This window comes from Thalassobacillus sp. C254, from assembly GCF_001310615.1.
Genome location: NZ_BAXQ01000008.1, coordinates 1 through 57,671, shown reverse-complemented (window position 1 = coordinate 57,671; position 57,671 = coordinate 1). Strand labels below are relative to the sequence as shown.

Here is a 57,671-nt window from a genome sequence, read left to right as displayed (position 1 = left end):
CCCTCCCTTTCTTGCGAATCAACTTCATCAACTATGTCACGACTTCTCCAGCGGATTGCCATAAAGACAAACCCTGCAATGATTGCGAAAGCAGCTACAGCCCAACCGCCCCAAAGAATAAATGCATCTGAATATCCTTCATAGTTACCGGTTTCTGTATCAAACAGACCAAGCAGGTTTGTTCTGAAGAGATCAAACATCATGTACCCTAAAACAACTGGTGTAATGACGCCTAAACAAACCTTCCACCAAAGACCAAGACGGATATCCGAAATACCATTGGCGTGATCCTGAAACACATTAAGCTTACGCATGATCCACGCTATAGCAATGACCTGGACGAGGCCAATAAAGGCTACACCAAACTGGTTAATAAAGTAATCTGCAGCATCGAGGAAGAACAATCCACCTTGCGTAGCAAAGACCAAGGAGATCAATGCTGCAATCCCTCCGCCAATCGTTACAGCCTTTGCTCTGGAAATTCCAAACTTCTCAGAGATCCCTTTGACGTAGGTTTCAGAAATTGAGATTAAAGATGATAAACCTGCAAGGACAAGTGAGGCAAAGAACAAAAAGCCAAACAGCCCGTTTAAAGCCGGAAACTCATTTATTATCATTGGAAAGACCACAAAAGCAAGACCAATACCACCGGCTACCACTTCAGATACACCAACACCTGCCTGCATGGCCATAAAACCAAGGGCAGCAAATACTCCAATACCTGCAAGTAATTCAAAGCTTGAATTACTAAATCCTGTAATAAAAGCATTGTTGGTGATGTCAGATTTCTTTGGTAAATAACTGGAATACGTGATCATAATGGCAAAGGCTATCGACAAACTAAAGAATATTTGTCCGTATGCCGCGACCCACACACTTCCAGATGTAATGGTTTCAAAGTTAGGTTCGAAAAATGCCTGGAGACCGTCTACCGCTCCTGGAAGCGTAACCGCACGAATAACTATAATTAAGAATAAGACAACAAGTGTTGGAATAAAAATACGGTTAGCCCACTCAATCCCTTTTTGAACCCCTCTAAATAACACACCAAGTGTTACGACCCAGACAATAATTAACGGTATTAATACACCAGGGACAAAGCTTCCTACCTGTCCGGGCACCTCGGCAAGGTTTAAGTAGTCCCCGAATAAAAATCCTTCAGTATCTTCTCCCCATGTCTGGTTAATGGCGAAAACACTGTAAGACATTGCCCAAGCAATAATGACAGCGTAGTAGGTTGAAATGACAAACGAGACAAATACAGCCCACCATCCGATCCATTCTGCCTTTCTGTTCATCCGCGCATAACTCAGCGGTGCAGATCCGCGATACTTATGACCGATAGTAAATTCCAGAATCAACAACGGAATACCTGCAGTTAACAAGGCAAATAGATAAGGAATAAAGAATGCTCCGCCGCCATTTTCGTATGCTACTGCCGGGAACCGCCAAATATTGCCCAGGCCAATAGCCGAACCTACGGCCGCTAAAATAAAACCTGCTCTAGTTCCCCACTGCTCTCTCATGGGAACCTTCCCCCTTCATCTCTTTTTAGATTGGTTACTACAATAAAGAATATTCAGAAAAATATAAGTTAGACTAGATGTATTATCTTCTTTTTCCACCCTTGCACAGCGTTTGAGTTGTGAACTTCCCTCCTTTTCGACTTTTTTTGACAATTCGTTATCTCATTATATTTTTTATTAGGACTATTGTCAACGTTTTTTTCTAAATCACTTGTTGTTTGTGAAATATACCTTCCTCTTCCTCCTTACAAATGTTCTATGTAAATAATACCTTTCCTCCTTTTTTTCAAAAAAAGGAAAGCAATAATAATTTATTTGATTGCAAAAGTGAGAAACGCCTGTGAGATTGCTCGCGCCAGGGATTCCCCAAGGTGTTTTTACGAGGAATCTAAGGCCATGCCGGCGGCCTAAAAGGCACCGTGAATACGAATGAAGAGCACGTGAGCGGCTGAGGCGCTTGTACCTTTAGATGCTTATGGAGCGTCTGGTAACAGATATCAAAACCAAAAAAAGAGAGTTTTCCGCAAAAGCTTACGCTTTTGGGACACTCTCTGAAAATATCTTCTATGGTTTTCTTTTTAGTCAGGGACTATTTCCATCTCCTGATCAGGAACTTCAAGAACTTCTTCCTCATTCTCTTCACTAGGATGAATAATATCTTCAAGATCCTTTTCCTGTATGATTGCCGGTGCCGGCATATCACCTTGCCCGTGATTGTAGAAATCCGGAACCTGACCGGAAACAAACACCATGCCAATAGGAATTGAGGTTGGAACCACCGCGTCATCAGTGGCAAAAGGGATAACGACTTTGACGTCTACTTCCAGATCAAGGGAAACCCTTATATATGTGTTATTGATCCCTGACTCATAAATAGACTCAGTCATCGTTGCTTTCACATCACCAATCGCTGTAAAACGTACAGGAACCTTAGGGCCCAAATGAGCGAGCAGGGCATTATTAGTCGCCTGCCCAAGGGGGATCATATGAATAATACCGTTTTCAGTAAAAGTTTCTTTATCAAACTCCATCTCTATTCCATCCGGGAGACCTAAATCCTCAATTTTGCCCTCTTCTACCATTTTTAAATACTTTTGTACCCTTAACGTAGCTTCAGAAAGCACCCTGTTTGAAACCTGAGGATTAAAGCCTACGGACGTAATATTTCCCTGGTTATCCTTCTCAATGACCATGAGCTCTTCCATATCAATGTTTTCTACAATTTTCTTTGAAATGGCATCATTTATAGCCTGAGTGGCAATTTTTTGTGTTTCTGTTTTTGCAATTGCAATTAAGGTTGGACGGATCCCCTGATCCACCAGCCACAACCCCTGGATTGTGAGCGCAATAAAGATTATTGACGAAAGCAAAAAGACATACCGAAATGGGAGGGGTCCTTTTTGTCTTTTCCATCTTCTGTTTTTCCCCATAAAAATGCCCCCTTTGCCTACTTTATGTGTATGCAAGAGGGGACGGGGTATATACTTATCCTTTTTTCGTTCCTTCCTTGGAGCATAAAAGGGAAGAAATCCCTTTACCCTAGCCTTTCCTTTTATAAGTCAGAAACCGGTGTGGATACTTATTTTTCTCATCCACTGTTCCTTCCTTTTCCTCGATTAGCTTCCATTCTTCCTCATTCCACTCTGGAAAGTAGGTATCGCCATCAAATTTCTCATCTATTATTGTAAGGTATAATTTTTCAGCTTCCGGAAAGAGCTCCTCAAACACCTTAGCTCCCCCAATTACAAAAACCTCTCCATGATCATCTCCGTAGTTATGAACGTCCTCAGGGGAATGAATGATTTCACACCCTTCTGCTGTATAGTTCTCATCTTTGGTTAAAATAACGTTTGTCCTTTTTGGAAGAGGTTTTCCAATGGATTCAAAGGTTTTTCTTCCCATGACAATAGGTGAGTCAATCGTCGTCTCTTTGAAGTGCTTTAAATCGGCCGGCAGGTACCATGGCAGCTTATTGTCTTTCCCAATAACTCCTTGCTTGTCCATCGCTACTACAAACGAAATCATACAGAAACTTCTCCTTTAATGTGTGGATGAGGGTCGTACTTTTAAAATAAAATCATCAATAGTAAAATCAAATATCGATTTTACGTCTGGATTTATTTCCATTGTCGGGAGGGGACGAGGGTCTCTTGTTAATTGAAGCTGAATTTGCTCTACATGATTTAAATAAATATGCGCATCCCCAAAGGTATGGATAAATTCATGTGCCTCCAGGTCACAAACCTGGGCAATCATTTTTGTTAAGAGAGCGTATGATGCAATGTTAAAGGGAACCCCGAGAAACACATCGGCGCTTCGCTGATACAGCTGGCAGGAAAGCTTGCCATCTACAACGTAGAATTGAAACAGGCAGTGGCAGGGAGCCAGAGCCATATCCTCTATTTCAGCAGCGTTCCATGCATTAACAATTAATCGCCTGGAATCAGGATTATTCTTAATTTGGTCAATCACTTCAGATATTTGGTCAACCGTCCGTCCGTTTGCTCCCTCCCAGGATCTCCATTGCTTTCCGTATATAGGGCCAAGCTCACCATCTTCATCAGCCCACTCATTCCAAATTCTTACGTTATTATCCTGCAGATATTTCACGTTTGTGTCCCCTTTTAGAAACCAGAGGAGTTCGTGGATGATAGAACGGAGATGGAGCTTCTTCGTTGTAATAACCGGGAACCCTTCTTGAAGATTAAACCTGGTTTGGTAGCCAAAGGTGCTTATTGTTCCTGTTCCTGTCCTGTCTTCTTTTTTCGTTCCATTGTCTAAGATGTGCCGACATAGGTCCAAATATTGCTGCATGCCTTGTACCGCCCTTCTGTTAAATCATTACTTCCCATTGTAACACCTGCCAGAGATTTTTTCCCTACTCTTACTCTCCCTGTTTTACACAAAATCCCGCAAGCTTTGTCTGACCCCGTACGCTTGCAAGAAGACCTCTACTGTAATTAAATGCTGTTGCTTTCAAAAATCCAGCTTACCAGACAGACAAAGAAAGTCCGTTTTTTTGATCGTAAAAAGGCTTGTCCACCGCAAAGGTGCAACCGTTACAAGCGAGAAACGAATGTCATGCCTGCCTCTTTAAAAGGGCATAACAAAACAGGAAACCACCGTGCTTTCCTAAAAGAAAAGACCGGTTTCAATAAACCGGTCAGTTATTCATACCATTTTAAGCAGTGCTTCTTTACCTGGCATACCTTTTGTAATGCCCATCTTTTCAGCTTCTACTGTAACGGATTCAAGAGGAGCTTCCAGAAGCTCTTCTATGCTCCTGACTCCCACGGCTCGGCCAGCTATGACTTTTCGATCTTTTAACTTGGCGTTTAATAAGCCTACGTCCAGTGCTCCGCACATAATATATCCTTTTTCATTCGTCACTGCCATTAGTTTGGTCTTCGGTAAGTCTACAGTGACAGCTTTAAAGAGTTTTCCTTGTATTTCAACAGGCTCCATTTTCATCATTATTTAACGCCCCCCTCCTATACACCTCTCGCCCCTACTATATGCAGAGTACTCATCTCTCGTGCCATCAGAGAAGGTGTTTTCAAAAGAGAAAGGTTCTATGCGTAATCTTTTAATGTTTTTGCCAGAATATCTCTCATTAGCTCCGGCATGAAGTATTCCTTATATTCAGCCTGGGACAGTCCAGGGTACAAGGGACCAAACGTAAACATGTCAGCAGTCGCTACCGAGTAATATTCCTGTAATTCGATAGCTTTGCCATTGATGTAGATACCATCTACACGCGTGTGTCCATTGCCTCCAGGTGTGGTATGGACTTCCATTCCGCTGAAAGCCATTCTCCCCAGCATCTCTCCGCGAAAACCGAATCCTTTTAATGGAAGGTGGATCATTTTTTCTGTAAATGCTGCATGGATTGTTTCCTTTAATACTGCTCCCTTAACTTTTACGATACAAGGATTGATTGGGTGGGGACAGAGCCGATGAAGCTCTCTTCTCGTAATCACACCTGGAGATAATGATTCAAGAAGCAGCCCTGAATTAATCATCGCTAGTTCAGTTCCGCACCATTCTCGCACACCTGTTGCCAGCATATCGGCAAACTGTGAAGGTTCTGTCCATGAAATTTCCAATGGCTGCTTAAGTTCAACAATGGGAGTTTCCATAACCTTACTTGATTCTATCTGCAGCTCTTCCATAAGTACTTGCGTCTCTTCACACATAGGATGATGGCTGACCTCTATGGCTCCTCCTTCCTTGTGTTTCACCCTTTTTGTTTCCTCGTCAACAAGCAAACGTATCTGTCCCGCATAGTAACCGTGCTTTCCGCACTGAGCACTAGTGTGCCATTGATATTCTGTGCTGTTTTTAGAAGATTATGAGTATGAGCGCCAAGGATTACATCTATATCCTTATGTTCCCGGGCAATTTTCTCATCATTATGATAGCCAAGGTGAGACAGGAGAATAATAATATCAGCCTTTTGCTTCACCTCGCTCACTAGCGATGGTAATAGAGTCTCCGGGTCCTTTATCTGCCAGCCCAATTGGTCGTAGAATGGATAAAACGGAACCGTTACTCCAATGATGCCTATCACCGTATCATTTTCAACAGTTATGAAATCATAGGGCTTGGCCCAACTGGGGCGACTTCCATCCTTTTCAAACAAGTTAGCTGTGAGAACCGTGAATTGTGCATCATCATATAAATGATCCAAATCTTCTTTTGAAAAAGTGATTCCTTCATTATTTCCTATAGTTACGTGGTGGATAGCGTTTTATTCAGCAGCCTGACATTCCCCTTGCCTTTTGTCCCTTCTGTAATAGGGTGTACTCGGTCTGCGTGATCTCCTATATCAAAGAATAAAGCTGTTTCTTTACGAGTTTTATGATACTTATCCTGATGATTCAAAAATCCCGCAGCCAAAGGCCACTGAGATAAGTGACTGTGTAAATCGTTAGTATGGTAAATATAAATTGGATAGTCTGCCATAGCTTCACCGCCTTCGTTTTCAAATCATGCCCTTTCCCTTACACTCTTAGCCAGAGTCATGAGAGGGAGAGCAAAACAACAGCCATCCTTTCATTAGTGCTCTCAAGGACTCTTCCCACTTCCTTTATGATCTTCAAACAAGCTCAGCTGTTTTGGAGCCAGACCTTCATAAGAGATTCCAGCCAGCTCCAAAAACGATTTTGCATTTGGTGCTGCATCTCCGCCAGAATTATTATTAAAGAGCATATAAATATCTTTGGTTTCGTCTTTTATTTTATCAATATTCTCCAGCCATTCGTTTAATTCATTCCTCGAATAATTATAAAGATAGCGAGTTTCTCTCCACTTATCTCCTTTGGCTGGCTTTTTCCACGCTTCATGGTTCCTTCCGTGAAGACGTATAAGAGTTTTTTCAGAATGAGTGGGGTGCAAAACAGTCGGCACGGAAGCTTCTCCAATTTGCGGCTCGTCACAAATGCTGTGAATCCACTCTTCACGCTCCATAAACTCTAAGGTCTTATTATAATATTCTGGTGAAAACCAGGTATTATTCCTAAATTCCAAAGCTGCCGGGAGTGTTCCTAATTTATCCTTTGTGTAGCGGAGGAACTCTACATTTTCTTTATTACAGTCGAACCAGGGTGGAAACTGGCAAAGTACCATCGCAAGCTTCCCGCTCTCAATGACCGGCTCTAGTGACTCAAGATATGCTTCGTACATTTCCTCTTTTGAAGCAAATGGGATCTCTTTTCGTTCATGTCCTGTCATGCCCTGATAAGCTTTCACAACAAATCTGAAATTATCTGGTGTTTCCCTCACCCATTTTTCATAGTTTCGTTGCGGTTGCACCGCGTAAAAAGATGCATCTACTTCAACAGTAGGAAAATGACTGCCGTACTCTTTTAATTTCTCACCTGGGCGCGTTCCCTTGCTGTAAAGGGTGTCATGATCCCCCAGCCTGTGACTCCAACGTAAATCATAGATTGCCCCTCCAAATTAGCTGATTATCGTTCCCACTCATTTTCCCTTAGCAGTATAATACATACACCTGTTTTTTTAAATTGAAAGTCTTGAACATAAGAAAAAGCGAACCCATCTGGGTTCGCTTTTCCATGGCTGCCGTCATAATAGACTTACCCGATGGAACCTTCCATTTCAAAGCGGATAAGACGGTTCATCTCTACCGCATACTCCATTGGCAGTTCTTTTGTAAATGGTTCGATAAAGCCCATTACGATCATTTCTGTCGCTTCTTCTTCAGAAATTCCGCGGCTCATCAAATAAAATAACTGATCCTCTGACACTTTAGAAACTGTCGCTTCGTGCTCAAGAGTAATGTTGTTATTTAGAATTTCGTTGTAAGGAATTGTATCGGAGGTAGACTCGTTGTCCATGATAAGAGTATCACACTCAATCTTGGACTTGGATCCTTCAGACTTACGTCCAAAGTGAGCAATTCCGCGATACGTTACCTTACCGCCGTGTTTAGAAATTGATTTTGAGACGATGGTTGAAGAACAATTCGGTGCTAAATGCATTACCTTTGCACCGGCATCCTGATGCTGCCCTTTCCCGGCAATGGCAATGGAAAGAATTGTACCTTTTGCTCCTTCGCCTTTCATAATGACAGCTGGGTACTTCATCGTCAGCTTTGAACCGATATTACCGTCAACCCACTCCATGGTAGCACCAGCTTCAGCAACTGCACGCTTTGTTACCAGGTTAAAGATATTAGGTGCCCAGTTCTGGATGGTTGTATAACGGCAGTAAGCGTCTTTTTTAACGATGATTTCAACCACTGCACTATGCAGAGAGTTTGTGGAATATACAGGCGCTGTACATCCTTCTACATAGTGTACAGAGCTGTCTTCATCCGCGATAATAAGCGTACGCTCAAACTGACCCATGTTCTCAGAGTTAATACGGAAATAAGCTTGTAGAGGTGTATCCGTTTTTACACCTTTTGGAACATAGATAAAGGATCCGCCGGACCACACAGCTGAATTCAAGGCAGCAAATTTGTTATCCGATGGAGGAATCACTGTGCCAAAGTGCTTACGGAAAATTTCTTCGTCCTCTTTCAACGCTGTATCCGTATCTTTAAAGATAATCCCTTGAGCTTCAAGGTCTTCTTGCATATTGTGATAGACCACTTCAGATTCATACTGCGCGGATACACCAGCAAGGTATTTCTGTTCTGCTTCAGGAATTCCCAGTTTATCGAACGTGTTCTTAATTTCTTCCGGTACTTCATCCCAAGACTTTTCGGAGCGCTCAGAAGGCTTAACATAATAAGTGATCTCATCGAACTTCAATTCTGCAAGATCTCCGCCCCACTGAGGCATAGGCATTTTGTAAAACTGCTCTAGAGACTTCAAGCGGAAATTCAGCATCCATTCCGGCTCTTCTTTGATTTTTGAAATTTGACGGACTATCTCTTCAGTAAGCCCGCGCTCTGAACGATAAATCGATACGTCTTTGTCATGAAAGCCGTATTTATATTCGCCGATTTCAGGCATTTTCTTAGCCATGTGAAAACCCTCCTTAAAAGTAGCATGCAATACATGCTTATAAAATCCCAAGTCCCGAAGTCAGCCTTCTGTACCTAACTTTCTTCTTCAGGTACAAAACGCCTTCTTCCTATTCTTCTTCGTTATTTAATCCTTTTTCCATGGCCTTCCATGCTAAGGTTGCACATTTAATTCGTGCAGGAAACTTCTGAACCCCTTGAAGCTTCTATATCACCAAGGTCGTATTTTTCATCGTCATAATCTTCTCCCTGCATCATCTTGGAGAAAATATCTGCTAGTTCAAGCGCTTCTTCCACAGGTCTTCCCTTAATTACTTCAGTCATCATCGAAGCAGAGGATAAACTGATCGAACAGCCTTCACCTGAAAACTTAGCTTCAGAAATCTTTCCATCCTCAACTTGCATTTGAAGTTCAATGCGGTCTCCGCATGTAGGGTTATTCATGTTCACTGTTAACGTATCTCCTCAATACCTCCGCGGTTTCGGGGATTTTTATAGTGATCCATGATGACTTGCCGGTATAGGGTATCTAGATTGTTACTATGCAAAGACATCACCGAAATACTCCTTTGTTTTTATTAGGCCTTTCACTAGAGCATCAACATCTTCTTCGGTGTTATATAGATAAAAGCTGGCACGGGCAGTTGCTGTCGCTTTCAGCCACCTCATCAGCGGCTGGGCACAATGATGGCCTGCCCGGACTGCTATTCCTTCAGAATCAAGAACTGTTGCCAGGTCATGAGGATGGACGTTTTCTACATTAAAAGTGACAATACCCGCCCGTTTTTTCGGTCCATATATCTGCAATCCTTTCACTTCGCTTTGAAGCCTTTCGATTGCATAATTGACGAGCTTCGTTTCATGCTCTTCTATATTCTCAAGCCCTATTTCGTTCAGAAAATCAATGGCTGCTGCCAGCCCAATGGCTCCTCCGATAATTGGGGTTCCACCTTCAAACTTCCATGGAAGCTCCTTCCAGGTAGATTCCTGCCAATCAACAAAATCGATCATTTCGCCGCCAAATTCAACGGGCTCCATGTTATTCAGCCACTTCTTTTTACCATACAATACCCCGATTCCAGTTGGCCCACACATCTTATGACCGGAAAATGCCAGAAAATCACAATCAATATCCTGCACATCCACTTTCATATGAGGAATGCTTTGTGCGCCATCTATTACGGATACTGCTCCTTTTTCGTGAGCAATAGACGTAATTTCTTTTACCGGATTGATTGTACCTAATACATTGGAAACCTGGATTACAGCTACAATCTTTGTGTTATCCGTAACCGTTTCCCTTACATCTTCAAGGGAAATGGATCCGTCTTCCTGCATAGGAATATACTTTAGAGTGGCTCCTGTAGCCTTAGCTGCCTGCTGCCAGGGAATGATATTACTATGATGCTCCATTTGTGTAATAACAATCTCATCGCCTTCTGAGAGGTTGTCGCGGGCGTAGCTTGAAGCTACCAGGTTGAGGGCAGCTGTTGCCCCCCTCGTAAACACGATCTCTTCTGTACTTTTGGCATTAATGAAAGCCCTGACCTTTTCCCTTGCTCCTTCATAGCCTTCAGTAGCCAGTGTTCCCAGGGTGTGGACACCACGGTGTACATTGGAGTTATACCGGCGGTAATAGTCATCCAACTTCTCAATCACCTGTACAGGCTTTTGAGAAGTGGCTGAGCTATCTAAATATACTAAAGGATGGCCATTGACCTCCTGATCCAAGATGGGAAACATCTTGCGGATTTCACGTACATCCATTAGTAAACCTTCCTTTCAATAAGTTCAGTAAGGCTGTTTCTTACAGATTCAATAGGCAGTTCGTTTACTACAGGTGCCAGGAAACCAAAAATAATCAAGCGTTCGGCTTCTGTCCGGGAGATCCCGCGGCTCATCATGTAGAACATTTGCATTGGATCAATTTGCCCTACTGATGCTGCGTGTCCTGCCGTAACATCATCTTCATCAATCAAGAGGATCGGGTTGGCGTCTCCCCGTGCTTTCTCGCTTAGCATAAGAACACGTTCTGTCTGTACTCCGTCAGACTTGGTTGCCCCATGCTCAATCTTTGTAATCCCATTGAAGATTGAGCTTGCTTTATCCTTCATGACCCCATGAGTCAAGATATACCCACGGGAATTCTTGCCGAAATGAACCATATTGGAAACAAAGTTCTGGCTCTGCTCCCCACGTCCGATGGTCACTGTTTTCGTGTCTCCATAGGATCCATCTCCAACGAGGAGAGTAATGTTTTCAGAAACCGTATTTCCTTCGTTCATTTGGCCAAGCACCCAGTCAATTCTTCCATCCTTCTCTACGTGGCCACGACGGTTAGTGTAAGTGGTCACGCCTTTTTCAAAATTATCTACGCCGCAGAATGTAATGTTGGATCCGGGTCCTGCATATACTTCTGCTACATTATTTGCTACAGCGGCAGCTTCTTTATTAAATGACACGTAGTTCTCTAAAAATGTCACCTTGCTGTTATCTTCAGCAGCAACAATCACGTGGTTGAATAGAGCAGCTTCCCCGTCCTCTTGCCAGTTAATCGTTTGAAGAGGCACTGTGATCTCTACGTTCTTTGGCACATAGAGGAAGGTACCGCCGTTCATAAGAGCTACGTGAAGTGCAGTTAAGCGGTGCTCATCTACATCAACCGCTTTGCCCATAAAGTACTTTTTCACAAGCTCTTCATGGTTTTGAACTGCTGTCTGCATATCGGTAAAAATGACACCCTGCTCTTCTAAAGCACTGCTTACATTTTTATAAACGGGAACTCCGTCACGATAAACAATCACATTTTGTTCACCAGAGCTCTTATCGATAAGCTTTTGAATATTTTCATCAAGGTCTTCCACTTTATCAAAAGTTTCAGAAGGCTTGCCCTCATGTTTAAATTCAGTGAAATTCCATTTTGTAATATTGGTCTTTTCCGGTTTTGGCAAACCAAGCTTTTCCGCAAGCTGGTAGGCAGCCACTCGTTGTTCAGTCAGCCACTCAGGTTCGCCCTTTCCTTTTGAAAAATCTCTGATATATTGTTCGTCGAACGTCAACTTAGTATCCACTGACATGATATAACCTCCTACGCTTGCGTTTCTTGGCCGACTTTTTCATCTTCAATGCCAAGCTCTTCTTTAATCCAGTCATAGCCTTCTGCTTCCAGGCGCTCAGCAAGTTCTGCCCCGCCGGTTTTCACAATACGTCCTTGCATCATGACATGGACTTTATCAGGAGTGATGTAGTTCAATAGACGCTGGTAGTGAGTGATAATTAAACAGCCAAACTCAGGCCCTCTCATGTCGTTAACTCCATTAGAAACGACTTTTAAGGCATCAATATCAAGACCAGAGTCAATTTCATCAAGAATAGCGATCTTTGGTTCAAGCATAAGAAGCTGAAGAATTTCGTTACGCTTTTTCTCCCCACCGGAAAAGCCTTCATTCAGGTAACGCTGGGAGAAAGCCTGGTCCATATCCAGAACGTCCATTTTTTCATCCATTTTGCGGATAAATTTCATAAGAGAAATTTCTTTTCCTTCTTCTCGGCCAGCATTAATGGCTGAACGCATGAAATCAGCATTTGTTACACCAGCGATTTCACTCGGATACTGCATAGCCAGGAAAAGCCCGGCTCTTGCACGCTCATCTACTTCCATATCCAAAACGTCTTTTCCGTCTAAAAAGACTTTACCGCTCGTAATTTCATATTTAGGATGCCCCATAATAGCAGAAGCGAGGTGGATTTCCCCGTACCGTTAGGTCCCATAATTGCGTGTATTTCTCCACCCTTAATTTCAAGGTTAAAATCTTTAATAATTTCTTTTCCTTCAATAGCTACATGAAGATTTTCGATCTTAAGGTTAGGTGCTGACATCTAAAAATACCTCCATATTTATAAATATAATGGGTGACTTGCATACCCCTTATTCTCAATCTATTATCATTATAATTTTATAACAAATCCAAACTAAGTTCAAGGAGTTACCACTATCCCTGTGTTGTTAAACATAATCTTTACCTAGTTTACCTTGAATAACTACTATGTTACAACTATCGCGGCCAAGAAGTTTCATCGTACCATATGTCCTGAAGATTGAATATATTTAAAAAAGTACTCACTATGTGCCTTCCTGACCGAAGGTGAGGATTTATTCTATGTTTGTAAACACGTATTTTTTTATTGTAACAAATCTTTGCAAAAAAGGAGAGAAGCGTTTAAGAAACCTGTCAGCTGTTCCTTCATGTTTAAGTCAGAAAGGACGTAAAAGAACAGAGGGGCGCCGCCGCTCTGTTCTGTTTATACGCTCAATCTCACAACCATTTTTCCATAGGACCCTTGACCTTACAGAAAAGGCTGTTTTGAAAATTTTGCGCAAGTAAACATGTAACCGGGACACCCCTTGCCCTTCTTGTAACATGACTGCCAAGAAAAGACGTTCAAATTAGTGAGTATTTTGCTGAAGGTCCTGAATGGCTTCTTGTACGAGAGTCACTGCCTGACTCATGGCAGCCCCGCCTCCAAAGGCAGCGGTCACTCCTAAGGCTTCTAATATCTCCTTTTCACTGCATCCCTGATCCAGACATCCCTGTGTATGATAAATAATACAATACTCATCTTGTGAATATACACTCAGGCCCAGAGCAATCAGCTGTTTTTCTTTTTGAGACAATTCCCCTTCTTCAAAACACGCTTCAGTAAAAGCATTATATTTACGCGCAATATGAGGAATCTGCTCAGTAAAGTGTCCTAAACCCGCTTTGTAGTCATGCAATGCTTGTTGAATAAGTGATGTTTCCTGGTTATCCTGCGATTGATTCATTTTCGTTCTCCTCCTTAATCTCCATATCAAACTTTAGGGTTTACAAAAATTCCATGTTCATACACAAAGAGCTCTTTTTCTGTAAGCCTGTGCCTTCCCTTTATTCTTCACTCTCAGGCACATACAGCCCCTGCTCTTTTGAGTAAGGAAAGACCTTACCGTTTCTTTACCATACATATAAAATAAGAGAACACGTTTAATTAATAAAAAATGCCGGCTCCTTCAAGGAACCGGCATTTCACTCTTATTATTACTCGTTAACTGGGATAACAGACCCATCGTATTCTTCAAGAATAAAATCTTGAACTTCTTCAGAACGAAGCACTTCGACTAACGTTTGAATTGCTTCATTATCTTCATCGCCGCTGCGCACAGCAATCACATTCACATAGGGGTTATCATCTGGAGATTCAATAGCAATAGCATCTTCAGCTGGTGATAAGCCGTGGTCAATCGCATAATTGGAGTTAATAAGAACAGCATCGCCTTCGTTATTATCAAAAGCCTGTGGAAGCATAGCTGCTTCTACGTTATCACGAAAATTGAGGTCTCTAGGGTTTTCTTCAATATCATCAATGGTAGCTTCCACACCTGCCCCTTCAGTTAAGGTGATAAGCCCTTCATCTTCAAGCATTGATAAGATTCTTCCATGGTCAGCCACTGAGCTGCTCATGATAATTTCAGCACCTTCAGGCAGGTCATCTAAGCTGTCATACTCCTGAGAGTAAACACCAATCGGCTCAATATGGATTCCGCCGGCATTTTCAAAATCATAGCCATGCTCCTCAATTTGAGACTCAAGGTACGGGATGTGCTGGAAATAATTTGCGTCCAATTCTTCTTGATCAAGCGCCTGGTTAGGAACGATATAATCATTAAACGTTCTAATATCAAGAGTAATACCTTCTTCTTCAAGTTGATCAGATGCAAATTCTAAGATTTCAGCATGAGGGACATTCGAAGCTCCAATTGTGAGCTCCTGCTCCTCTTCCTCTGTAGCATCAGTATCATCTTCTTCAACGCCCTCTTCTGCTTCTTCTACGTCAACCTCTGTGCCGTCTCCTTCACCATCTCCTGCAGTATCGTCCTCCTCGCTGTGCCGCAGGCTGCCAGAACAAGTACTAATGCAAACACAGATAAAACATGCAATAAATACTTCATGTACGTTTCTCCTCCTTTATCTTTTATCAATTGTATGTGTAAGCCGATCGCCAATCCATTGTAGAACAAATACAATAATCAGGATGGCAATGGTAGCCACTAAGGTAACATCGGGATTATTCCGCTGGAAACCCTCCCGGAAAGCTAAATCTCCCAGTCCTCCTGCACCAATTACTCCAGCCATTGCGGTATAGCTTACTAAAGCTATAGCTGTTACTGTAATACCGGAAATCAATGCTGGCATGGACTCAGGCAATAAAACTTTGAAAATAATCTGCTGCTGATTTGCTCCCATAGACTGAGCCGCTTCAATGACACCTTTGTCCACTTCACGGAGTCCAATTTCAACCATACGGGCGTAAAATGGTGCCGCCCCGATAATAAGTGCCGGCAAGGCCGCGCTTGGCCCAAGCATTGTCCCTACTATAATGGTTGTCAGGGGGATCAGCAGGATAATTAATATAATGAAAGGAATAGACCTGAATAAATTTACAAAACCCGCAATAATGCTGTTTACAAACCTGTTTTCCCACAAGTTCCCCTTGCCCGTAAGGTAAAGGAGAAGTCCTAGTAAAATACCAAGAACAAACGTAGCTGCTACCGATACAAGACTCATATAAATCGTCTCTACGGTAGCATCCCACATCCGCTCCCAGTGTACATTTGGAAACAGAGTCTCAATCATTAGTTAACACCTCCGCCTCCACTTGCTGCTCTTTAATAAACTGAAGAGCACTCTGCAAATTGCTTTCCGTTCCATCCAGACGGACAAACAATGTGCCATAGCTCCCTTCCCTTGTCTGTGAAATCTTTCCTTGAAGAATATTGACACTCACCTGGAACTTCTGGATGATTTCAGTCATCAAAGGCTGTTCGGCATCATCACCCACAAAGGTAAGCTTTAGGATGGGGCCGCCTTCTGTTCCCTTTAACAGTTCAGAAATTGCTTCCATTGTTTCTTCAGGTTCAGTAATTTGTTTTACAAATTCTTTGGTCATCTCTTGCTTAGGATTGCGGAATACATCAAGAACAGGGCCCTCTTCTACCACTTTTCCACCTTCCATAACCGCTACATGGTGGCAGATTTTTCGAATGACATGCATCTCATGGGTAATCAGGACAATGGTCAGGCCAAGCTTTTGATTAATATCCACTAGTAAGTCCAGTATAGAATCTGTTGTCTTTGGATCAAGAGCGGACGTCGCCTCATCGCACAATAGCACTTTAGGGTTGTTCGCAAGAGCGCGGGCAATGCCTACTCTTTGCTTTTGCCCCCCGCTAAGCTGAGAAGGATAGGCATCCCCTCTTCCCTCCAGGCCGACTAGCTTAATAAGTTCGTTAACTCTTGACCGCCTTTCTTCTTTTGGTGTTCCGGCAATCTCTAAAGGAAAAGCAATATTTTCGGCAACCGTTCTGGACCAAAGCAGATTGAAATGCTGGAATATCATGCTGATCTCCTGCCTGGCTTTTCTTAATGACCTTCCTTTTAAGTTGGACATATTATTGCCGGCCACAGTAACCTCGCCTTCACTTGGTCGCTCAAGCATATTAAGCATCCGAATCAATGTACTTTTGCCGGCTCCACTGTACCCGATGACACCATAAATTTCGCCTTCTTCTATTGTAAGGTTGACCCCGTCAACCGCAGTGACCGTTCCACTTTTTGTACTAAAAATCTTTTTTAAGTTTTTTAACGTAATCATATAGACCACCCTTGGGTATTTTAAATCCTATTTCACTTATCTGGAAACTTAGTTCCCTTTCCGTTATAAGCACTTGATTTCCAGGAACCAAGTGCACCTTATGAAGAAGCTTTCTGCAGCTTCTTTATTAATTTTCTTTTAAGTGACAAACACCGCAGAAACGAAAAAAACCTTCTGCTTATCAGTGAGCAGAAAGGTCCTGTATATGCGCCTTTCTCTCATCTTGCAACGCTCAGCGGGCATTGCAGGAATTGGCACCTTATCAACTCACATTGACGGTTGCCGGGCTTCAACGGGCCTTTCCCTCCACCACTCTTGATAAGAGCATTAAATTATTTTCTACAATATTCAACACTAAATTGAATATTAGCACGGGAAATAGAGAGTGTCAATACAATGACAAGGTGGGTTATTTTACCGGGTCAGGTGCCTGGCACCACAGCATATTGTAATATATTTTCCCCTTTATCTAAGGGGTTAGGCCTGATTTATGTTACTTCAAGGTCTTGGTGCCTGACACCAATTAAAAAAGCACCCTTTTACAGGGTGCTTATGTACCGTTGATTAGTCTTCGCTAACCATTTCCTCATACTCTTCAGCTGACATAAGTTGGTCAAGCTCACTTTTGTCGGATGGCTCAACAACAATCATCCATGCTTTTTCATAAGGTGAGTCATTAACAAATTCAGGAGAATCGTCAAGGTCTTCGTTCACCTCTACTACTTTTCCGCTTACTGGCGCATACAATTCAGATACGGTTTTTACAGATTCAACGCTTCCAAAAGGCTCGTCTGCTTCTACTTCGTCTCCCTCTTCCGGAAGCTCTACAAAAACGATGTCTCCCAGCTCTGATTGTGCGAAGTCAGTAATTCCAATGCGGACTTTGCCGTCTTCCTCTTTTACCCACTCATGTTCCTCTGAATACTTTAATTCTTTTGGCAGATTCATAATTATCCCTCCATTTCAACTTCTTTTTTGAAAGCAGGCTGCCCTGACAGGCATTACCTCTTCCATAATTCCTCAAATTGCTCTTCTTTAAACCCTACTGACACCTTTGTTCCATCGGTTACAATTGGGCGTTTGAGGAGCATACCGTCTGAAGCCAGAATATCCAGAAGCTCGTCCTCACCCGCTGTCTTCACCTTATCCTTTAGGCCAAGTTCACGGTATTTCTTGCCGCTCGTATTAAAAAACTTCCGAAGCTCAAGTCCGCTCTTTTCATAGAGCTCCTTGATCCGGTCACGGCTGGGAGGATCTTCGACGATATGGTACTCATTATAATCGATACCATGCTCTTCTATCCAACGTTTTGCTTTTCGGCATGTGCCGCATGAAGGATACCCATAATACGTCAGGCTCATTTTTACTTTCTCCCCTTTTTGATAAAATCCTTCTTTATTATATCCTATCTTTTGAAAGAAAGAGAAATAAGTAAGTTTGTATGTAGGAACCTGGAAAAGAATTAGTAAAAAGCTTGTTAAATGGACAAAGAAGCCCCATAGGGACTTCTTTGCCTCACTTAGCAGAGAGGAGATTACCTTTCAAAGAAAGGAGATATATTATATTGAGGTTATAAAACCCCAAATTGAATAACAAAGTTACACAACGTATTTTTCTTCTTTGAGTACACGCTCAGCAATTTCACGCTTTTTCGTTACCACATTGATTGGAGTATGACGAACCAGCTTCCGTAAAATACCCAGCATGGACCGAAGCGTATCGCCTTCTTCCATGTGAACCAGAGATTCTTTTGCATTGGCTTCAATCCGGTTCATCGCTTCCTGACAGAACACTTGGTTAGCAAAAGCTTGTTGCCCTCTTTGCTTTCGCCATTTTTATTGATTGCTTTTTCTGTTCTGAGGATGACAGACTCCATGGCATAGATATCACTTACAATGTCAGCAACATTTATCAGAAGCTCTTGTTCTTTTTCCAAGTCATGAGCATACTTTTGAGCTCCGTTTCCTGCCACCATGAGGAAGATCTTTTTCGCATTGCCAAGGAGATATTTCTCTTGTTCCAAAGCAGCATCACCAGGCTCTTCCGGCATCATCATCATAAGCTCTTCCTGAAGCCCCTGGGCTTTCTCAAGGAGAGGAAGCTCTCCTTTCATTGCTTTTCTCATAATGGTGCCAGGCACCAGCATACGGTTTATTTCATTTGTGCCTTCAAATATGCGGTTGATGCGGGAATCACGGTAGGCACGTTCTACTTCATATTCGGCCATAAAGCCATAGCCCCCGTGAATTTGAACAGCTTCATCAACCACATAATCCAAAACCTCGGATCCGAAGAATTTATTCAAGGAGCATTCAATGGCGTATTCTGCAATTGATGTAGCAACCTTTCCTCCGTCTTCCTGTTCTTCATCTGTGAGTTTGCCAAGCTGCTCTTCAAAAAGCCCGCCTGTGCGGTAAATGGAACTTTCAGCCGCGTAAGTCTGTACAGCCATCGTTCCAAGCTTTTCCTGAATGGCAGTAAATTTTCCGATCGGAGTTTTAAACTGCTTGCGCTCATTCGCATAGGCAGCCGCAAGCTCAATCCCGCGTTTTGAACCTCCTACACATCCTACCCCGAGCTTATAACGCCCTACATTTAAGATATTAAATGCAATCACGTGTCCACGGCCGATTTCTCCAAGCACATTCTCGGCAGGAACACTTGCATCTTCCAAAATTAAGGTACGCGTAGAAGAACCTTTAATCCCCATTTTCTTTTCCTCTGGTCCGGTGCTTACCCCGTCATACTCTTTTTCTACAATAAACGCAGTGAATTTTTCTCCATCAATTTTTGCGTATACCACAAAGATGTCAGCAAAAGCGGAGTTTGTGATCCATTGCTTTTCCCCGTTTAGAATGTAATGAGTACCTTCTTCATTTAATACTGCAGTGGTCTTCGCTCCAAGAGCATCTGAACCTGAACTTGGCTCTGTCAGAGCGTAGGCTGCAATTTTTTCTCCAGACGAGAGCGGAGGTAAATATTTTTTCTTTTGCTCTTCATTTCCAAAAAACACGATAGGCAGAGAACCAATTCCAACATGTGCCCCGTGGCTTAAAGAAAAGGCTCCAGCACGGGAGAATTTTTCTGTGATAAGAGAGGAACTGATTTTGTCCAGCCCAAGCCCTTCATACTTCTCGGGTACATCTGCTCCCAACAGTCCAAGCTCTCCCGCTTTAGTCAGCAGGTTGCGCGAAATGTCGAACTGGTGATTCTCTATTTCATCGATGTGAGGGACAACCTCCCCCACAACAAACTCTTCTGTCGTTTTTGCTATCATTTTATGCTCTTCACTAAAATCCTCTGGTGTGAATACCTGGTCAGCTCTTACTTCTTCAATTAAAAATCCTCCGCCTTTAACCCCTAACTCTGTAGTGCTGCTCATTTTCATACCCCCATCTATATATTAAATAAGCTCAAAGACTCCAGCTGCACCCATTCCTCCGCCAATGCACATAGTAACAACGCCAAACTGTTCACCACGGCGTTTCATTTCATGAATAAGGCTTAATGTTAACTTTGTACCGGAACAGCCAAGAGGATGCCCAAGTGCAATTGCCCCGCCGTTTACGTTGACTTTATCGTAGTCTAAACCAAGCTTGCGAATAACATGGAGAGACTGAGATGCAAAGGCTTCATTCAACTCAAACAGCCCAATATCGGAAAGGTCAAGTCCCGCTTGCTTTACAGCCTTTGGAATGGCTTCCACAGGCCCCACTCCCATGATTTCCGGGCGAACACCGGCCACTGCAAAAGATTTGAATTTGACTAACGGAGTTAATCCGTCCGCTTCTGCTTTTTCACGATTCATAACAAGGACAGAAGCTGCTCCATCACTCATTTGTGAAGCGTTCCCCGCTGTAACTGAGCCTTTTGGGTGAAAAGCCGGGCGCAGTTTCGCAAGCGTTTCTTTTGTCGTGCCTTCCCTTACACCTTCATCTCTGGAAAAAGTCACTGCTTTTTCCTGCAGCTTATGGTCTGCCCCTACTGAACGCATGGTGACTTCCACAGGAACAATTTCTTCGTCAAATTTCCCTTCTTTTATTGCACGAGCTGCTCGATTATGACTTTCAGCTGCAAACTCATCCTGGTCTTCACGGCTGACATCAAATTCCTTGGCTACTTGTTCTGCCGTGTAACCCATCCCCATGTAATATTCAGGCATTTCCTCTACGATGGTAGGGTTAGGAGAAATCACGTGCCCCCCATCGGGATTAGACTCATAGACTCAGCACCGCCAGCAATAATAGTTTCAGAGTTTCCTAGCATAATTCGCTCGGCGGCATAAGCGATGCTTTGCAGACCAGACGAACAATACCTATTTATAGTTATCGCAGGTACGTTAACAGGAAGGCCGGCCAGCGCAGAAATGTTACGTGCAAGGTTCATACCTTGTTCTGCCTCAGGCATGGCACAGCCAATAATTACATCTTCTACTTGCGATGCATCGAAATTATTTGCTCTTTTTAAGGTTTCCTTTATGGTTAAAGCGCCAAAATCATCAGGGCGCATGGTAGCAAGTGTTCCTTTTTTTGCTTTTCCGACCGGGGTACGTGCCCCAGCCACAATCACCGCTTCCTTCAAGACCCTTCCCTCCATTCTTCATCTATAGTCTAGTTACGTAACGGCTTCCCTTTTGTCAGCATGTGCTGCATTCTTTGCTGGGTTTTTGGCTCTCCCACCAGGCTTAAGAAAGCTTCACGTTCAAGGTCAAGCAGGTACTGTTCATCTACTTCAGTTCCTTTGGCTATACGGCCTCCAGCTAACACGAATGCCAGCTTTTGGGCTATTTTCACGTCGTGGTCAGAAACCATTCCTCCATACTGCATGGTTTTTGCTCCGAGCAGCATTGCAGCATACCCAGATTCCCCAACTACCGGAATCTTTTTACGCTGCGGCGGACGGTAGCCCGTGTCATGTAAAAAGATGGCATGCTGTTTTGCATTGTGGATCGTATGATCTCCATTAAAAGTTACACCATCTCGGGAGCTTAAAAATCCATTTTTTCTGGCTTCATCAGCTGAAGTGGAAACCTTCGCCATGGCAATTTTTTCAAACGTGTCATTTGCCACAGCCTGTAAGTCAATTTGTGCACCTTGCGGCAGGCTTTCAATTCCACGGAGATAAAGCTCTTTGTTACCTCCGCCGCCAGGAATTAATCCCACCCCAACTTCAACAAGACCCATGTAAGTCTCTGAAGAGGCTTGAATGCTTGCTGATGGAAGGCAGATTTCCGTTCCACCTCCGAGAGTCATTCCATGGGGAGCAGTCACCACCGGACGGTTTGCATACCTGATCCTTGCCATCGTCTTTTGGAATTGGCGAATCACCATGTCGATTTCAAAAAAGCCGCCGTCTTGCGCTTCCATTAAAATCATCATCAGGTTAGCACCCACACAGAAATTCTTCCCATGGTTTCCAATAACCAGTCCTTTGTAGTTCTTTTCTACTTCATCGATGGATTTGTTAATCATCTGCAGCACATCAGGACCGATAGAATTATTTGGAGAATGGAATTCCAGACAAGCGACCTCGTCACCAATATCAATGAGTGAAGCCCCATTATTCTTCATGATGACATTTGAGTCATCCGATTTAAGCGTTTTCAAATTAATTGCTTTTTTATTCTTTACGATCTGTTTGTATTCTCCGTTATGGTAAAACTCTTCTTTGCCACGGTAAAAAGATGCATGACCATTCTGAAGCATCTCCTTCACCCATGCAGGAACACTTCTTCCCTCTCCCTCCATCTTTTCAACAGATTTTTCCAAACCAATGGCATCCCACGTTTCAAACGGACCCATTTCCCATCCAAATCCCCATTTGATCGCTTGATCAATGGCAAGAATATCATTTGCAATTTCATCAGCTTTTTCAGCTGAATATATAAGCACCGGTGCAAGTACATTCCATATAAACTGACCCGCTTTATCATCTGCATATACAAGGACTTTCAATTTATCAGGGAGCTTTTTTGCCTGTTTTGCTTGTTCAGTTGCTGCTGTTTTCAGCTTTTTTCTTGGGACATACTCGAAGCTTTCGGCTCAAGCTCTAATATCTCACTGCCTTTTTCACCCTTCTTCTTCACAAAGAACCCTTGCCCTGCCTTGCTTCCGATCCAGCCTCTCTCCGCCATATCTTTCATAAATTGTGGAGGATCAAAGGTTTCTTTTTCTTCTCCTTCCACCTGGTCATATACATTTTTTGCAACGTGCAGAAATGTATCTAATCCAACCACATCAAGTGTGCGGAAAGTTGCACTTTTCGGCCGTCCGATTGCCGGACCTGTAATGGAATCAACTTCCCCGACAGAAAATCCGGATTTCAACATTTCCTGAACAGTAACAAGAAGCCCATAAGTTCCGATACGATTTCCTATGAAGTTAGGGGTATCTTTCGCTTCCACTACACCTTTCCCAAGTGTATTTTCGGCAAATTCCTTCATAAAGGAAAGCACTTCTTCACTCGTATCTTTCGTAGGAATGATCTCAAGAAGCTTTAAGTAACGAGGGGGGTTAAAAAAGTGCGTACCCAGGAAGTTAGATCTGAACTCAGGTGAGCAGTCTTCAGACATTGCTTCTATAGAAATTCCTGAAGTATTTGAGCTGACAATTGTACCTGGTGTGATGTTAGCTTCTACTTCAGCAAAAACTTTTTTCTTAATATCAAGGTTTTCAACGACAACTTCAATCACCCAGTCAACCTCTGATAGCCGTTTCATATCATCTTCCATGTTTCCGGGTTCAATAAGAGTAATATTTTCTTTTACAGTAAGGGGAGCGGGCTTTTGCTTTAACAGCTTCTTCACAGCTGTGGCACTCAACCGATTCTTTACCTGTTTATGGTCGATCTCCAGGCCTTTTTCTTTTTCTTCATTTGTAAGTTCCTTTGGAGCAATGTCCAATAGAAGGACAGGTATTCCAATGTTTGCAAGATGTGCTGCAATGCCCGATCCCATAACTCCTGAACCGAGAACAGCGACTTTGTTAATGCTGCCTTTCATCGTCTTCCTCCCTCTCCTTGAATGAATACTCATTCATAATATAGACAAAAAAATTAACCACTTTCTGAATGGCTGTTCATTTCTATCCTTACTATAAATTATATTCCTGATTATATCAATACTGTGCTTACAGAAAATTATTATTTTTTTGAGTCCTTTAACAAAGAAAGTGGTTTTTCTTGTTATCATCAAGAAAATTGTTTCTAATTCACTTTTATAATTTTTTTGTATAGCTTCTTCCTCCATTTCTCAAACTAAATACGTGTTTATATAAAAAGGAGGTTGTTTTATGCAGCAGCAAAGCGAACAAAATCAGCAGCAGGTAATGCCTCAGCCGCCGAATGTCGTTACGACAAAGGACGAAATTTACATTACTGACATGTTGTCATGGAATCTTTTAGCCGCCAAAAAGTCCCATTATTTCGCTCAACAGTGTACAGATACTGATGTTAAGAGCGCACTCGAAAGTGTCTCTCAAATGCACGTACGCCACTATCAGCAAATTCTTTCTCACCTTCAATCTAACAATCAGCCTATTCAACCTACTCAATAAGGAGGCAGTACACATATGACACAGCAAAGCAAGATACAAAATCCGGAAACTCAAGTTCCTAAGTCCCTGCCATGAATGACCGGGATTTCCTAAATGATATTTTGACTACAGAAAAGTATATGACTTCCTCATACAGTATCGCTTTAAATGAGGCAAGCCATGAATCTCTTTATCAGGACCTGGCTGCGATTATGAATGAAACTCAGGATTCACAGCGCCACTTATTCAATGTGATGTTCGAAAAAGGGTGGTACAGCTTTGATGCCGCTCAGCAAAATTCATTACAACAGAGCTTTCAGCAGTTCACCGGTTATAACAACCAGCTGCCTAGCGGCGGGTTGACTCAATAAGATAAAGAAAGTCGTGCAAACAGCGGCTAACGTCAGACTGTATGCAGACAAAAGCAGCCCTTCTGCATCGCTCTTTGGTATGGTGGGAGCGGAAGAAGGGCTGTCCTGCTTATTGATCTTCTTTCCCTTTCTTTCTATTAGCTTCATTCAGCCTTTTGATTTCCCCAGTCAATTCTCTCATGTTTTCCTTTGCATCCGGGTAAGACTCAATCCAATGTCTTGTTAATGGAGGCATGTTTTTAGAAATATGCATATAAAGGGCCCATGTTTCCACTTTTTTCTTAAGCTCCGGAGTACTTTCCCCAAGCAAGAGTTCAGTGTATTTCTCTAGTAATCCATCCACCTGTTCTTGAAATTGTTTATCCATTTTCTCCTCCTCCTTTCACTTTACTTTTAAATACACCTTTTGTTCAAACACCTGACAAATAGTTCTCTGTAATTTTATAAAATTGTGGTAAAATAGTGCTAGATTTTATTTTTTTATTGGGGGAGACACCATGAAAAATGAGCTCTCAAGGTTAAAAAGCAGGCTCCAGCATAACGCCCACGGCCTTGCAGAAGTAATCACTGAAAAAATTGACAAGCAAAAAGCAATAGAAACAAATGACAGTTCCAGCGCTCTCTTTCATGTGCGTCTCGAATTAATCAACCTTATTGCTGAAGGCCTTGTTGCTTCGAAAAAAGAATTAAACAACGATATAAGAGAGTGGGCTGACAAAGCAGGGATGCTAGCTGTACAGGAAGATCGCTCCTTGTCCGAAGCTTTATCAAGCTTATCCCTCTTTCGGAAAGTGATCTGTAAAGAAGCAGAAAAAGAGATTAAAGACAACAACCTGTCCTATGGATTAGCTTTTAAAATCACTGATATGATATGTGATCTGATAGATATCACTACCATTGCTTACAGCGAACAATATATCAATTATTATAGTGAAGAGCTTGAAAAAGCCACTATCCAAATACAGGAAGACCAGCAGCTGATTAAAGATTTATCCGCTCCTATTATTCCATCAATTGTTCCGAACACGATCCTTATCCCACTTACAGGGCAATTGAACGCTGAAAGAATAGAACAAATTCGTGAGAAAGTAGTTAACAACATCAAAGCCTATAATGCCGACACTGCAATCATCGACTTTACAGGAATTCATTTAAAAGATCAGGAAGACTTTTCACTGGTTGAAATTGCACGTCAGATTGATTTAATTACCACCTCTCTCGGTTTAATGGGAGTAGAAACGATTTATGTAGGCTTTTCCACCCATTTGGCCCAGGAAATTGTAGGAAGCGGTGTTCAGATTAAAGCCAAGACTTTTTCAAATTTCCGTCTTGGGCTTCAGTATCTCAGTGCAAAAAAAGGCTACAAGCTGACATCGATATGAAAAAAGGGTGAGCCCCCGTGGGCCACCCTTTTGCATGTTGCAGCCGAATCAGCTTTTGCTTTCTTTTTTCACAGCAGCTTCCAACGACTGAATAAATGTAATATTTAAATGAACGTCAAGCTCATGAAGCCGCTTAGCCTGTTTAGGAGTCACTCCGGTAATTACTACCTTCTTCCCCATGTAAGTAAGAGACTGAAACATGTTTTTTAGCACCAGCAGCCCCTCTCCCTTTATTTCTCCAATAGCTGTAAAATCAAATAAGAGGTTAGTTACTGGCCGTTCGTAAGAAGCCGTAAGAATTTTTTCTCGAATAATGTTCATTTTGTCCTCATGAACCTCACCATACAAAGGTATGAGTGCCAAATCTTCGGTAACCTCTATAAAGGGTGCTGAAAGCCTATCATTTTCAATCAATGCTTGCTCAAGCTTTTCTTTTTCCTTTAATAGTTCAAAGTTAGTATCCTGAAGGCGAGTTCTAAGCTCAGCCAGCATATCAGTAACCCTGCTTATCGACTCTTCTTTTATTTGAATAAAGACTTTCCCGTGCAGCTCGCTTTCCCAGCCTGCATATAAATCAGCCAGCAACACTTGTTCTTTCTGATTAATAACGTTTTATTTCCAGCTTCCTTTTCCCCTGATCCGGGTGCACTTGCTGCTTCACCTTATCTCTGCTCTCCCCCTCAATCACATCCAGCAATGAGAAGTTGACATTGAATTGCTCTTCGGCTTCGGGAGAGCAGCCAAGAATTTGAAGGTTTTTATCTATTAAAAAGATAGGAATCGGCAATTGCTCGTTAACTTGTTGCATTCATGTCCCCTTCTCTCCCATTATCAAGCCAATATTGCAGGCTTCTTAAATCTTCTAACACTATCACTTTTTTTTCTGAATAAGAATCAAGGTCATGCTTTTTTGTCATCCGTCCGCCAATAATAATTACAGGCTCAAAATCCACTTCCTGAAAAGCTTGTAAAAATTCTTTCAGCTTTGGCAGACGATATGAAAGGGCAGCTGATACGCCTATCACTTCCGGTTTCCATTCATTTATAAACTGCAGCGCATGATGTAAAGGGAGGTTCGGACCCAAATACCGGACCGTCCACCCTTGATCTTTAAACACGGAAGCAGCCATCTTCAATCCTAGATAATGCTGCTCTTCCTCTACTCCTAACAACATAACCTTTTTTTCGTCAGGGAGGGTTGTTTTATCTCTGAAATAAAAATTTTCCATTTGTGAGATAACCATATCGCATATCCCGGTAGCCAAGTGTTCATCAGCTACTGATATTTTATTCAATTCCCATAACTCGCCAATATGATACATAGCAGGAGTGATCATATCTTCATAAAGGGAAAGCTTATTATCATCGTTACATAATTCTTGCAAGTACTTCAGGGCTTGCTTTTCTTTTCCCTCCAGGAACAGCTGGGCCAGCTTTTCTGGTTGTGGGTTCACATCCGTCACCTCTGCTTTCTCAGCTGTTTTTCAACAATTGGATAGCTTGCTGCAGATACATAAGAAAGGCTTGTTCTCTTTCCTTATCCACTTTTCCAGGAATTGCTTTTACGAGCCTTTCAAAATTGTCTATGATTAAGTAAGTTCCGACATTACGGCTGGTTAACACGTTTTCCAGCCACTTGGTGTAGTCAAGAAAAACGGTAATGTCCCTTAATTCATACGTTGTTTCTAAGTGATCAAGGTGATGATAGTTGTCTTCCTCTGTTTTTACCCTGCCATGTTCCCCAAACTTTTCCCATAAATATGGGTATGCTTGGTAAATAGCCTCTGACACTTCTTTTACAATCTTTTCTTTTGTTTCGTTGCTCATTCAGCTACTACCTTATACTGGCCGACTTTTGGAACGATCGAAGCCAGTTCTTTATCCGGATATTTCTTTTCCAGTTCATGAATCTTCTTATATTCATCACTTGTTACCCAAGAGAGATAATCAGCTTTACTCTCCCATTCTAGATGGACTGTCAGCTCTCCTGGCTTCTTATCATTTTGTAAAAGCTGAAATGTTCGAAACCCTTTAGCCTTGTCGACTGCTCGCGAGCGATTTCGATAGATATCTATTACTTCATCAGCCTTTTCACTTGGTACAGTAACAGTTGAGGTGACTATGTACATGAAAATTCTCCTTTATTCTTTCTTCTCTATTGTATTTCCCATTCTATCACGTAATACTATATGTTGCAGAAAGAACCCTTTCGTGGAGTTGTGCAGAAATCTATACATAAAAAAACCGAGGATTTCTCCCCGGTTATTCTCCCTTATTTTAACGGGCTTTTTATATAGTGTTCCTCTTGTTCACTAGCTTTTTTCTGTTCAAGGTGCTGTGTAATCAGAACACCGTATAGCATAGAAAATACGAAGCCGCCAAATCCGACAGATTGGAGTATAATTTGTGCTGTTTCAGTAAACTGATAAGCACCTATAAAAAATAAAAAGCCAAACGACATCATCATTAATAAAGCCCAAAACAATGGTTGTTCTTTCATGGTAGTCATCCTTTCTTTCAAAAATTTATTATATGAACAGTTGTTCTCTGCAAAAAAGATGTATTTCATATTTCCTTAGAAAGCATCTGTTAAACCTTTTCTTCTCAAAACAAAATATTCCTTCAATTAAACAGATTGAAGTTTTAATATTCTAAAAAATCAGTATAATTTTGAGGTTTTTTGTGGTTAGAAATATGTTGGTAGAGATAAATCGTTCATAGACTTTCCTTTGTCCATCGAGGGTAAATGGAAAAAAACGGAACAAGAAATTAAGTTATTTCTAATAATAATACAGGAATATTATATATAGGTCAATAATATATTTCGACTTTTTTGTGACTTCTTTTAATCGTTGATAAAAAATAGCACTCCCAGGAAGCTTAATCGATCGTTTCATAAATAAAAAAAGGACCCTATTATCAACGTACAATAATCGGATCCATCTTTTCTTTCATTAAACTGTGTATCCCAAGCCTTTTAGCTCTTCATATATTCATTATTTAACAGCCATAACATCATAGAGATCCGTTCTTCTTTCTACATCCATGCAAAAAAATTCAGATTTACATTTACGCTGGAACGCCCGGTTTACATGCCCTGTTACTATGTCTGTTTGCTTAAATGGCCCCTGGCTTGCAAGTTGACCGTCTGGAAGAAAAAATACTGACTCACCAAAGAAATCCAAAACTTCACTTTGACCTGTATGGTTCACCGCTGCTACAAAAAGAGACTGATCTATTGCCCGTGCGGCAGCAAACTGTTTAAAAGCATATTGATAAGGCATTTCCCAGGCAGACGGCGCCACAAGAAGGTGAGACCCCTTTTTTGAAGAAGTCGAGCCATTTCTGGAAAAGCTAAATCCCAGCATATCATTAACCCTAAAATCCCTAACTCTGTTTCGACTGTCTGTATGTTTGAGCCTGGTTTAAAATAAGCTTTCTCCAAAGCTGTCACATGCACCTTCCTGTATGTGGCAGCCCTTTTCCCAAGGGGCGTAACTACGTTAATAGAATTGTAGAGTCTGTTTTCCCCAGGTTCTGCTGTCTCTGGAAAACCGTAAATGATATATACATTTTTCCTTTTAGCGAGTGAAGATACTTTTTCAAAGGTTTCTCCTTCTCTTGATTCTCCTTGTTCAAGAATCGTAGCATCCAGAAAGTATCCTGTGGCAGACATTTCCGGAAAAACAAGAAGTTCTGCCTGGGGATATTTTCTGCTACATTCGTGTACCCGTTCCTCCATAAGCTTGTAGTTTTTTTCCTTATCACCAAGAAAAAAGGAATCCTGAATCAATGCAACTTGTGAGGATTGCATCACGCTGATTTGCTCCTTTCAGAAAAATCGGTTCTATTTTTTACTGTATACTTCCCTCTCATTAACCCCCAGTAAAGGAGACCTGATACAAGGAAGGTCAAGATCGTGGAGCCGATAGCAAGCGGGGAAATATAAGTGAAGTAAAGAGCAAATCCAGCTCCAAGGATATAGGCAACATAAGAATAGATATTTATTCCGTTTTTATACATGTAGCTTCCTTTTTCATTTTCCACAATTTCTTCGGCATCATATCGTCCTTTTTTCAAAATATAATAATCGGTTAGGACAATAGCAAAAATCGGGATATAAAGAGTGGCAATTAACAATATAAAGTCAAAGAAATTAGCCATTAGAGCCTCTTTGAGAAGAGCTCCTAACACAGTTATTATTCCCAGGCCCAAAGCCGCTTTCCAGAAATCCACCTTTGGGATAATGTTTAGCAGGGACATATTCGCGCTGTATAAGGCCATTGCGTTTGTAGAAAGAACTGAAAAGAATACGACAATGGCTGCGATGAGTCCAAACCCATGCTGTGCCAATAAAACAGTAGGATCGTAGGTTTGTTCCATTCCTTGCAGAATACTGAATCCTCCAACAGCCGCTCCAAGTCCCAGAGCCAGCGTTGAGGCAATAACATACCCTCCGTATGTGGCCGCCATAGCGCCTTTTTCACTTCTTGCTCCTCTGTTGTAGTCACTGACGGACGACATCCAGGAAAAAGCGGTCGCTACTACAATATCAAAGGCTATGATTGCCGTTATTTCAGGATTTTGACTAATTTGCATTTGGATCAAATCATTTACGTTATAAAGGTTGAAAAGTTGAAAGAAAACAACAAAAGCTAAGGTCAGCATGGCAAGAGAAATAAACTTTTGGGTGGTCTCAATTCCCCTCAGCCCATAGATCACAATAAAAATAACTAACAACTGTGTCAAAATAGTAAAAAGATTTATGTTACTATAGCCGGTGATAGTAGAAACAGCATAATCCAGGCTTAACCCAGCCATATACGCTTGAATCCAGCACCACCCTACAAGCACAATAGTATTAGCTACCGCTGGTAAAATTGCTCCCTTTTGGCCAAAAGCTCCTCTTGTAATTACCATGGTAGGAAGACCGGTCCGCGTGCCGATTCTTCCCATTAAAGCTAGAGGAATCGCACCGATTGCAGAACCGACGATACTCACCATCACAGCCTGGCCAAATGAAATGTTAGGGATAAACAGCATACCCGTTAAAATAGTAGTGATAACAAAATTTGCTGCCACCCATATTGCTAAAATCCCCCAAAAAGGCACCCTTTGTTCGGCCTTTTTTAATGGCCTGATGTCATCGGATCCAATTCGTTTTTGTTTTTCTGGCATATTCATCCCATCCTGTCTGTAGTATTCCTCTCCTACACACTACTCCTTTGGATTCAACCTTTTTCTGTATTTATCTTTTAAACTGATACCACCCAAGAGAATCAATACTGACACTTTTATTAACGTGCTTGTATTCAGTAAAGCTTATCAACCCTTCCGGACCTAGTTCCCGTCCAATCCCGCTTTGCTTCACTCCTCCCCAGGGAGCATCCACATACGGAGTGTGATAGCTGTTAATCCAAATAATCCCAGCTTCCAGTCTCTCTGCAATCCACCTCCCACGCTCGGAACTTTCTGTGAAGATTCCTGCCGCCAGTCCATAATTTGTGCCATTAGCCAACTCTACTGCCTCTTCTTTTGTTTCAAAGGATTGAAGAGTAATGACAGGCCCAAATATTTCTTCCTGTACAATTTCCATTGATTGATCTACCTCTTCAAATACAGCAGGCTCTATGAAGTACCCTTTCTTTTCAGCTAATACTTTTCCGCCGTATAGTAAGGAAGCTCCCCCTTCTAGCCCTTTTTCTATATAGGCAGTGACCTTCTTTACATGCGACTCACTAATCAGCGGGCCGAATTCTGTGCCTTCTTTCAGCGGGTCTCCAATGTTTACCTGGCTGATTTTTTCAAGGAGAACTTTTTTTAAAGGATCATATATATCCTGATGAAGGAGGAGACGAGGAGCTGCCACACATACTTCCCCTTGATTAAACAAGGCTCCGAACACTGCCCATTCTGCTGTTTTTTCTATGTCAACATCATTCCAAACAATCAGCGGTGACTTTCCGCCTAACTCAAGGGAAACCTTTTTTAGATCCTCCGCACATCTCTGGTAAATTCTTTTTCCAGTTTCCACACTTCCTGTAAAGGAAATTTTTTTGACCCTTGGGTTTTCAACAATCGCTTGTCCAACCTCTCTGCCGCCAATCACAAGATTAAAAATCCCATCGGTATTCCAGCTTCCATTAACGCCTTTGTGAACTCTATCATACTCATTGGGGTCAACTCAGACGGCTTGAAAACAACTGCGTTACCAGCTGCCAATGCCGGAGCAAGCTTCCATACTCCTAACAGCAAAGGGAAATTCCAAGGGACTATCAAACCACATACTCCGATTGGTTCACTCTTTATCTCGCTTTCCGTGCCATCCTCCATTTTCAGGGTTTTGGAAAGTGAGTCAGGAATCAAACCAGCATAGTATCTGAGACAATGGACCACATCTTCGACGTCCACCCTCGCTTCTTTTATTGGCTTGCCAGTATCAATTGATTCTATTGTGGCGACTTTTTCAGCCTTCTCCTCAAGAATACTGGCAGCTTTCTCAAGAACCTTTTTTCTTAACTTAAAATTATAACGCCAGCTATTGCTGCTGAAGCTTGGTATGCCGATTCAGCGGCTTTCTTAACTTGAAGATCATCTGCTTCAAACACGATTTCTTCTATTTCTGCCGTTGCTGGATTCTTAATTTCCAACCTTTTCCCATTTCCTTGTTCCCACTCACCGTTTATCCAATTGTGGCCCATTCCTTTTTCCTGCCTTTTATAGAAATATTTGTTAGATTTTTCAGTCTATTATATAGAAATAGAAGACATCTGATAAAACAAAGCTCACTATCTACTATTGAATACCCTTCTGGAAGTTTCTTTTTCCAGTGATAGGAAAGGGCCCGGCTCTGGTCAAGCCAGGCTTCTCATCCTGTTATTGTTTAATAGATAAAGAGGTATACTTAATCTCAAGGTATTCTTCAATTCCATAGTACCCGCCTTCACGGCCAAGACCGCTTTCTTTAAAGCCGCCAAAGGGCGCCTGAGGGACCGATGGCAGACCATCATTGACCCCTACAATACCGTATTCCAGGTTTTCACTGATACGAAGCGCTTCTGAGAGATCCTCTGTGAACAAATAAGCAGCCAGGCCAAAGTCAGTATCATTGGCCTTCTCCACTACTTCCTCCTCTGTATCAAAAATGGAAATTGGTGCGACCGGCCCAAATGTTTCTTCATTCATGCAAAGCATATCCCCCGTCGCACCTTTAATAATCGTAGGGGCAAAATAATAGCCTGATTGCTCTGAAAGCGATACCCCGCCTGTCACAATTTCAGCTCCACTATTTTTTGCTTCTTCTACATGCCGTTGTACTTTTTCTAGTGCCTTCTGATCAATAAGGGGACCAATGTGAACACCTTCCTCTAATCCTGGCCCTACTTTTAACTGCTCTACAGCAAGCTTAAGCTTCTCAGTAAATTCCCCCGCGACAGAGCGATGCACATAAATTCTGTTTGAGCACACACATGTCTGTCCTGCATTTCTGAATTTGGACTTTACCGTTTCCTGTACGGCTGTGTCTACATCAGCCTTCCCCATAACAATTAAAGGGGCCTGTCCGCCAAGCTCCAATGAAAGCTTTTTGACCGTATCAGCTGCCCCACGCATTAACAGCTTCCCGACTTCCGTGGAACCAGTAAAGCTAACTTTTCTTACTCGTTTGTCACTCAGCCACTGCTCGCCTATTTCTTTCGGGTTACCAGTTACGAGGTTAATCACACCTGGTGGAAATCCGGCTTCTTCAGCAAGCTCTACAAGCTTTAAAGCCGTCAGAGGCGTTTCTTCAGCAGGCTTGATCACAACCGTACACCCTGCCGCAAGAGCCGGCGCGGCCTTTCTCGTAATCATTGCAGCTGGAAAGTTCCAGGGTGTAATAATAGCTGCCACCCCTACAGGTTGTTTTTGAACAAAAATTCGTTTGTTAGGAGCAGAGGCTGGAATGATATCCCCATACACTCTTTTTCCTTCTTCTGCATACCACTGGATAAAAGAATTGGCATATCCCACTTCTCCTAGAGCTTCCTGATAAGGCTTCCCCTGCTCTTTCGTCATGCAGACTGCCAGGTCTTCTTTATGCTTTTCAATCAGCTCAAACCACTTTGTCAGTAGAAGAGACCGCTCTCCTGCTGTGGTTTTTGACCATGTCTTAAATGCTTTATAAGCTGATTCTGCAGCCTCCTCGGCTTCTTTTTTTCCACCGGAGGGAACGGAGGCGATTTCCTGCTGGTCTGCCGGGTTATAGACTGTAATATAATCCTGCGTATCTCCTGTTATCCATTTTCCGTTAATATACATTTTTTCTGCCATTATTCGTCTTCCTTCCTTACTCGCTTTCCAGTGCTCGTTTGAGGGACTCTTTAATGATTTCCAAACCTTCTTCAAATTGTTCGTCCGTAATCACAAGAGGCATTAGCACTCGGATGACATTTCCATAAGCACCTGCGCTTAATAAAAGAAGGCCTTGTTTTTGCGCTTCGGATATCACCTTAGCTGTCAGTTCTTTGTCTGGAGTTTTAGACATTTTATCTTTTACAAGCTCCATCGCACACATCGCTCCAAGACCACGCACATCGCCAACACACTCGTATTCTTCTTTCAAAGCAGAAAAGAATTCGATCGTCCGCTCTCCAATTCTTTTCGCCCGCTCGTTCAGGTTCTCTTCTTCTATAATATCGAGCACAGCAAGGGCTGCCTGGCACCCTAACGGACTTCCGCTGTATGTTCCTCCAAGTTCTCCAGGCCCGGCTGCATCCATTACTTCTTTTCGTCCGATCACACCACTGATCGGAACTCCCGCTCCCATTGATTTTGAGATAGTGAGAAGATCCGGAGCTACATCGAAATGGTTAATGCCAAAGTAATCTCCCGTTCTTGCAAACCCTGCTTGAATTTCATCAGAAACAAATAATATATCCTGCTTTTTGCAGTAGTCAAACACTCCTTTGACAAAGTGTTTTCCTGGAACAATGAAACCTCCTTCCCCTTGGACAGGCTCCATTACAACTGCGGCTACCTGATCCGGTGAAATCTCTCCTTCGATGACGTTGATAAACTCTTTGACCATGTACTCTTCATAGGCTTCATCAGAAATTTCCTCGGGCTTGCGGTAGTGATACGGATACGGAGCGCGGTACACTTCAGGAGCAAAGGGTCCAAATTCATACTTATAAGGCTTCACTTTCCCTGTCATACTCATAGTCATCAATGTTCTGCCATGGAATCCTCTGGAAAAGGTCACAACAGCAGGCTTTTTGCTGTACTTTCTTGCGATTTTCACCGCATTTTCAACCGCTTCTGCCCCGCTGTTTAAAAACATGACCTTTTTTCGTGCTCTCCGGGTGCCAGCGCAGCAAGCTTCTCAGCCAGAGTAATATACGACTCATACATCATGACGTTAAAGCCCGTATGAATAAACTGCTCAGCCTGCTTGTGAATGGCTTCCACTACTTTTGGATGGCTGTGGCCGACATTGATGGTTCCAATCGCCCCAGCAAAGTCTATAAATGTGTTGCCGTCCACATCCTCCACCAAAGCTCCTGCTGCTTTATGAGCAAAGGTAGGAATCCCGTAAGATACTCCATCAGGAATAATTTGCTTCCTGCGCTCCAGTATGGATAGAGCTTTTTCTCCTGGCAGACTTGTTTTTACGTTGGCATTGGCTGCTGTACGGTTCATATACTAAACACTTCCTCTCTCTAAATACGACGATACCTCTTGATTATTTCTATTTATTTTGCACTCTCTGAAACCGAATTTTCTTTTTCCGCTTGTTTCTTCAAGGCGACCAGGCTGATCATTTCGTAAGCCACGGATGATGCAAGCGCTGCTGTTATCTCCCCTGATCATAAGCCGGAAGCACCTCAACCAGGTCAAATCCTTTAATGTTCAGCCCTTTCAAACCCCTTACATACTCCAACGCTTCAAAGCTGTTCGGACCTGCCACTTCCGGTGTACCGGTACCAGGAGCAAAAGCAGGATCGACAAAATCAATATCATAGGAAACGAAAACCGTACGTCCACTGTCCCCTACACGCTTGTGGATTCGTTTCAATACCTCCTGATAACCGATCTTGTGGACCTCGCTCATAGGAATCACTTCAAAGCCCAGGTCTTCAGGGTCTGTTAAGTCTTCCGGCGTATAAAGAGGACCTCTCATTCCAACCTGAATGGAATGGGCTGTATCAATCAATCCTTCTTCCACCGCCCGGCGAAACGGAGTTCCATGCATGTATTTTTCGCCAAAATAGTTATCCCACGTGTCGCTGTGGGAATCAAAATGAACGAGGGACACCGGTCCGTATACTTTAGCCATCGCACGCAGGTTCCCTAAAGAGATGGAGTGATCCCCTCCAAGAATAATGGGGACTACTCCTTTTTCAAGAAGAGGAGTTAACCCTTCAACCATATTGTCGTAAGAACGGTGGATGTTCCCTGGAACAATATCAATGTCTCCATAATCCACCCCTGAACAGTACTCAAATATATTAATCTTTTGATCAGGATTATAAGGACGAAGAAGCACAGAAAAATTCCGGATATGCTGAGGGCCGTAACGTGCCCCGACCCGGTTGGATACCGCCGTATCAAAAGGAACACCAAGAACGGCAAAATCAATATTCTCTGTTGTGCGCACCTCTTCTAATCTCATAAATGTACGTACTCCCGTAAATCTAGGGGATCTCGATGAATCTTTTGGCTGGTACATAGTATCTCTCCTTCTTTGTTGTATGTATTAGATATCTGTGATGCTTAAAATATATGCAAATTCTGTGCCAACTTTTTTAGGCGCAGTACTTTTTTAAGATATGGCAGACAGCGCTTTAATCCCCTGCTGTCCGCCAGAAGAAATACTAAAAGAATAGGATATGTGCCATCGCCACGATAATAGGCAGCGTGATAATTGTTCTTTGCAAGAATACAATGATAAGATCCCATAGATTTAAAGGAATTTTTGAACGAAGCAGAAGTATTCCGACTTCAGACATATAAACGAGCTGTGTCATTGATAATGCCGCGATAACAAAACGGGTCAGTTCACTTTCAATTCCGCTTCCTATTACTGCAGGCAAGAACATGTCAGCAAACCCAACAATCATAGCCGGGGCAGCTTGTGCAGCTTCAGGAATAGCCATCAGCTCCAGTACAGGCACCAATGGATAAGAAAGGTACTGAAACAACGGGGTGAACTCTGCAATCATCAAAGCAATCGTGCCTAGAGCCATGACAAGGGGAATCAGTCCCAGCCAAATATCGAGGACATTTTTCACCCCGTTTTTAACAAGACTTCCTGCACTCTTTACTTCCGACGCCTTATGAACTGCTTTTTCCGCTGCCCATTGCAGGCGCGACCGGTCTGAAGGAACCTCTTCAGAAATCTGCTTCCCCACAGGCCCATAATAGGTTTCTTCTTTCCTCGATAATGGCGGAATTCGAGGACATATAACGGCGGCAACAAGCCCTGCAACTAAAACAGTAATGTAAAATTGAATAAACATATGCTGCATACCGATAAAACTGATAACAACTAGGCTGAAAGCAATGGATGCGACTGAAAAATTTGTAGCTATGACAGATGCTTCCCGCTTCGTGTAATACCCTTGTTCATATTGCTGAGTCGTAATAAGCACCCCTACCGTTCCACTTCCCATCCATGAGGCCATGGCATCAATGGAAGAACGTCCCGGAAGTTTAAATAAAGGTCTCATCAGCTTCCGAACCATCGTTCCAATAAACTCCATTAACCCAAACTGCAAAAGAAGGGGCATAAAAAACCCGGCGATCAAAAACCATGTTGTTAAAACAGGGACCAGATCATACAACACAGTGCCGCCGGAAACTGGCGACCATATAAATTCCGGCCCAACCTGAAGCAAAGTGAGGATAGCAAACATGGCGCCAAGAATCCTCATTGAAAACCAGAATGCCCCTACGTCAAAAAGTGCTGTAAAAAAGGATGAATCCGCCATCCAGGCTGGCTTGGAAACCTTGGCAGCTGCCGTTAAAATAACAGACAGAACTAAAACACCAGTCATAAACAACGGCAGTGCCGAAGCAAAATAATTCTGAAGAGCTTCCGCTAAAATTCCAATTCCTATCGTCCACTGGCCATTATAGGGAACCGGAATGAGAAACAGCATAAGGCTTATGATAGAGACAAGTAAGGATTTCGCTTTGTTTGCCGACGTCCACCATTCTTTCTTGTCCCTCTCTGCCCCCTCTGGCACTTGTTCTTTTTCTAATGCTTGCACAAAAATCACCTCTTAGAATTCTTTGCTTGTATACTAATGCAATTTTCGTGCCAAACTTCAGTTTATTTTATATTTTTTCAGTTTTCTGGCTACTGTAGGCTGACTTGTCCCAAGCTTTTCAGCTATTTTTACGGTCGTCTTATGTTTGTTGTATGCCTCTTGTAATATCGTTTTTTCATAGTCCTCTATCAGCTCTGTCAACGATTTGCTGTTTTCCTGAAACACTGCAGGGCCTTTTTGCTTTTTATTCATGCTCTGAAGATGCTCTTTCGTAATTTTATTGGAAGAGGAAGTTACGATTAACCTTTCTAAAACATTCATAAGCTCTCGCACATTCCCTTTCCACTCTTTATTGCAAAGCTCTTGCATGACTTGAGGTTCCAGCTCTTTTTTCCCTCCGTATTTCTTCCCGAACGAATCTACCAGGTAATGTATGAGAGGAATAATATCGGATGCACGTTCCGCAGTGGGGGATCGTAATAGGAACCACATTTAAGCGAAAGTAAAGGTCCTCTCGGAACTTCTTCTCTTCTACCAGCTCTTCCAAAGGACGGTTGGTAGCTGAGATAAGGCGGAAATTGACCTTTCTCTGTTTATTTCCTCCCACCCTGTAAAATGTTTTTTCCTGGATAAACTTTAATACCTTTACTTGATGAGCAAGGGAGAGTTCCCCGATTTCATCTAAAAACAAAGTCCCCCCTTCCGCCAGTTCCGCAAAGCCAATTTTTCCTTTTTGGCTTGAACCGGTAAAAGCTCCAGCTTCATACCCAAAAAATTCTGCTTCAAACAATGAATCAGGTATGGCGCCGCAGTTCACTTCAATAAATGGCTCTTTTCTTCGAGGGCTTTCTTGATGAATCATTTTTGCCAGCTGGGTCTTCCCTACTCCCGATTCGCCTAGCAGGAGAACGTTTACATCTACGGAAGCTACTTGATGAGCCACATCAAGGCAGCTTTTCATTTCAGGTGAGTGAGCAATAAAGCCGTGTTCCTGGAAATAACGATTTCTGAGAATTTGTATTTCATTTTTCACTCTTTCCATTTCATCTTCCATTTCTCCTAAATAATCCTTCATGTTAGCCAGCTCTGTTACATCATGAGAATAGGTCGCGATTCTCCAAAGCCTTCCTTTTTCATCAAAGACCGGCACACCAGTGACAAGAAACTTCTTATTTTCCTTCGCTGTTTGAATAATCGTTACACGCTCTTTTTTTTCTTTCACTAAAGGAGTCACAATTGGGGTAAAGACTCCTTGTTTTTCTAATTCATAGACTGACTCTCCAATGATATCTTTCTCTTCAAGGCCGTAAAGCTGTTTCATCGCATGACTCACTCTAAGAATGAGCCCTTTTGCATCAGTCACTAGAAAGTCATCGAGCAATGATTGCAGTATAGCTTCATTTTCTTCTAACCGTGATCCTTTTTTCATGTAAACCACCTTTAGTATTCATATTTGAATAGGCTATAACTACTTAGTTCTCAAAATGTTCTTATCATTACACTTAGTATACTTCATTCATTTTTGAATAGTTTATTCATATGTGAATAATCATGTGAGGAAAGCTCACATCAAAACAAAAAACAACATAAAAAAAGCGTATCCCCAAATCTACTTCTGAGGACACGCTCTATTTATATCTATTCTTCTTCTGCGATATTTACAAAGATATCTTCACTGGAAGGCTGTTCATCAATATAACCAGTTTCAGCCAGCCATTCAATGGTTTCCTCCCAGGATTCTTCGGACTGGCTGCCAAAAGGTTCTCCTTCCTCCTCCATAAGAGAAAGCAAAATGTCCAGACTTTGTTCCTCTACTTCGCGGACAAGAGGAAAGTTTTCCTGGTCTTCATGCCCAAAAAGAATATCCAGGCTTTCATCGGGATTCTCTTTCATGTATTCATAACCCCGGCTGGCAGCTTCCCAAAAACGGTGAATGACGTCTTCATTTTCGTCAAAGTTATCTTCATTTGTAACCATCACCAGCTCGTAAAATGCCGGTACTCCGTAATCTACTGGATCAAAATAACCAACTTCGTGTCCCTGATGCTCCAGTACAGGGACTTCATGGTTGATATAGGCCCCGATAACTGCATCAGCCCGTTCTGTCACAATAGATGAACCAAGTTCAAACCCGACATCAATCAGCTCTACTTCTTCAATGTTTCCCCCGTCCTCTGTAACCATCGTTTCAATAAGAGGTTCATTTACCGGTATACCAGGATATCCTACCTGCCTTCCTTCTAAATCACTTGGTGACTCTATTCCCGAGTCCTCCAGGTAGACGATATGGTTGAGAGGAGAACGGACAATAGCTGCAACAGAAATCACGGGGATCCCTTCGTTCCTTGCTGTAATCACGTCAGGCTGGTATGTAATGCCAAGAGTTACTTCCCCTGTAGCAGCTAAATTCAGAGGGTCTGTAGGATTGGCTGGAAAAATGAGATCCACCTCTACACCTTCCTCTGCAAAATATCCCTGTTCCTGAGCTGCATATAAGTAACTGTGCACTGCGTTAGGATACCAATCGAGCATAACCTCTATTTGCTCCAGCTCATTTGATTCTTCTCCTGCCTGCTGTTCCTCTTCCTCTCCATTGTTTGTCACTTCTTCCGGACTCTCAGTGTCTTCTTCTCCCTGTCCATTACACCCAGCCATCAGAAAGAGAGAAAGAGCTGAAGCTCCGGCCAGTGACCTGGTGAGTAGTTTTCTTTTTGTCATTTTACATTCCTCCATTTTGTTGTGGCTGCTTCTATTAGTTTAATGCTCAGAAATAATAGAATCCCGAGGACAGATAACAGCACAATCGGGGCAAATACACCGGCTCCGTCCATCTGTGTCATCATTCTGCGGCTGAAATATCCAAGTCCCGCGCTCGCTCCCAGCCACTCTCCAATAGCTGCACCGATTACGCTTAACGTAACGGCCACCTTCATTCCTGAAAAAAAGTAAGGAAGGGCGGAAGGCACCTGGACTTTGAAAAAAATCTGTCTGGATGAAGCTCCCATCGTTTTCAATAAGTCTTCAATTTCCCTGCTTGTCGATCGCAATCCGTCAAATGAACTGACGGTAATAGGAAAGAATGTTATCAGTACAGTAACAGCAACTTTGCTCCATATGTCATATCCAAACCAGAGGACAAAAATTGGAGCCAGAGCTATAATCGGAATCGTTTGAGAGGCTATAACGATTGGATAAAAAGTCCTTTCGGCCAACTGGCTCCTGGACATAAGGACAGCCAGGCCCGTTCCAAATACAACTGAAATGCCAAGTCCTATCAGGATAATTTGCAATGTGGCCCACAGGTGCACAGTAAATAACACATCTCTTAATTCCCAAAGTCTGCTTAAAATACCAGAAGGCGCAGGGAGGATATAGGGTTTATCGTAAATCCTTGCACCTATTTCCCAGCCCATAATGAAAAGCAATGCTAGTATCCCGCTCCTCCATACGATACCCAGCTTTTTAACCTGGCGGAAATCATAGCTCTATCCTTGCCCTCATCTTTTGCAGAAGTCTCTGTTTAAGCTCCATAAAAACAGGGCTGCTTCTGCTTTCTTCTGTTCTTGGTCTGGGAAGAGTGACATCAATAGTCTCAAATTCTGTTTGTATTGGCGGAGGAGTGAGCATAAGAATTCGATCAGATAAAAAGATTGCTTCTTCCACATCATGAGTGATAAATATAATGGTCTTTTCCCACTTTTGCCACTGCAGTAAGAGCCACTCCTGCATCATAAAACGAGTCATAGAATCGAGTGCGCTGAAAGGCTCATCTAATAGAAGAATATCAGCTCCTCCAAGGATGGCCCGTAAAAAGGAGACTCTCTGCCTCATTCCGCCGGAGAGCTGCTGAGGATACACATTTTCTTTTCCTTCAAGGCCAAATTCCTTCATGTGAGAGAGCACCTGTTTCTTTGCTTCTTTTCTAGATACTCCTTGCAGCTCCATAGGCAGCACACCATTTTCCAAAACCGTCCTCCAGGGCAGCAGGAGATCCTGCTGCGGCATGTATCCTACTTTTCCCAGCCTGTTTTTTTCTTCTTTTTGAGAAATAGAGATGCTTCCGGTATCAGGCTGTTCCAGTCCTGTTGCCAGACGGAAAAAAGTAGATTTTCCAGAGCCGCTTGGACCGAGTATGCTTACAAATTCCTTTTCTTTGACGCTGACCGTAACGTTTTCAAAGATAGATAAGGAAGATGGAGGTTTTCCTTTGTAAGAAAAAGACACATTGGAAAAAGAAAGATGATCCCGTGCGGCTTGACTACTCATCTGCCGGCCACATCTCCTGGTTGTAGGCCATGTCCCAGAACATAAATTCAAATCGGGTTGTATTTAAGAAAATATCCTCAATCCGAGATAACTCATGTTCAGGTTTTCCTTCTGTTAAATCGTCAAGAAGATCAATGGTCCACTTCGCTAATTCCTGAAATTCATCGTCCGCATACATGCTGATCCAGTCACCGTAAAATTCATGCTCAGCGGCTCCCGGTATTTTGCTTAATTCTTTTCCAATCTCCGCATAGCTCCACATGCATGGAAGCAAGGCGGCCACTAACTCTGCCAGCCCTTCGTTCTGACCGACATGAAGCATGTAATGAGAATAAGAAAGTGTCATTGCAGCAGGCTCTGCGTTTTCCAGCTCTTCTTCAGAAATATCGAACTTCTTTGCATATTGACGGTGAAGACTCATTTCAGTATTCAGCGTTGAATCAAGAAGTTCAGCAAATTTCCCCATCGTTTTTAGATCGTTTGCTTTGACGGTGCCGATTGCAAAGAGTTTAGAGTAATCTATTAAATATAAATAATCCTGGATCATATAGTAGCGGAACTTTTCCTTATCAAGTGATCCGTTTCCCATTCCTTGCACAAAAGGGTGTTCATGATTCTTTTTCCAAATTGGCTGGACCTTTTCGTATAAGCGTTCACTAAATTTCATTTGCATTCATCCTTTCTATTTTTCTTTATGACACCACTCGTATATCAGAATAATCATGACCTTTGTAAATTGAACTATCTGTTCGATCTCAACAGATTCATTAACTGCATGGGCGTTATATAAGTCACCAGGACCATAAATAACAGTCGGAATGCCCGCATCCCCAAGCCAGCCCCCATCAGTTACGGTAGGCGACATCCCCGTTTGAGGGATGGTCTGAAAGATTCGCTGATGAGCCTGTTTCACCGCAGCCACTTCTTTGGATTCAGGGTCAATATCCAGTGAAGGGAAGATTTCCCCCCGGTCCTCAATCATCGACTTGCCACCCCAGCGAAAAAGCGGCGGATGCTCCCTCAGCCAAGGATCAGATTCGGCCACTTTTAATAAATGCTCTTCTACTTCTTTAGCAACCTGTTCATGATTCTCATCCGGGTAAAAATGAACCGTAATCCATAATCGGCACTCATCAGCCACAAAGGCGGCATGTCTTCCCCCTTCAATCACAGAGGGTTAATGGTTGTCATACCAGGGGGGAAACCAGGATAGGATTTTGTTACAGCCCAGTGCCGTTCAAGCTCCTGCAAGCCCTGGATGATTTTCGTCATTTTTTCAATGGCACTAGCTGCGTATAGACCGCCCCCTGCGTGAATCATATTCCGGCGAGTAGCATCGTGATAGGTTTGGGGGCTCTTTATTGTAACCCAGCCGGTAATCACTCCTCCCTGCCCTTGAATGTGAAGATCACTTGTATCCACAACCACTGCCAAATCAGCCTTATACCCCCTTTCACAGCATTCAAGTACCTGCTTCCCCTACTTCCTCACCAATTACCGATTGAAAAATCAGGTCGCCAGGCAAGCTGATTCCCTGCTCACGAAGAAGCTGTACGGCAAAAAGAGCTCCTCCCATTCCGCCTTTCATATCTGCTGTCCCTCTCCCGTATAACCGCCCGTCTTCTACAACAGGAGTAAAAGTCATGTTTCCATTGAGTTAGATCTTCCCCGACTTCAGCCACATCCATATGACCATTAATAATTAAACTGTTGGCTTTACCAGAATGGGTTCCTTTTAATGTCCCTACTACGTTCGGGTCGTCAGGAAACACATCCCACATGTCAACCTCAAACCCCAGGCTGTTTAACTTTGATGCTATGTAGTGCTGTGCCTCTTTTGTGTTGCGGGCAGGCGGACTGGGAGTTTGGAAACGTATAAGGTCACCTACCTGGTCAATTAATTCTTCTTTTCTCCTGTCTACCTGCTCTAAAATTTGCGTAATTGTTTCGTGCAACATCTTCACTCCTTCCTCTCTCATGAAAAGGTCTGCTCTTGACTGGACATTAGTAATTTCACCCATTAAAAAAACCACTCTAGGAAAAGAGTGGCCGCATATACGAAATAATATATACAAAGACTGCCAGGTACAGGGAGTAGTATACCTGTACTATCAGGCTTGTCTTAACGCCACTTCCCTCCGCTAGTATTACCTAGTTCAGGTGATAGGGTTTAGACCATACGGTCATTCTCAGCTTTTTCAAAGCACCCCTAGTGGTTTCTGTGTATTCTGTTTTTTATGCCTTACTATAAAAATACCATACTTTCCTTTAAAAGTTAGAGTATTCTTTAAAATTTTCCTTTTTAAATTTATGAAGCTCGTGTCACCTTTAACTGAGAAGCTTTTGCTTTTTCTCCGAGAGAACTGAGCTTAAGAGAACAAAATAAACCAGCGATAAAGGTTACAAGACTTATGAGGAAAAGAAACATACTTCCTTCTATTCCAGGAAAGACAACGAATATAGAGCCAGTGACCAGACCGGTCATTACTGCATATGTTCCTATCTTATAATTTCTGATCAGTTTCTTTATAATTTTGCTTGTAATGATTAAACCAAGAGCAATTCCTGCCCCTACGACAATAATGACAGGGATGTTAATCGTAGAAATGGCGTTAAGAACAGTCGGGTAAATTCCTATTAATAAAAAGACAAAAGAACCACTGACTCCAGGCAAGATCATTGCACTGCTTGCTGCCCATCCTCCGAAAAATAACAGAAGATAGTCCATTGCAGTTAAATTAGACATCACCGCAGACATTTCTTCATCCCTTATGAAGCTGTGGAAGCCACAATGGCTGCAGCTGCAAGCAGGAGAGCTATGTGTTTTCCTTTAAAGGTCTTTTTATAATCAACTTCTTTTAAAAGAAAAGGAATGATCCCTATAATCAACCCAAGAAAAAAGAAAAAACGTTGGCTGAGGGTAATCAGCCAGGAGCCATTCAATGAGTCGGCTCATAGAAAGCAATGCAAGCACCACACCTGTTCCTAAAGGAATTAAAAACATGAGATGCTTCTTCCACTCCCTGGAAAATATCCCGTCTATTGCGGCTATTAAACGATAATAGACTCCCACGAGCAAAGCGATCGTACCCCCGCTTACTCCCGGGATCAAGTCACTTATGCCCATTAGTACACCGGGCACGATATTCCGCCAATTTAACACTGTACATTCTCCTTCTGTAAAACTACTTTCATAGTTGAGTGATTGAGTGTAATATCACTCAAAAATACGCTGCTCTTTATTTTAGCACTAACTTTCCCCGCTTCCTATGTCTTTATCACGAATTTTCATCTCTGGTGCCTGGCACCCTTTGCTACTGTAATATTTCAAACCGCTGCACTACCTGATTCTCCAGCATTTTCCTGACTCATTTGTTACAACAGCCTCAGGGTGCCAGGCACCCCTGAAAGAAAAAAAGCCGGCTCAATTTTCATTGGGCCGACCTTTTCCTTTATTCTAGCATTTGTGCTGCTTCATTTACCATTCCTGAACAGACGTAAGACCGCCGCCGGAAAGATACCAGAATTCTGGATCTAAATAAAGGATTTTATCATTTTTGTATGCTTCTGTTGTTTGAACAAGCTCATTTTCAATGACATTTGTTAGAGATGATTCATCTCCATCACCAACAGCTGCTCCTCTATCAATCACAAACATATAATCTGGGTTGTTTTCTGAAATATACTCATAAGAAATACTTTGTCCATGAGTGGATGATTCGATATTTTCATCTACTGGCTCAAATCCAAAGTTATCGTGAATCATTCCATAACGAGAGGATGGTCCGTATGCACTTACGCTTCCTTCATTGGCCAGTACCACAAGTGATTTCCCGTCATCAGCTGTTGCCTCTTCATTCAACGCCTCAATAGATTGATGGACTTCAGCCAAAGCTTCCTCTGCTTCTGCTTCTTTTTCAAAGATTTCAGCCAGCACTTCAACATTTTCTTCGAACGATTCTACATACCTGCCAGTATCTACACCTGAATAGATAGTTGGAGCAATTGAAGAAAATTCATCATAATTGTCTGATTGACGGCCGGAAATAATGATAAGCTCCGGATCAAGGGCATGAACAGTTTCAAAATCTGCTTCTACTAGTGTCCCTACGTTTTCATACTCTTCTCCAGCATACTCAGAAAGGTACTCAGGAACCTTGCCCCCTTGAGGATCCCAGTAATGCCTTCCACACCTAACGTGTCCAACGTATCAAGCACACCAAAGTCAAAGACAACAACTGATTCAGGGTTCTTTGGCACAACAGTTTCACCGAGCTCATGGGTTACAGTGATTTCAGAAGCTTCCTCTGCTTCTGCTTTTTCATTTTCTTCTGCTGCCTCTTCCTCTGCTTCTCCTTCGTCCACAGCTCCCGATGCTTCCTCAGATTCTCCGTCAGTTCCGCACGCTGCTAATACAAGCAATAGCAAAGCGGTTAACAAAAATAAGGATAATTTCTTCATCTCTCTCCTACACCTCTTCTAAGTAAAATTTATCAGCCTATGATATAAGGTAAAACCAACCATGTCTGCAGCTTGCCCTTTAGATGCCTCTCGCCTCTCCTCCTTTAATGCGTTATGTTTTAAAGCAATTATGTGTAATACACACAGATTTTGTTGTTATTGATTTCTTTAATATCCACATCCATATCATAAATTTGCTTCAACGCACAGGAGTCGATAATGTCATCTTTTTTGCCAATCCCAGCAATCTTTCCATCTTTCATTGCAACGATGTTGTCAGAGTAGCAAGAAGCGAAATTAATATCATGCAGCACAATAACTATGGTTTTCCCCAGATCATTTACAAGCTTTCGAAGGATTTTCATAATTTGTACGGAGTGTTTCATGTCAAGATTGTTCAATGGCTCATCTAACAGAATATATTCCGTATCCTGGGCAAGGACCATAGAGATATACGCTCGCTGTCTCTGACCGCCGCTTAGCTGATCAAGATACTTATCTTCAATTTCTGTGAGCCCCATGTATTCAATTGCATCGTCAATAAATCGATGGTCTTCTCTTTTAAGCCTCCCCTGAGAGTAGGGGAATCGGCCAAAGGCTACAAGCTCTCTTACTGTGAGCCTGATGCGACATTGTTGGACTGCTTTAAGATAGAGATTTTCTTGGCCAACTCTTTGCTCTGCCAGTTTTCTACCTTTTCATCATCTATCAAAATTTCACCAGCATCTTTTGCAATCAAACGGCTGATTGTGGAAAGAAGAGTACTTTTTCCGGCCCCATTTGGACCGATAAAGGAAGTAATCTTTTGTTTCTCAATGGTAAGGGATACATCTTCTACTACTGTTTTTTCACCATACTTTTTTGAAACGCTGTTTACTGTGACCATTTTTTACTCTCCTTTAATAAAAGATAAATGAAATAAGTACCGCCAACTAGATTAATTACTACACTGATAGGCACGGAAAAGCCAAGAACTCTTTCAACAACGAGCTGTCCTCCGACCAAAGCAACGATACTGATGAGAATGGAACCAATAATTAGATAGCCATGTCTGTATGTGTTAATGAAGGAGTAGGCGACGTTAACCACCAGCAGTCCTAAAAATGTAATTGGCCCGACAAGTGCTGTGGCTACAGAAATTAGGATAACGACTACGATTAGTAACCTTTTCACTACATAATCATAATTAACTCCCAGGTTGATCGCATGCTCTCTTCCAAGTGAAAGTACATTTAAGTATTTTGCAAACCTGGAAACATAGACAGCACACAACACTATTAAAATAGTTGAAAGATAAATCAGATCTGTTTTTACATTGTTAAAGCTGGCAAAGGAGCGATCCTGGACAATTTGGAACTCGTTGGGGTCTATCAGCATCTCCATGTAACCTGACAAGCTGGAAAAAAGGGTTCCAAAAATGATACCAAGCAGCAAAAGCAAGTATATATTCTGCTGATTCTTTTTAAAGAAAAGGCGGTATAAAAGTGCTGAAAAAATCAACATTAACCCGACTGAAAGCAAAAAGTTAATATTGCTGCTCATTAAGGTGGACATTGAACCAAATACAAAAATGATAAAAGTCTGGATGAGCATGTAAAGGGAATCAAGCCCTAAAATACTTGGTGTTAAAATTCGATTGTTTGTGATGGTTTGAAATATCAAGGTTGAAAAAGCAATCGCCGTCCCGGTAAGGATCATGGCGTACACAGCCATTCCTCGTCTAGGAAGGACGTAGTCCCAGTTGCTGCCGACATTTATAAAGACAAATGCCCCGATCAAAGCAGCACTGAGGATTGCGAGGATAACCAATCGTCCTTTAAAGCCCATGTTTTTGTCTCCTCATCAGTAAGTAAATAAATATTGCGCTTCCTAATATCCCTACCGTCAGGCTGATCGAAACCTCGTAAGGATAGATAATCAAGCGGCCGATGATGTCACAGGCCAATACAAAAACCGCTCCAAGGACCGCTGTATGAGATAGATTTTTTCTAATATTGTCTCCCTGATAGATAGATACAATATTAGGAATAATCAAGCCTAAAAATGGAATTACACCAACTGTCAATACGACTGATGCGGTGACCAGAGCTACAAGCATTAAACCTATGTTAACGACCTGCCTGTAATTTAACCCTAAATTCTTTGCAAAATCTTCTCCCATGCCGGCGACAGTAAAACGATCAGCATAAAAATAAGTTAAAGCAATAACCGGTACAGCTACGTAAAGAAGCTCATACTGGCCACGGATAATAAGGGAAAAATCACCATGAAGAAAGGAAGATATACTTTGGATCAAATCAAATTGATAAGCAAAAAAAGTAGAAATGGAACTGAGAATACTTCCAAACATCAGCCCGACAAGAGGAACGAAAATTGTGTCCTGGAATCTGATTTTATCCAGTATTTTCATAAATACATAGGTTCCCAGCAAGGCAAAGCCAAAAGCGAATACCAGCTGCTGCAGTAACCCAGCCGCGCCGAATAACAGAATGGAAATTAAGATGCCCAGTCTGGCTGCGTCCATCGTACCTGCTGTCGTTGGTGACACAAATTTGTTCCGTGTCAGCTGCTGCATAATCAACCCGCAAATACTGATCCCCGCTCCGGCTATAAGAATACTTACGAGCCGAGGAATCCTGCTTGCCATCAGGATTTGCATCTCATACTCACTCAGATTAAATAGGTTAAGTATGGACAGGCTTGACACTCCAACAAATAGTGATGTGATAGATAGAATAATAAGTAAAATAAGTAAGTATCTGAGCTTCATCGGTATGTCCCTTTATTGCCAAAATTTATTGCTTCTCGTTAATTGAACCCGCTCACATGAAATTGATAATCGTTTTCAATTAACTTCACAAGCAAAAGTTTACTCCTGTTGAGAATGAATGTCAACTAGTTATGATAATCAATTTCAATTAGTAATTTACAGGAGACAGTCGAAAGGTAGAGTATAAAAGATAAACAGGGAGGAAAACGTTTTACGAGGAGGACTCAGTGGAAATATCTCTTTAACAACCAAAGGAGTACAGCCTATGAGACAAATCCCGTGGAAAAAACTAATAGAGACGTTCATCATTGGTGCGGCTGGCGGAGCCGCTTTTTATGCGCTGAATTTTCCTCTGCCCTGGCTGCTGGGATCATTATTGTTTGTTATGTTATGGCAGACACTCACAAAACGGTCAATGTATTCACCGAGTCCTTTAAAAAATACAGGATTTCTTATTATGGGTGGTTTCTTTGGATTGTACTTTTCTCTGGAGACGTTATTACGAACCACTTCTTATCTGCTTCCTTATCTTTTTCTGTCCTTGTTTTTAATTGTTATTAGTATTGGCATGAGCATTCTTTTTGCCAAATGGATCACGATTGACTCAAAGACGAGCATTTTAAGCACACTCCCAGGCGGGCTGAACACAATGGTAATATCGAGCGACAGTATAGGAGCGAAAACGTCATTAGTTACTATCTTTCAAACAATCAGGCGCTTAGCTGTTCTATTTATCGTTCCTTTTCTTATCGTGCATTTCTTTACCGATTCTGAAGCTGATACAGATGATCGAGAAATGCCCGCTCCGGACTTTGACGGTGAAGGAAGCTACTTCTGGTATGCGATTCCCGTCGCTGCAGCAATTATGGTAAGAAAAAAAGGGCCGCTAAAGTTTCTCGCTTTCCCACTGCTATGTATATTTCTAATGAATGCGGGTGGAGTGCCTTTCCCCCCTCTGCACCAATCCTTATTAATTGCTGCTCAAGTAATGGTAGGAACGAGCCTTGGGAAAAATACAAATCTTGACCATTTAAAAGCAGGAGGAAAATACGGAATATTCTATTTCACCGCCTCACTTATTTTAATTGCAGTTTCTTTTGGCCTTGGGTATATTCTGACTCTTTTCACTGACCTCTCTCTTTCCACTGCCCTGATCAGTATGTCTCCAGGGGGCATTGTTGAGATGATTCTCCTGGCCGAGGATATCGATGCTGATCCGCCAGCTGTAATCACTCTTCAGTTAACCAGAATTATATTTATTATTTTATTGGTGGTCCCCCTACTAAAATGGTATTTTAATCGTCGTGCTCCTTTTTCTTAACTACTTTTATGCAAAAAATAAAAGGGCTGATTACAGCCCTTTTACTCGCAGGATATTCTTTTTATACAAGGATGAGATGAAATTCAGGAAGAATTCAGGAAGCCTTTTAGGAAACAATGGGCGGCTGTAATAATGGTAGAAAGCATATCTCAAGTCACTCCACTGCCGGCAATCCTTTGTCTCTCTGAACCTGGCAAGGTCGATCACTTTCACTTCCCCTTTTGGGGTGACTAATATATTATTTAGATGAATATCAGACGGATTTAACCCTTTCTTCTTTACGTAAGAAATAACCTCATCAACTCCCTTAATCTGGTCGGAGGTCACAAGAACCCCTTCTGTTAAACAGGAAAACAAGGTTTTTCCCTCTATATAATCTACAACAAGATAATTATCTCCCACTCATAAAGACAGGGAAAATAAGATTTCCCTTCCAGCAACTGATAAATTTCAGCTTCTTCTTTGGCTATGTGGGTATATTCGGGAAAAAATACTTTAATTACTTTGTCTGTCTCACGTATTCTGAAAGCAGCTGCACTTCGCCCAATGCCAATCACTTTTAATTCAGGAGCAAATGACTTAACAATATACATTCCCCTTTTATCCTTGGAAAATACTATACTACCTGCCAGGTCCTGAGCAGCCTTCACTGCAATCTCCTCCTCTATCAGGATATACAATATATATGTGACCATTTTATAAAAGCAACCCACAAACATTCTTTTCTTCCTATACCCGTTTTACGGTAAAAAGAAAAGACATCCTCACCGCCGAGGGTGATTATGTCTTATCATACCGACAAATTCACTTGATGCTGCAAGTAAATGTGTATTCTTCTTGTCAGAAATTTTTATCCGTATCACTGCTTCCTGCTTTTTTGTTATGACGCACATCTTTTACCCGGTCGTTTGATCTAAAACTTCCCGTTTCGATAATCATCAAACGCTTGTTTGATTTCTTCGTGGGTATTCATCACAAAGGGTCCCTGGGCTGCAATTGGCTCCTTTACCGGTTCCCCGGCATAAAGGAGTACCTTCAGCTTCTCTCCATTACTTTCCATGGAAACGGCAGTGCTTTCCCCTGTTCTTTCTCCTGCTTGTTCAAGGAGAAGAACGTCCCCTTTTCCTCCTGTTGTTTTGTCCTTTCCAAATGTCCCTTTTCCTTCTAAGATGAATAAAAATCCATTATAGCTCGCTGGTATTTCAGGGGCAGCCTTCGCATACTCATCAATCTCAAGCTCAAGCATCGTAATGGGTACATGGTTTTTTGTTGAAGCTTTCTGCCCCTTATACGTGCCAGAAAAAACACGTATCTTTACTCCGTCTTCTTCTCTCACAGGCATATCCTTTTGATAAAGATCCTGATACCTCGGCTCTGTCATTTTTTCGGATGAGGGCAGGTTTACCCAAAGCTGCAGGCTGTGTACCGTACTTCCTTCAACCGGCTCCTCTGCATGAATAATACCACTTCCCGCTGTCATCCACTGAACGTCTCCTCCTTTAAGTACTCCTTGCCCGCCTTTATTATCCTTATGCTCCAGTTCCCCATCAATCACATACGTTACGGTTTCCATTCCTCGATGGGGATGGAATCCAAAGGTTCCCTTCTTGAACCAATCCTCTGCCATCAACAAAAAGGGATCAAATTCAGCCCAGTTCCCTGGCTCAAGTACCCATCCCTGCTTATGATTCTCTCCTTGCTGCCTGTGTGTGACACTCCACACCTTTTTAATTTTTCTTTCCATGCGTTCACGTCCTTTCTCTTTCCACTGTTAAGAATTACCCATTATTGTAGGCTATACACCTTTTCACGTATAGGAAAACGCTCTCAACAAATATGGTACCTGACATTCACAATATGCTCACACTTGTTTTCTTGGTTTCTTATTTTTTTCATGGTAGAGTATAACCGTTAAGAAATTAAACTGTTAGGTTTCTTTACTATTAATTTATTAAATTGATTATTAAAATCCAATCTAAGGAGGGAGTCCATGAAAGAGCATCAAGAGCTATTTAAAGAAATGGCCGATTCACTGAAAAGAATCGAACGGGAGCTTATCAGAAAGATGCATATTCCAGATGTCAGCCTGACGAAACGCCAGGAAGCCATCATTATGTATATTTTCACCAATGAAAATGCCACGATGGCTGATATTGCAGACAACTTTAATATTTCAAAAAGCGCTGTGAGCCAAGCTTTAAATAAGCTTGAAGAGCAGGATATCATTGTACGGGCGATCAATAAAGACAACCGGAGGGAAATCAATTTAACTCCTGGGGAGGCAGGTGAAAAGTATAAGAAAGAAATTCAAAAGCTAGAGGAAATACTAGTGGAGAAGTATCTTTCTAAAATTGACCTGGACGAACTGAGACAAACTCGCAACCTGTTCTCCAAAATAGAAAATCTCATACTAGAAGAGGATCAAAAGAATGAACTCTAATCAAAGCAAATAAACCCTATCTCTAAAAGGAAGTGTGATAATACTTATGAAACTCTCTGATTTTTCGATTAGACGGCCTAAATTTACCATAGTAATTATGGTTTTGTTTCTTCTCTTAGGTCTTGTTTCGTTAAGCAGACTGCCACTGCAGCTTTTTCCTGACGTTGAAGCGCCAGTAGCAGCAGTAGCAACAAGTTATCCCGGTGCGGGGCCACAGGAAGTTGTAAATGATGTTACTGAAGAACTGGAAAGTGATTTATCAACCATTTCCGGATTGAATAACATGACCTCCCAATCAACCGAAGGCTCTTCCATTATTATTCTTGAGTTTTCGTGGGATACCTCTATATCTGACGTAGAAAATGATATTATTACTACCATTACACAAGCTGACTTGCCTGATGGGGCCGGAAACCCTGCGTTTTTGCAGTTTGATCCCTCCATGTTCCCAAGCATACAGCTTGCTGTCAGCTCTGATGGTGATGAAGTAATTGATTTTCAGGATGATGTATTTGACCTTCAACGTGAATTACAGCGTATAGAAGGTGTTGCTGATATAGAAGAAAACGGTTCTCTTGTAGAAGAGTACCAGGTCGTATTAGAGGAAGAGGAACTAGAAGACGCCGGGGTCTCACAGGAAGACGTGGTCAATGTTATCCAAGGACATAACATTGCAATGCCTGGTGGAGTCGTACAAGATGATGAACGAAATATCACTACACGTGTTCTTAGTGAACTGACTTCCGGGGAAGATATTGAGGAACTGGTCGTTACTGTGAACCTGAGACAGGGGACGAGGTTACGATAGCAGATATTGCTTCTGTCTCCCTTGAAACAGAAGATAGGGAAGTCATTACCCGGGCTAATCAGGAAGCGGCTATGCAGCTTAATATGATGCAGGAATCTGAAGCCAATACCACGCAGGTCGCAAGAGACTTTAACGACAGACTTGATGAACTTCTTGAAGAGGAACAATATGAAGACCTGGCAGTCATGACTTTGTACAGTGAAGGCGATTATATACAGGAAGCCATCGATAATGTAGTGCTCGCTCTTGTAGGTGGGGGAGTCCTTGCAATGGTTGTCCTGTTTGCATTCCTTAGAAACTTAAAAACACCATTAATAATCGGGATTGCCATACCATTTTCCATTATCGTAACCTTTGCGCTCTTTTTCTTTACCAACATTACGCTGAATATCATGACCCTTGGTGGTTTAGCGCTTGGAATCGGAATGCTGGTGGATAACTCCATTGTTGTCGTGGAAAATATTTACCGCCACCTTTCGATGAAAAAGACACCAAAAAAGGCGGCGTCCGATGGAACAAGGGAAGTAGCAGGAGCGATTACCGCTTCGACCTTAACGACTGTTTCTGTATTCCTTCCCATTGTATTTGTTACCGGTCTTGTGGGAGATTTGTTTGCTCCCCTCGCTATCGCTGTCGCCTTTAGTTTATTCGCTTCTCTCTTTGTCGCGCTTACCGTTGTGCCAATGATTGCAAGCAGAATTCTTAAGGCACCTGATGAAAACACAGAAGAAAAAAGAAGAAATTCCAGATTTATCAAAGGAGTTGAAAGGTCTGTATCCTGGCTTTAAAACGCCGGATCGTTGTACTCCTCATTACCTTTATCCTCCTTGTAACGGGCGGTGCCGGTCTTACGGCCGTTGGAACTGATTTTATGCCTGATTCAGATGAAGGCCTCTTTGTTATAGAGGTGGAACTCGACCATGGCACAAACCTTGCCCGTACGCAGGAAACTGTGGAAGAAATTGAAGATCTCCTAGAAGATTACGATGAAGTTGAACATTATTTAAGTACAATTGGCTCTACTGCCAAATGGGAGGTGTGTCTTCTAATTCTCACATTGCCGAGGTTATCGTAACAATGGTTCCAGGCAGTGATCGGGATGTCTCAACCTTTGAGTTTACAGAATCCATTGAACGTGAAATTGAAAATGCAGATGATGAAGCAGACATTCAGGTTATGGATATGGCTCAAGCCGGATTTGGCGAACCAAACACGTACCAGTCAGCATTCATGATCCAAACTCAGAAAGACTGGAAGAAGTAACTGAGGAAATTGTCGCTGAGCTTGAAGATGAAAGCATTATCCGTAATGTGCAGACAAGCCTTGAAGACACTGCACCAGAGCTTCAAGTTCTCATAGATGAAGATGCAGCCTTAGAAGAGGGATTAGTCCCTGCTCAAATTGCCGAGATTGTTAATAACGCAACGAATGGGCAGACAGCAACAGCCATTGAAACTGAAGATAACGATATTTATCAAGTCAATGTCCGTTACCAGGATGAAGTACTTGAAAGCATTGAGAACTTTGAAAACCTTTCGCTCCAAAACCAGGATGGAGAATATATCACACTAGCTGATGTCGCAACCATTGAAGAAGGAGAGTCACCAGCTACGATTAATCGGGCTGACATGACACCAGCTGTGGATTTTGATGTAGTCTATGAATCATCCGGTACGCTTGGTGAAACTTCTGCTGTGGTAGCCGATATCCTTGACGACATCGAGCTGGACGATGAAGCAGAATTTGTCATCGGCGGAGACGAAGAGCTTATGAATGAAGCCTTTGAAAATATGGCGCTGGCCTTCGCATTAGGTCTGATTTTTATCTACCTTGTGATGGTTGCCCAATTCGAGTCCTTTAAGTATCCGTTTGTAATTATGTTTACTGTGCCACTCTTTGTTATTGGAGTAATGCTTGCCTTAACAGTTACTCAAACACCGATTAGTGTGATCGCCCTTATTGGTGTCATTGTCCTTGCAGGTATTGTTGTTAACAACGCAATCGTCCTGGTTGATTATATCAACCAGAAGAAAGAAAAAGGGTTACCTTCCCGTGAAGCTATTATTGAAGGAGTGAAAGACCGTACGAGACCAATCCTGATTACGGCTCTTACTACGATTCTTGGGGTCACTCCACTTGCTCTTGCTATCGGAGAGGGAACAGAAATGCAGCAGCCTATGGGGATTGTAGTGATCGGCGGACTTATCAGCAGTACTCTTCTTACTCTCTTTGTCATTCCTGTCATATACAGCCTGTTTGATAAAGAAACCCGCTCGATGAATAAGAAGTTTGTCACTCCTGATGGGGAAATCGTTTATGCCAGAGATCTTAAGAAAAAAGAAGAAACAGGCAGTGAAGAGTATGAATTAAGTGAGCAGCAGGCTCTCCCTGAACCTGAACAGTCTTCTGTAGAAACAAGAGAAACTAGTGAAAGTGGAGATTATTCTAAAGATGAAATTGTTCACATCCTTGAAGAGCTAGTTAGACGATCCAAGCAAAGAAATGATTCAAAAGAGGATAAAGATGAAGAAAAGTAAGGATCATTAAGTATACAAGAAGGGGTACCAAAAGGCTGACTTTTGGTGCCCCTTTCTTTTATTAAAAATCAGGATGTACCTTCGTTTGCTTTTCTCAAATCCTGCGGAGTGACAATTGGCTTTCCGATTAAGAGATTGCTTACTGAAGATAAAGATAATAGAATCTTTGCCGTAATAATAGAGCTTAGTACACAATAGACAGCAGCCAAAAGAAAGTATGCCAGTGGATTCACGCCTTCAATCGGCGGCAGATAATAAAGAAACAGTGTATGAACCAAATAAATATGAAAAGAATGCCTGCTGATTAATGAAACAAACGATGGCACCTTTCTTACCTTCATCGTCAGCAAAATGATGAAGAAAATCACCCCGGTAGTATACACCAGATTATCAATTCGCTTTGAGGAAACAACATCAATAATATCGCCCCTGACCAGGACAGCCATCGTCAGGAATGCAGCAGTCGGCCAGATGAAAATTATTTTTTTATGCTTTTGAATTTTATTTTTCAAGAGTTCAAAATTACGTCCGCAATAATACCCTAAAACAAAATAAAAAATCCACCAATGAAGGGCACCCAATGGCCTCTAAGCCATATATACTCTCCCAGGGGAACAGCGGCTGGCTCGGTAAAATGAAAAAATCCTAGATAAGCAGTATTGATGATAAAAGCCCAAAAAAGTACCTTCTTCGGCTTCCACTTTCGCAGATGCTTTGTCAACAGAACATGGAGTAAATAAAACTGAAAAATAATTAAAATAAAGTAGCCCGTATATCCTCCCAAAAAGAGATTAAACAATACTTCTTCCCAAAAGCCCATGT

General features: G+C 42.2%; 51 protein-coding genes, 17 pseudogenes and 2 riboswitches (1 of these 70 running past the window's edge). Of the genes and pseudogenes, 10 read left to right on the top strand and 58 right to left on the bottom strand.

Going from position 1 to position 57,671, the window contains the following annotated elements:
• From JCM19033_RS09685 to JCM19033_RS09580, 24 genes and pseudogenes are all read right to left on the bottom strand, one after another.
• Nucleotides 1-1,526, bottom strand: the 5' portion of a protein-coding gene (locus JCM19033_RS09685) for a sodium-dependent transporter (protein WP_054636164.1). The gene continues 4 nt to the left of window position 1, outside the view; 1,526 of the gene's 1,530 nt are visible here — the first part of the coding sequence; its start codon is at nucleotides 1,524-1,526; its stop codon lies off the left edge, out of view.
• A 578-nt stretch (nucleotides 1,527-2,104) separates the two neighbouring features.
• A complete protein-coding gene (gene yunB, locus JCM19033_RS09680) occupies nucleotides 2,105-2,956 on the bottom strand; it encodes a sporulation protein YunB (protein ID WP_054636163.1) in 852 nt (283 codons plus the stop codon).
• Nucleotides 2,957-3,065: 109 nt separating this feature from the next.
• The gene (locus JCM19033_RS09675) at nucleotides 3,066-3,551 is read right to left on the bottom strand and encodes a dihydrofolate reductase (protein WP_054636162.1); all 486 of its coding nucleotides are present in this window, start codon (nucleotides 3,549-3,551) and stop codon (nucleotides 3,066-3,068) included.
• Nucleotides 3,548-4,340 (bottom strand): annotated as a pseudogene (locus tag JCM19033_RS09670) (thymidylate synthase). Before JCM19033_RS09670 ends, JCM19033_RS09675 begins: the two are co-directional and overlap by 4 nt.
• Before the next feature lie 357 nt (nucleotides 4,341-4,697).
• Nucleotides 4,698-5,000 carry a YunC family protein gene (locus tag JCM19033_RS09665; protein WP_054636161.1) on the bottom strand — a complete coding sequence of 101 codons (303 nt, stop codon included), beginning with the start codon at nucleotides 4,998-5,000 and terminating at the stop codon, nucleotides 4,698-4,700.
• Nucleotides 5,001-5,098: 98 nt separating this feature from the next.
• Nucleotides 5,099-5,767, bottom strand: coding sequence for a 5'-nucleotidase C-terminal domain-containing protein (locus tag JCM19033_RS25555; protein WP_269758108.1), 669 nt, complete (start codon nucleotides 5,765-5,767; stop codon nucleotides 5,099-5,101).
• Nucleotides 5,764-6,216 carry a hypothetical protein gene (locus JCM19033_RS25550; RefSeq protein WP_269758107.1) on the bottom strand — a complete coding sequence of 151 codons (453 nt, stop codon included), beginning with the start codon at nucleotides 6,214-6,216 and terminating at the stop codon, nucleotides 5,764-5,766. Before JCM19033_RS25550 ends, JCM19033_RS25555 begins: the two co-directional genes overlap by 4 nt.
• Nucleotides 6,217-6,257: 41 nt before the next feature.
• On the bottom strand, nucleotides 6,258-6,491 hold the full coding sequence (locus JCM19033_RS25545) for a hypothetical protein (RefSeq protein ID WP_269758106.1): 234 nt from the start codon (nucleotides 6,489-6,491) through the stop codon (nucleotides 6,258-6,260).
• 102 nt (nucleotides 6,492-6,593) lie between these two features.
• Nucleotides 6,594-7,471: pseudogene (locus JCM19033_RS09655) on the bottom strand (DUF72 domain-containing protein).
• A gap of 153 nt (nucleotides 7,472-7,624) precedes the next feature.
• Nucleotides 7,625-9,022, bottom strand: coding sequence for a Fe-S cluster assembly protein SufB (gene sufB, locus JCM19033_RS09650; protein WP_054636160.1), 1,398 nt, complete (start codon nucleotides 9,020-9,022; stop codon nucleotides 7,625-7,627).
• A gap of 109 nt (nucleotides 9,023-9,131) precedes the next feature.
• Nucleotides 9,132-9,569: pseudogene (gene sufU, locus JCM19033_RS09645) on the bottom strand (Fe-S cluster assembly sulfur transfer protein SufU).
• Nucleotides 9,562-10,788, bottom strand: a complete 1,227-nt coding sequence (locus tag JCM19033_RS09640) for a cysteine desulfurase (RefSeq protein WP_054636159.1) — start codon at nucleotides 10,786-10,788, stop codon at nucleotides 9,562-9,564. Before JCM19033_RS09640 ends, sufU begins: the two are co-directional and overlap by 8 nt.
• Nucleotides 10,788-12,098, bottom strand: a complete 1,311-nt coding sequence (gene sufD, locus JCM19033_RS09635; protein ID WP_054636158.1) for a Fe-S cluster assembly protein SufD — start codon at nucleotides 12,096-12,098, stop codon at nucleotides 10,788-10,790. The genes JCM19033_RS09640 and sufD overlap by 1 nt, the downstream gene beginning before the upstream one ends.
• 11 nt (nucleotides 12,099-12,109) lie before the next feature.
• Nucleotides 12,110-12,900 (bottom strand): annotated as a pseudogene (sufC, locus tag JCM19033_RS09630) (Fe-S cluster assembly ATPase SufC).
• Between the two features lie 568 nt (nucleotides 12,901-13,468).
• Complete coding sequence (locus JCM19033_RS09620) at nucleotides 13,469-13,846, bottom strand: carboxymuconolactone decarboxylase family protein (RefSeq protein WP_054636156.1); 378 nt, start codon at nucleotides 13,844-13,846, stop codon at nucleotides 13,469-13,471.
• 250 nt (nucleotides 13,847-14,096) lie between these two features.
• Nucleotides 14,097-14,822 (bottom strand): annotated as a pseudogene (locus JCM19033_RS09615) (MetQ/NlpA family ABC transporter substrate-binding protein); the annotation flags it as partial.
• A gap of 62 nt (nucleotides 14,823-14,884) precedes the next feature.
• Nucleotides 14,885-15,007 (bottom strand): hypothetical protein, encoded by a 123-nt coding sequence (locus JCM19033_RS25540; protein ID WP_269758105.1) that lies wholly within the window; start codon nucleotides 15,005-15,007, stop codon nucleotides 14,885-14,887.
• A gap of 16 nt (nucleotides 15,008-15,023) precedes the next feature.
• Nucleotides 15,024-15,692 (bottom strand): methionine ABC transporter permease, encoded by a 669-nt coding sequence (locus tag JCM19033_RS09610; RefSeq protein ID WP_054636155.1) that lies wholly within the window; start codon nucleotides 15,690-15,692, stop codon nucleotides 15,024-15,026.
• Nucleotides 15,685-16,710 (bottom strand): methionine ABC transporter ATP-binding protein, encoded by a 1,026-nt coding sequence (locus JCM19033_RS09605; RefSeq protein WP_054636154.1) that lies wholly within the window; start codon nucleotides 16,708-16,710, stop codon nucleotides 15,685-15,687. Before JCM19033_RS09605 ends, JCM19033_RS09610 begins: the two co-directional genes overlap by 8 nt.
• Nucleotides 16,711-16,925: 215 nt before the next feature.
• Nucleotides 16,926-17,035, bottom strand: a riboswitch (SAM riboswitch).
• A 239-nt stretch (nucleotides 17,036-17,274) separates the two neighbouring features.
• Nucleotides 17,275-17,658: a glycine cleavage system protein GcvH gene (gcvH, locus tag JCM19033_RS09600; protein ID WP_054636153.1), complete on the bottom strand. Its 384-nt coding sequence runs from the start codon at nucleotides 17,656-17,658 to the stop codon at nucleotides 17,275-17,277.
• Between the two features lie 53 nt (nucleotides 17,659-17,711).
• Nucleotides 17,712-18,071: an arsenate reductase family protein gene (locus JCM19033_RS09595; RefSeq protein WP_054636152.1), complete on the bottom strand. Its 360-nt coding sequence runs from the start codon at nucleotides 18,069-18,071 to the stop codon at nucleotides 17,712-17,714.
• Nucleotides 18,072-18,308: 237 nt separating this feature from the next.
• Nucleotides 18,309-20,092: pseudogene (locus JCM19033_RS09590) on the bottom strand (acyl-CoA dehydrogenase family protein).
• A 21-nt stretch (nucleotides 20,093-20,113) separates the two neighbouring features.
• Nucleotides 20,114-21,291 (bottom strand): annotated as a pseudogene (locus JCM19033_RS09585) (acetyl-CoA C-acetyltransferase).
• A 29-nt stretch (nucleotides 21,292-21,320) separates the two neighbouring features.
• Nucleotides 21,321-23,710: pseudogene (locus JCM19033_RS09580) on the bottom strand (3-hydroxyacyl-CoA dehydrogenase NAD-binding domain-containing protein).
• Nucleotides 23,711-23,999: 289 nt separating this feature from the next.
• Between JCM19033_RS09580 and JCM19033_RS09575 the strand changes: the two are divergent.
• Both JCM19033_RS09575 and JCM19033_RS09570 read left to right on the top strand, forming a co-directional pair.
• Entirely contained in the window at nucleotides 24,000-24,263 is a 264-nt protein-coding gene (locus JCM19033_RS09575) for a hypothetical protein (RefSeq protein WP_054636151.1), read from the top strand.
• Between the two features lie 15 nt (nucleotides 24,264-24,278).
• Nucleotides 24,279-24,613 (top strand): annotated as a pseudogene (locus JCM19033_RS09570) (spore coat protein).
• 109 nt (nucleotides 24,614-24,722) lie between these two features.
• Here the strand turns inward: JCM19033_RS09570 and JCM19033_RS09565 are convergent.
• Entirely contained in the window at nucleotides 24,723-24,980 is a 258-nt protein-coding gene (locus JCM19033_RS09565; protein WP_054636150.1) for a DUF2573 family protein, read from the bottom strand.
• A 130-nt stretch (nucleotides 24,981-25,110) separates the two neighbouring features.
• On the opposite strand from JCM19033_RS09565, the gene JCM19033_RS25535 reads away from it, so the two are divergent.
• On the top strand, nucleotides 25,111-25,995 hold the full coding sequence (locus tag JCM19033_RS25535) for an STAS domain-containing protein (RefSeq protein WP_083465367.1): 885 nt from the start codon (nucleotides 25,111-25,113) through the stop codon (nucleotides 25,993-25,995).
• 48 nt (nucleotides 25,996-26,043) lie between these two features.
• On the opposite strand, the gene JCM19033_RS09555 is transcribed toward JCM19033_RS25535, so the two are convergent.
• The 28 genes and pseudogenes from JCM19033_RS09555 to JCM19033_RS09435 form a co-directional block, all read right to left on the bottom strand.
• Entirely contained in the window at nucleotides 26,044-26,583 is a 540-nt protein-coding gene (locus JCM19033_RS09555; RefSeq protein WP_054636149.1) for an STAS domain-containing protein, read from the bottom strand.
• A 13-nt stretch (nucleotides 26,584-26,596) separates the two neighbouring features.
• Nucleotides 26,597-26,803 carry a PAS domain-containing protein gene (locus tag JCM19033_RS09550; RefSeq protein ID WP_054636148.1) on the bottom strand — a complete coding sequence of 69 codons (207 nt, stop codon included), beginning with the start codon at nucleotides 26,801-26,803 and terminating at the stop codon, nucleotides 26,597-26,599.
• Nucleotides 26,790-27,449, bottom strand: coding sequence for a B12-binding domain-containing protein (locus JCM19033_RS09545; RefSeq protein WP_054636147.1), 660 nt, complete (start codon nucleotides 27,447-27,449; stop codon nucleotides 26,790-26,792). Before JCM19033_RS09545 ends, JCM19033_RS09550 begins: the two co-directional genes overlap by 14 nt.
• 19 nt (nucleotides 27,450-27,468) lie before the next feature.
• Nucleotides 27,469-27,822 carry a hypothetical protein gene (locus tag JCM19033_RS09540; RefSeq protein WP_054636146.1) on the bottom strand — a complete coding sequence of 118 codons (354 nt, stop codon included), beginning with the start codon at nucleotides 27,820-27,822 and terminating at the stop codon, nucleotides 27,469-27,471.
• Nucleotides 27,819-28,124, bottom strand: coding sequence for an antibiotic biosynthesis monooxygenase (locus JCM19033_RS09535; RefSeq protein WP_054636145.1), 306 nt, complete (start codon nucleotides 28,122-28,124; stop codon nucleotides 27,819-27,821). Before JCM19033_RS09535 ends, JCM19033_RS09540 begins: the two co-directional genes overlap by 4 nt.
• Before the next feature lie 143 nt (nucleotides 28,125-28,267).
• Nucleotides 28,268-28,495 (bottom strand): hypothetical protein, encoded by a 228-nt coding sequence (locus JCM19033_RS09530; protein WP_054636144.1) that lies wholly within the window; start codon nucleotides 28,493-28,495, stop codon nucleotides 28,268-28,270.
• A gap of 496 nt (nucleotides 28,496-28,991) precedes the next feature.
• Nucleotides 28,992-29,737 (bottom strand): annotated as a pseudogene (locus JCM19033_RS25530) (carbon-nitrogen hydrolase family protein).
• Nucleotides 29,738-29,808: 71 nt separating this feature from the next.
• Nucleotides 29,809-31,173, bottom strand: a complete 1,365-nt coding sequence (locus JCM19033_RS09515; protein ID WP_054636141.1) for a cytosine permease — start codon at nucleotides 31,171-31,173, stop codon at nucleotides 29,809-29,811.
• 70 nt (nucleotides 31,174-31,243) lie between these two features.
• A pseudogene (locus tag JCM19033_RS09510) lies at nucleotides 31,244-32,481 on the bottom strand (aldehyde dehydrogenase).
• 29 nt (nucleotides 32,482-32,510) lie between these two features.
• Nucleotides 32,511-32,696, bottom strand: a complete 186-nt coding sequence (locus tag JCM19033_RS25525; RefSeq protein ID WP_157049826.1) for a hypothetical protein — start codon at nucleotides 32,694-32,696, stop codon at nucleotides 32,511-32,513.
• A 175-nt stretch (nucleotides 32,697-32,871) separates the two neighbouring features.
• Nucleotides 32,872-34,293, bottom strand: coding sequence for an NAD-dependent succinate-semialdehyde dehydrogenase (locus tag JCM19033_RS09505; RefSeq protein WP_054636224.1), 1,422 nt, complete (start codon nucleotides 34,291-34,293; stop codon nucleotides 32,872-32,874).
• A gap of 28 nt (nucleotides 34,294-34,321) precedes the next feature.
• Nucleotides 34,322-35,673: pseudogene (gene gabT, locus JCM19033_RS09500) on the bottom strand (4-aminobutyrate--2-oxoglutarate transaminase).
• A 53-nt stretch (nucleotides 35,674-35,726) separates the two neighbouring features.
• Nucleotides 35,727-36,703: pseudogene (gene speB / locus JCM19033_RS09495) on the bottom strand (agmatinase).
• A gap of 145 nt (nucleotides 36,704-36,848) precedes the next feature.
• Nucleotides 36,849-38,246, bottom strand: coding sequence for a YjiH family protein (locus JCM19033_RS09490; RefSeq protein ID WP_054636140.1), 1,398 nt, complete (start codon nucleotides 38,244-38,246; stop codon nucleotides 36,849-36,851).
• A 57-nt stretch (nucleotides 38,247-38,303) separates the two neighbouring features.
• The gene (locus tag JCM19033_RS27400; RefSeq protein WP_306301298.1) at nucleotides 38,304-38,615 is read right to left on the bottom strand and encodes a TyrR/PhhR family helix-turn-helix DNA-binding protein; all 312 of its coding nucleotides are present in this window, start codon (nucleotides 38,613-38,615) and stop codon (nucleotides 38,304-38,306) included.
• Nucleotides 38,596-39,675 (bottom strand): sigma-54-dependent Fis family transcriptional regulator, encoded by a 1,080-nt coding sequence (locus JCM19033_RS09485; RefSeq protein ID WP_306301297.1) that lies wholly within the window; start codon nucleotides 39,673-39,675, stop codon nucleotides 38,596-38,598. Before JCM19033_RS09485 ends, JCM19033_RS27400 begins: the two co-directional genes overlap by 20 nt.
• Before the next feature lie 209 nt (nucleotides 39,676-39,884).
• Nucleotides 39,885-40,964 carry an ABC transporter substrate-binding protein gene (locus JCM19033_RS09480; RefSeq protein ID WP_269758103.1) on the bottom strand — a complete coding sequence of 360 codons (1,080 nt, stop codon included), beginning with the start codon at nucleotides 40,962-40,964 and terminating at the stop codon, nucleotides 39,885-39,887.
• Nucleotides 40,961-41,659, bottom strand: coding sequence for an ABC transporter permease (locus JCM19033_RS09475; RefSeq protein ID WP_054636139.1), 699 nt, complete (start codon nucleotides 41,657-41,659; stop codon nucleotides 40,961-40,963). Before JCM19033_RS09475 ends, JCM19033_RS09480 begins: the two co-directional genes overlap by 4 nt.
• A 64-nt stretch (nucleotides 41,660-41,723) precedes the next feature.
• Nucleotides 41,724-42,512 carry an ABC transporter ATP-binding protein gene (locus tag JCM19033_RS09470; RefSeq protein ID WP_054636138.1) on the bottom strand — a complete coding sequence of 263 codons (789 nt, stop codon included), beginning with the start codon at nucleotides 42,510-42,512 and terminating at the stop codon, nucleotides 41,724-41,726.
• On the bottom strand, nucleotides 42,505-43,179 hold the full coding sequence (gene tenA, locus JCM19033_RS09465; RefSeq protein ID WP_054636137.1) for a thiaminase II: 675 nt from the start codon (nucleotides 43,177-43,179) through the stop codon (nucleotides 42,505-42,507). Before tenA ends, JCM19033_RS09470 begins: the two co-directional genes overlap by 8 nt.
• Before the next feature lie 15 nt (nucleotides 43,180-43,194).
• The gene (locus tag JCM19033_RS28135) at nucleotides 43,195-43,653 is read right to left on the bottom strand and encodes a M20/M25/M40 family metallo-hydrolase (RefSeq protein ID WP_374701228.1); all 459 of its coding nucleotides are present in this window, start codon (nucleotides 43,651-43,653) and stop codon (nucleotides 43,195-43,197) included.
• A 26-nt stretch (nucleotides 43,654-43,679) separates the two neighbouring features.
• Complete coding sequence (locus JCM19033_RS28130) at nucleotides 43,680-43,946, bottom strand: hypothetical protein (RefSeq protein ID WP_374701227.1); 267 nt, start codon at nucleotides 43,944-43,946, stop codon at nucleotides 43,680-43,682.
• A gap of 28 nt (nucleotides 43,947-43,974) precedes the next feature.
• Nucleotides 43,975-44,157 carry a M20/M25/M40 family metallo-hydrolase gene (locus JCM19033_RS28125; protein ID WP_374701226.1) on the bottom strand — a complete coding sequence of 61 codons (183 nt, stop codon included), beginning with the start codon at nucleotides 44,155-44,157 and terminating at the stop codon, nucleotides 43,975-43,977.
• 471 nt (nucleotides 44,158-44,628) lie between these two features.
• Nucleotides 44,629-44,733: riboswitch (TPP riboswitch) on the bottom strand.
• Between the two features lie 87 nt (nucleotides 44,734-44,820).
• Nucleotides 44,821-45,639: pseudogene (locus JCM19033_RS09455) on the bottom strand (DUF368 domain-containing protein).
• A gap of 351 nt (nucleotides 45,640-45,990) precedes the next feature.
• A pseudogene (locus tag JCM19033_RS28120) lies at nucleotides 45,991-46,973 on the bottom strand (siderophore ABC transporter substrate-binding protein).
• A 128-nt stretch (nucleotides 46,974-47,101) separates the two neighbouring features.
• Nucleotides 47,102-47,859: pseudogene (locus tag JCM19033_RS09445) on the bottom strand (ABC transporter ATP-binding protein).
• Nucleotides 47,847-48,800, bottom strand: a complete 954-nt coding sequence (locus tag JCM19033_RS09440; RefSeq protein ID WP_054636136.1) for an iron chelate uptake ABC transporter family permease subunit — start codon at nucleotides 48,798-48,800, stop codon at nucleotides 47,847-47,849. Before JCM19033_RS09440 ends, JCM19033_RS09445 begins: the two are co-directional and overlap by 13 nt.
• Nucleotides 48,790-49,743, bottom strand: a complete 954-nt coding sequence (locus JCM19033_RS09435; protein WP_054636135.1) for an ABC transporter permease — start codon at nucleotides 49,741-49,743, stop codon at nucleotides 48,790-48,792. The genes JCM19033_RS09440 and JCM19033_RS09435 overlap by 11 nt, the downstream gene beginning before the upstream one ends.
• Before the next feature lie 265 nt (nucleotides 49,744-50,008).
• Between JCM19033_RS09435 and JCM19033_RS09430 the strand changes: the two genes are divergently transcribed.
• Entirely contained in the window at nucleotides 50,009-51,064 is a 1,056-nt protein-coding gene (locus JCM19033_RS09430; protein WP_054636134.1) for an AbrB family transcriptional regulator, read from the top strand.
• 30 nt (nucleotides 51,065-51,094) lie between these two features.
• On the opposite strand, the gene JCM19033_RS09425 is transcribed toward JCM19033_RS09430, so the two are convergent.
• The 3 genes from JCM19033_RS09425 to JCM19033_RS09420 all read right to left on the bottom strand — a co-directional run bounded on the left by JCM19033_RS09425 (nucleotide 51,095) and on the right by JCM19033_RS09420 (nucleotide 52,808).
• Entirely contained in the window at nucleotides 51,095-51,466 is a 372-nt protein-coding gene (locus tag JCM19033_RS09425; protein WP_269758102.1) for a hypothetical protein, read from the bottom strand.
• Nucleotides 51,442-51,714, bottom strand: a complete 273-nt coding sequence (locus tag JCM19033_RS25520) for a hypothetical protein (RefSeq protein ID WP_269758101.1) — start codon at nucleotides 51,712-51,714, stop codon at nucleotides 51,442-51,444. Before JCM19033_RS25520 ends, JCM19033_RS09425 begins: the two co-directional genes overlap by 25 nt.
• Before the next feature lie 263 nt (nucleotides 51,715-51,977).
• Nucleotides 51,978-52,808 (bottom strand): pirin family protein, encoded by an 831-nt coding sequence (locus JCM19033_RS09420; RefSeq protein WP_054636133.1) that lies wholly within the window; start codon nucleotides 52,806-52,808, stop codon nucleotides 51,978-51,980.
• Nucleotides 52,809-53,054: 246 nt separating this feature from the next.
• Between JCM19033_RS09420 and JCM19033_RS09415 the strand changes: the two genes are divergently transcribed.
• Genes JCM19033_RS09415 through JCM19033_RS25495 form a run of 6 tightly spaced genes read left to right on the top strand, consistent with a single transcriptional unit; the run spans nucleotide 53,055 to nucleotide 56,849 of the window.
• On the top strand, nucleotides 53,055-53,504 hold the full coding sequence (locus JCM19033_RS09415) for a MarR family winged helix-turn-helix transcriptional regulator (RefSeq protein WP_083465366.1): 450 nt from the start codon (nucleotides 53,055-53,057) through the stop codon (nucleotides 53,502-53,504).
• Between the two features lie 46 nt (nucleotides 53,505-53,550).
• Entirely contained in the window at nucleotides 53,551-54,312 is a 762-nt protein-coding gene (locus JCM19033_RS25515; protein WP_269758100.1) for an efflux RND transporter permease subunit, read from the top strand.
• The gene (locus JCM19033_RS25510) at nucleotides 54,309-55,100 is read left to right on the top strand and encodes an efflux RND transporter permease subunit (RefSeq protein WP_306301305.1); all 792 of its coding nucleotides are present in this window, start codon (nucleotides 54,309-54,311) and stop codon (nucleotides 55,098-55,100) included. The genes JCM19033_RS25515 and JCM19033_RS25510 overlap by 4 nt, the downstream gene beginning before the upstream one ends.
• The gene (locus tag JCM19033_RS25505; RefSeq protein ID WP_306301304.1) at nucleotides 55,088-55,387 is read left to right on the top strand and encodes an efflux RND transporter permease subunit; all 300 of its coding nucleotides are present in this window, start codon (nucleotides 55,088-55,090) and stop codon (nucleotides 55,385-55,387) included. Before JCM19033_RS25510 ends, JCM19033_RS25505 begins: the two co-directional genes overlap by 13 nt.
• On the top strand, nucleotides 55,351-55,575 hold the full coding sequence (locus tag JCM19033_RS25500) for a hypothetical protein (RefSeq protein WP_269758099.1): 225 nt from the start codon (nucleotides 55,351-55,353) through the stop codon (nucleotides 55,573-55,575). Before JCM19033_RS25505 ends, JCM19033_RS25500 begins: the two co-directional genes overlap by 37 nt.
• A complete protein-coding gene (locus tag JCM19033_RS25495; RefSeq protein WP_306301303.1) occupies nucleotides 55,509-56,849 on the top strand; it encodes an efflux RND transporter permease subunit in 1,341 nt (446 codons plus the stop codon). The genes JCM19033_RS25500 and JCM19033_RS25495 overlap by 67 nt, the downstream gene beginning before the upstream one ends.
• Before the next feature lie 68 nt (nucleotides 56,850-56,917).
• Here the strand turns inward: JCM19033_RS25495 and JCM19033_RS09405 are convergent, their stop codons facing one another.
• The gene (locus JCM19033_RS09405; protein ID WP_269758098.1) at nucleotides 56,918-57,361 is read right to left on the bottom strand and encodes a hypothetical protein; all 444 of its coding nucleotides are present in this window, start codon (nucleotides 57,359-57,361) and stop codon (nucleotides 56,918-56,920) included.
• Nucleotides 57,362-57,390: 29 nt separating this feature from the next.
• A pseudogene (locus JCM19033_RS24245) lies at nucleotides 57,391-57,671 on the bottom strand (adhesin); the annotation flags it as partial.

Coding starts and splice junctions, on each gene's coding strand:
- yunB (WP_054636163.1), bottom strand. CDS start 2,956: ATGGGGAAAAACAGAAGATGGAAAAGACAAAAAGGACCCCTCCCATTT.
- JCM19033_RS09675 (WP_054636162.1), bottom strand. CDS start 3,551: ATGATTTCGTTTGTAGTAGCGATGGACAAGCAAGGAGTTATTGGGAAA.
- JCM19033_RS09665 (WP_054636161.1), bottom strand. CDS start 5,000: ATGATGAAAATGGAGCCTGTTGAAATACAAGGAAAACTCTTTAAAGCT.
- JCM19033_RS25545 (WP_269758106.1), bottom strand. CDS start 6,491: ATGGCAGACTATCCAATTTATATTTACCATACTAACGATTTACACAGT.
- sufB (WP_054636160.1), bottom strand. CDS start 9,022: ATGGCTAAGAAAATGCCTGAAATCGGCGAATATAAATACGGCTTTCAT.
- JCM19033_RS09640 (WP_054636159.1), bottom strand. CDS start 10,788: ATGGATGTACGTGAAATCCGCAAGATGTTTCCCATCTTGGATCAGGAG.
- sufD (WP_054636158.1), bottom strand. CDS start 12,098: ATGTCAGTGGATACTAAGTTGACGTTCGACGAACAATATATCAGAGAT.
- JCM19033_RS09620 (WP_054636156.1), bottom strand. CDS start 13,846: ATGAATCAATCGCAGGATAACCAGGAAACATCACTTATTCAACAAGCA.
- JCM19033_RS25540 (WP_269758105.1), bottom strand. CDS start 15,007: ATGAAGTATTTATTGCATGTTTTATCTGTGTTTGCATTAGTACTTGTT.
- JCM19033_RS09610 (WP_054636155.1), bottom strand. CDS start 15,692: ATGATTGAGACTCTGTTTCCAAATGTACACTGGGAGCGGATGTGGGAT.
- JCM19033_RS09605 (WP_054636154.1), bottom strand. CDS start 16,710: ATGATTACGTTAAAAAACTTAAAAAAGATTTTTAGTACAAAAAGTGGA.
- gcvH (WP_054636153.1), bottom strand. CDS start 17,658: ATGAATCTGCCAAAAGAATTAAAGTATTCAGAGGAACATGAGTGGGTA.
- JCM19033_RS09595 (WP_054636152.1), bottom strand. CDS start 18,071: ATGAGCCTGACGTATTATGGGTATCCTTCATGCGGCACATGCCGAAAA.
- JCM19033_RS09575 (WP_054636151.1), top strand. CDS start 24,000: ATGCAGCAGCAAAGCGAACAAAATCAGCAGCAGGTAATGCCTCAGCCG.
- JCM19033_RS09565 (WP_054636150.1), bottom strand. CDS start 24,980: ATGGATAAACAATTTCAAGAACAGGTGGATGGATTACTAGAGAAATAC.
- JCM19033_RS25535 (WP_083465367.1), top strand. CDS start 25,111: ATGAAAAATGAGCTCTCAAGGTTAAAAAGCAGGCTCCAGCATAACGCC.
- JCM19033_RS09550 (WP_054636148.1), bottom strand. CDS start 26,803: ATGCAACAAGTTAACGAGCAATTGCCGATTCCTATCTTTTTAATAGAT.
- JCM19033_RS09540 (WP_054636146.1), bottom strand. CDS start 27,822: ATGAGCAACGAAACAAAAGAAAAGATTGTAAAAGAAGTGTCAGAGGCT.
- JCM19033_RS09535 (WP_054636145.1), bottom strand. CDS start 28,124: ATGTACATAGTCACCTCAACTGTTACTGTACCAAGTGAAAAGGCTGAT.
- JCM19033_RS09530 (WP_054636144.1), bottom strand. CDS start 28,495: ATGAAAGAACAACCATTGTTTTGGGCTTTATTAATGATGATGTCGTTT.
- JCM19033_RS09515 (WP_054636141.1), bottom strand. CDS start 31,173: ATGCCAGAAAAACAAAAACGAATTGGATCCGATGACATCAGGCCATTA.
- JCM19033_RS25525 (WP_157049826.1), bottom strand. CDS start 32,696: ATGGGCCACAATTGGATAAACGGTGAGTGGGAACAAGGAAATGGGAAA.
- JCM19033_RS09505 (WP_054636224.1), bottom strand. CDS start 34,293: ATGTATATTAACGGAAAATGGATAACAGGAGATACGCAGGATTATATT.
- JCM19033_RS27400 (WP_306301298.1), bottom strand. CDS start 38,615: ATGCAAGAGCTTTGCAATAAAGAGTGGAAAGGGAATGTGCGAGAGCTT.
- JCM19033_RS09485 (WP_306301297.1), bottom strand. CDS start 39,675: ATGAAAAAAGGATCACGGTTAGAAGAAAATGAAGCTATACTGCAATCA.
- JCM19033_RS09480 (WP_269758103.1), bottom strand. CDS start 40,964: ATGACAAAAAGAAAACTACTCACCAGGTCACTGGCCGGAGCTTCAGCT.
- JCM19033_RS09475 (WP_054636139.1), bottom strand. CDS start 41,659: ATGGGCTGGGAAATAGGTGCAAGGATTTACGATAAACCCTATATCCTC.
- JCM19033_RS09470 (WP_054636138.1), bottom strand. CDS start 42,512: ATGAGTAGTCAAGCCGCACGGGATCATCTTTCTTTTTCCAATGTGTCT.
- tenA (WP_054636137.1), bottom strand. CDS start 43,179: ATGAAATTTAGTGAACGCTTATACGAAAAGGTCCAGCCAATTTGGAAA.
- JCM19033_RS28125 (WP_374701226.1), bottom strand. CDS start 44,157: ATGACTTTTACTCCTGTTGTAGAAGACGGGCGGTTATACGGGAGAGGG.
- JCM19033_RS09440 (WP_054636136.1), bottom strand. CDS start 48,800: ATGGGCTTTAAAGGACGATTGGTTATCCTCGCAATCCTCAGTGCTGCT.
- JCM19033_RS09435 (WP_054636135.1), bottom strand. CDS start 49,743: ATGAAGCTCAGATACTTACTTATTTTACTTATTATTCTATCTATCACA.
- JCM19033_RS09430 (WP_054636134.1), top strand. CDS start 50,009: ATGAGACAAATCCCGTGGAAAAAACTAATAGAGACGTTCATCATTGGT.
- JCM19033_RS09420 (WP_054636133.1), bottom strand. CDS start 52,808: ATGGAAAGAAAAATTAAAAAGGTGTGGAGTGTCACACACAGGCAGCAA.
- JCM19033_RS09415 (WP_083465366.1), top strand. CDS start 53,055: ATGAAAGAGCATCAAGAGCTATTTAAAGAAATGGCCGATTCACTGAAA.
- JCM19033_RS25515 (WP_269758100.1), top strand. CDS start 53,551: ATGAAACTCTCTGATTTTTCGATTAGACGGCCTAAATTTACCATAGTA.